The sequence below is a fragment of the Jeotgalibacillus sp. JSM ZJ347 genome, assembly GCF_044383825.1.
In the GTDB taxonomy this organism is placed as follows: domain Bacteria; phylum Bacillota; class Bacilli; order Bacillales; family Jeotgalibacillaceae; genus Jeotgalibacillus.
Map to the genome: position 1 here is coordinate 1 of NZ_JBISEN010000008.1, position 56,991 is coordinate 56,991.

At 42.1% G+C, this 56,991-nt stretch carries 59 protein-coding genes (1 of these 59 only partly in view); 19 read left to right on the forward strand and 40 right to left on the reverse strand.

Going from position 1 to position 56,991, the window contains the following annotated elements; translation table 11 throughout:
• Positions 1–351: 351 nt before the first annotated feature.
• Positions 352–1,212, reverse strand: a complete 861-nt coding sequence (locus ACH6CZ_RS15130; protein ID WP_374098277.1) for a nucleotidyltransferase-like protein — start codon at positions 1,210–1,212, stop codon at positions 352–354.
• A 153-nt stretch (positions 1,213–1,365) separates the two neighbouring features.
• Here ACH6CZ_RS15130 and ACH6CZ_RS15135 point away from each other — a divergent pair, with 153 nt between their 5' ends.
• Entirely contained in the window at positions 1,366–1,731 is a 366-nt protein-coding gene (locus tag ACH6CZ_RS15135; protein ID WP_374098278.1) for a YgzB family protein, read from the forward strand.
• Positions 1,732–1,769: 38 nt separating this feature from the next.
• Here the strand turns inward: ACH6CZ_RS15135 and perR are convergent, their stop codons facing one another.
• From perR to ACH6CZ_RS15155, 4 genes are all read right to left on the reverse strand, one after another.
• Positions 1,770–2,216, reverse strand: a complete 447-nt coding sequence (perR, locus tag ACH6CZ_RS15140; RefSeq protein WP_374098279.1) for a peroxide-responsive transcriptional repressor PerR — start codon at positions 2,214–2,216, stop codon at positions 1,770–1,772.
• Between the two features lie 290 nt (positions 2,217–2,506).
• Positions 2,507–4,048 (reverse strand): AbgT family transporter, encoded by a 1,542-nt coding sequence (locus ACH6CZ_RS15145; protein WP_374098280.1) that lies wholly within the window; start codon positions 4,046–4,048, stop codon positions 2,507–2,509.
• A gap of 293 nt (positions 4,049–4,341) precedes the next feature.
• A complete protein-coding gene (bcp, locus tag ACH6CZ_RS15150; protein WP_374098281.1) occupies positions 4,342–4,815 on the reverse strand; it encodes a thioredoxin-dependent thiol peroxidase in 474 nt (157 codons plus the stop codon).
• A gap of 47 nt (positions 4,816–4,862) precedes the next feature.
• Complete coding sequence (locus ACH6CZ_RS15155) at positions 4,863–5,267, reverse strand: ion channel (protein ID WP_374098282.1); 405 nt, start codon at positions 5,265–5,267, stop codon at positions 4,863–4,865.
• Positions 5,268–5,346: 79 nt separating this feature from the next.
• On the opposite strand from ACH6CZ_RS15155, the gene ACH6CZ_RS15160 reads away from it, so the two are divergent.
• Together ACH6CZ_RS15160 and ACH6CZ_RS15165 are read left to right on the forward strand one after the other, a co-directional pair.
• Entirely contained in the window at positions 5,347–6,633 is a 1,287-nt protein-coding gene (locus ACH6CZ_RS15160) for a glutamate-1-semialdehyde 2,1-aminomutase (RefSeq protein WP_374098283.1), read from the forward strand.
• Between the two features lie 169 nt (positions 6,634–6,802).
• Complete coding sequence (locus ACH6CZ_RS15165) at positions 6,803–7,885, forward strand: FUSC family protein (RefSeq protein ID WP_374098284.1); 1,083 nt, start codon at positions 6,803–6,805, stop codon at positions 7,883–7,885.
• Positions 7,886–7,922: 37 nt separating this feature from the next.
• On the opposite strand, the gene ACH6CZ_RS15170 is transcribed toward ACH6CZ_RS15165, so the two are convergent.
• From ACH6CZ_RS15170 to mutY, 6 genes are all read right to left on the reverse strand, one after another.
• A complete protein-coding gene (locus tag ACH6CZ_RS15170; protein WP_374098285.1) occupies positions 7,923–9,671 on the reverse strand; it encodes an ABC transporter ATP-binding protein in 1,749 nt (582 codons plus the stop codon).
• A gap of 347 nt (positions 9,672–10,018) precedes the next feature.
• The gene (gene ntdP / locus ACH6CZ_RS15175; RefSeq protein ID WP_134382428.1) at positions 10,019–10,564 is read right to left on the reverse strand and encodes a nucleoside tri-diphosphate phosphatase; all 546 of its coding nucleotides are present in this window, start codon (positions 10,562–10,564) and stop codon (positions 10,019–10,021) included.
• A 132-nt stretch (positions 10,565–10,696) separates the two neighbouring features.
• Positions 10,697–10,933 (reverse strand): YgaB family protein, encoded by a 237-nt coding sequence (locus ACH6CZ_RS15180; RefSeq protein ID WP_374098286.1) that lies wholly within the window; start codon positions 10,931–10,933, stop codon positions 10,697–10,699.
• Between the two features lie 128 nt (positions 10,934–11,061).
• Positions 11,062–11,241 carry a gamma-type small acid-soluble spore protein gene (locus ACH6CZ_RS15185; RefSeq protein ID WP_374098287.1) on the reverse strand — a complete coding sequence of 60 codons (180 nt, stop codon included), beginning with the start codon at positions 11,239–11,241 and terminating at the stop codon, positions 11,062–11,064.
• Between the two features lie 58 nt (positions 11,242–11,299).
• Complete coding sequence (gene fabL, locus ACH6CZ_RS15190) at positions 11,300–12,046, reverse strand: enoyl-[acyl-carrier-protein] reductase FabL (protein WP_374098288.1); 747 nt, start codon at positions 12,044–12,046, stop codon at positions 11,300–11,302.
• Positions 12,047–12,061: 15 nt separating this feature from the next.
• On the reverse strand, positions 12,062–13,159 hold the full coding sequence (gene mutY / locus ACH6CZ_RS15195; protein ID WP_374098289.1) for an A/G-specific adenine glycosylase: 1,098 nt from the start codon (positions 13,157–13,159) through the stop codon (positions 12,062–12,064).
• Positions 13,160–13,291: 132 nt separating this feature from the next.
• Between mutY and ACH6CZ_RS15200 the strand changes: the two genes are divergently transcribed.
• Entirely contained in the window at positions 13,292–14,275 is a 984-nt protein-coding gene (locus tag ACH6CZ_RS15200; RefSeq protein WP_374098290.1) for a metal-dependent hydrolase, read from the forward strand.
• 235 nt (positions 14,276–14,510) lie between these two features.
• Here ACH6CZ_RS15200 and ACH6CZ_RS15205 read toward each other — a convergent pair whose 3' ends face one another.
• Positions 14,511–14,774, reverse strand: coding sequence for a YfhJ family protein (locus tag ACH6CZ_RS15205; protein ID WP_374098291.1), 264 nt, complete (start codon positions 14,772–14,774; stop codon positions 14,511–14,513).
• Positions 14,771–15,106, reverse strand: a complete 336-nt coding sequence (locus ACH6CZ_RS15210) for a YfhH family protein (protein WP_374098292.1) — start codon at positions 15,104–15,106, stop codon at positions 14,771–14,773. The genes ACH6CZ_RS15205 and ACH6CZ_RS15210 overlap by 4 nt, the downstream gene beginning before the upstream one ends.
• Before the next feature lie 96 nt (positions 15,107–15,202).
• On the opposite strand from ACH6CZ_RS15210, the gene ACH6CZ_RS15215 reads away from it, so the two are divergent.
• Positions 15,203–15,862 carry an SDR family NAD(P)-dependent oxidoreductase gene (locus ACH6CZ_RS15215; RefSeq protein ID WP_374098293.1) on the forward strand — a complete coding sequence of 220 codons (660 nt, stop codon included), beginning with the start codon at positions 15,203–15,205 and terminating at the stop codon, positions 15,860–15,862.
• Positions 15,863–15,900: 38 nt separating this feature from the next.
• On the opposite strand, the gene recX is transcribed toward ACH6CZ_RS15215, so the two are convergent.
• On the reverse strand, positions 15,901–16,704 hold the full coding sequence (recX, locus tag ACH6CZ_RS15220; protein ID WP_374098294.1) for a recombination regulator RecX: 804 nt from the start codon (positions 16,702–16,704) through the stop codon (positions 15,901–15,903).
• 161 nt (positions 16,705–16,865) lie between these two features.
• Between recX and ACH6CZ_RS15225 the strand changes: the two genes are divergently transcribed.
• On the forward strand, positions 16,866–17,771 hold the full coding sequence (locus tag ACH6CZ_RS15225) for a TIGR01777 family oxidoreductase (RefSeq protein WP_374098295.1): 906 nt from the start codon (positions 16,866–16,868) through the stop codon (positions 17,769–17,771).
• Between the two features lie 315 nt (positions 17,772–18,086).
• On the opposite strand, the gene ACH6CZ_RS15230 is transcribed toward ACH6CZ_RS15225, so the two are convergent.
• From ACH6CZ_RS15230 to ACH6CZ_RS15255, 6 genes are all read right to left on the reverse strand, one after another.
• The gene (locus ACH6CZ_RS15230; protein ID WP_374098296.1) at positions 18,087–19,478 is read right to left on the reverse strand and encodes an aldehyde dehydrogenase; all 1,392 of its coding nucleotides are present in this window, start codon (positions 19,476–19,478) and stop codon (positions 18,087–18,089) included.
• 32 nt (positions 19,479–19,510) lie between these two features.
• A complete protein-coding gene (gene rlmD / locus ACH6CZ_RS15235) occupies positions 19,511–20,881 on the reverse strand; it encodes a 23S rRNA (uracil(1939)-C(5))-methyltransferase RlmD (RefSeq protein ID WP_374098297.1) in 1,371 nt (456 codons plus the stop codon).
• A gap of 4 nt (positions 20,882–20,885) precedes the next feature.
• Positions 20,886–21,752: a DNA-3-methyladenine glycosylase family protein gene (locus ACH6CZ_RS15240; protein WP_374098345.1), complete on the reverse strand. Its 867-nt coding sequence runs from the start codon at positions 21,750–21,752 to the stop codon at positions 20,886–20,888.
• A gap of 65 nt (positions 21,753–21,817) precedes the next feature.
• Complete coding sequence (pdaA, locus tag ACH6CZ_RS15245; protein ID WP_374098298.1) at positions 21,818–22,582, reverse strand: delta-lactam-biosynthetic de-N-acetylase; 765 nt, start codon at positions 22,580–22,582, stop codon at positions 21,818–21,820.
• A gap of 88 nt (positions 22,583–22,670) precedes the next feature.
• On the reverse strand, positions 22,671–24,206 hold the full coding sequence (locus ACH6CZ_RS15250; RefSeq protein ID WP_374098299.1) for a fumarate hydratase: 1,536 nt from the start codon (positions 24,204–24,206) through the stop codon (positions 22,671–22,673).
• Positions 24,207–24,769: 563 nt separating this feature from the next.
• Positions 24,770–24,961 (reverse strand): SE1561 family protein, encoded by a 192-nt coding sequence (locus tag ACH6CZ_RS15255; protein ID WP_374098300.1) that lies wholly within the window; start codon positions 24,959–24,961, stop codon positions 24,770–24,772.
• A 132-nt stretch (positions 24,962–25,093) separates the two neighbouring features.
• Here ACH6CZ_RS15255 and yfkAB point away from each other — a divergent pair, with 132 nt between their 5' ends.
• Entirely contained in the window at positions 25,094–26,215 is a 1,122-nt protein-coding gene (gene yfkAB, locus ACH6CZ_RS15260; RefSeq protein ID WP_374098301.1) for a radical SAM/CxCxxxxC motif protein YfkAB, read from the forward strand.
• 456 nt (positions 26,216–26,671) lie between these two features.
• On the opposite strand, the gene ACH6CZ_RS15265 is transcribed toward yfkAB, so the two are convergent.
• Complete coding sequence (locus ACH6CZ_RS15265; protein WP_374098302.1) at positions 26,672–27,052, reverse strand: OsmC family protein; 381 nt, start codon at positions 27,050–27,052, stop codon at positions 26,672–26,674.
• Between the two features lie 105 nt (positions 27,053–27,157).
• Between ACH6CZ_RS15265 and ACH6CZ_RS15270 the strand changes: the two genes are divergently transcribed.
• Both ACH6CZ_RS15270 and ACH6CZ_RS15275 read left to right on the forward strand, forming a co-directional pair.
• Positions 27,158–28,327, forward strand: a complete 1,170-nt coding sequence (locus tag ACH6CZ_RS15270; RefSeq protein WP_374098303.1) for an MFS transporter — start codon at positions 27,158–27,160, stop codon at positions 28,325–28,327.
• A gap of 171 nt (positions 28,328–28,498) precedes the next feature.
• Positions 28,499–30,418 carry a heavy metal translocating P-type ATPase gene (locus ACH6CZ_RS15275; RefSeq protein WP_374098304.1) on the forward strand — a complete coding sequence of 640 codons (1,920 nt, stop codon included), beginning with the start codon at positions 28,499–28,501 and terminating at the stop codon, positions 30,416–30,418.
• Between the two features lie 61 nt (positions 30,419–30,479).
• Here the strand turns inward: ACH6CZ_RS15275 and ACH6CZ_RS15280 are convergent, their stop codons facing one another.
• From ACH6CZ_RS15280 to ACH6CZ_RS15290, 3 genes are read right to left on the reverse strand one after another with little or no spacing between them, the layout of a single operon-like run.
• Positions 30,480–31,448, reverse strand: a complete 969-nt coding sequence (locus ACH6CZ_RS15280) for a YihY/virulence factor BrkB family protein (protein WP_374098305.1) — start codon at positions 31,446–31,448, stop codon at positions 30,480–30,482.
• Positions 31,449–31,471: 23 nt separating this feature from the next.
• Positions 31,472–31,858 carry a hypothetical protein gene (locus ACH6CZ_RS15285; protein ID WP_374098306.1) on the reverse strand — a complete coding sequence of 129 codons (387 nt, stop codon included), beginning with the start codon at positions 31,856–31,858 and terminating at the stop codon, positions 31,472–31,474.
• Position 31,859: 1 nt separating this feature from the next.
• Positions 31,860–32,312: a hypothetical protein gene (locus tag ACH6CZ_RS15290; RefSeq protein ID WP_374098307.1), complete on the reverse strand. Its 453-nt coding sequence runs from the start codon at positions 32,310–32,312 to the stop codon at positions 31,860–31,862.
• 183 nt (positions 32,313–32,495) lie between these two features.
• Here ACH6CZ_RS15290 and ACH6CZ_RS15295 point away from each other — a divergent pair, with 183 nt between their 5' ends.
• On the forward strand, positions 32,496–33,854 hold the full coding sequence (locus ACH6CZ_RS15295) for an alanine/glycine:cation symporter family protein (RefSeq protein WP_374098308.1): 1,359 nt from the start codon (positions 32,496–32,498) through the stop codon (positions 33,852–33,854).
• 65 nt (positions 33,855–33,919) lie between these two features.
• Positions 33,920–34,144, forward strand: a complete 225-nt coding sequence (locus ACH6CZ_RS15300; RefSeq protein WP_374098309.1) for a DUF1128 domain-containing protein — start codon at positions 33,920–33,922, stop codon at positions 34,142–34,144.
• Positions 34,145–34,214: 70 nt separating this feature from the next.
• Here ACH6CZ_RS15300 and ACH6CZ_RS15305 read toward each other — a convergent pair whose 3' ends face one another.
• From ACH6CZ_RS15305 to motA, 6 genes are all read right to left on the reverse strand, one after another.
• A complete protein-coding gene (locus ACH6CZ_RS15305) occupies positions 34,215–35,987 on the reverse strand; it encodes a methyl-accepting chemotaxis protein (RefSeq protein ID WP_374098310.1) in 1,773 nt (590 codons plus the stop codon).
• A 210-nt stretch (positions 35,988–36,197) separates the two neighbouring features.
• On the reverse strand, positions 36,198–36,710 hold the full coding sequence (locus ACH6CZ_RS15310; protein WP_374098311.1) for a type 1 glutamine amidotransferase domain-containing protein: 513 nt from the start codon (positions 36,708–36,710) through the stop codon (positions 36,198–36,200).
• A gap of 65 nt (positions 36,711–36,775) precedes the next feature.
• Positions 36,776–37,765 carry a class I SAM-dependent methyltransferase gene (locus ACH6CZ_RS15315; RefSeq protein WP_374098312.1) on the reverse strand — a complete coding sequence of 330 codons (990 nt, stop codon included), beginning with the start codon at positions 37,763–37,765 and terminating at the stop codon, positions 36,776–36,778.
• A 375-nt stretch (positions 37,766–38,140) separates the two neighbouring features.
• The gene (locus tag ACH6CZ_RS15320) at positions 38,141–39,520 is read right to left on the reverse strand and encodes an alanine/glycine:cation symporter family protein (RefSeq protein WP_374098313.1); all 1,380 of its coding nucleotides are present in this window, start codon (positions 39,518–39,520) and stop codon (positions 38,141–38,143) included.
• A 222-nt stretch (positions 39,521–39,742) separates the two neighbouring features.
• The gene (gene motB, locus ACH6CZ_RS15325; RefSeq protein WP_374098314.1) at positions 39,743–40,573 is read right to left on the reverse strand and encodes a flagellar motor protein MotB; all 831 of its coding nucleotides are present in this window, start codon (positions 40,571–40,573) and stop codon (positions 39,743–39,745) included.
• The gene (gene motA / locus ACH6CZ_RS15330) at positions 40,560–41,360 is read right to left on the reverse strand and encodes a flagellar motor stator protein MotA (protein WP_374098315.1); all 801 of its coding nucleotides are present in this window, start codon (positions 41,358–41,360) and stop codon (positions 40,560–40,562) included. The genes motB and motA overlap by 14 nt, the downstream gene beginning before the upstream one ends.
• Positions 41,361–41,547: 187 nt before the next feature.
• Here motA and ACH6CZ_RS15335 point away from each other — a divergent pair, with 187 nt between their 5' ends.
• The 6 genes from ACH6CZ_RS15335 to mreBH all read left to right on the forward strand — a co-directional run bounded on the left by ACH6CZ_RS15335 (position 41,548) and on the right by mreBH (position 47,677).
• Positions 41,548–42,777 carry an aminopeptidase gene (locus ACH6CZ_RS15335; protein WP_374098316.1) on the forward strand — a complete coding sequence of 410 codons (1,230 nt, stop codon included), beginning with the start codon at positions 41,548–41,550 and terminating at the stop codon, positions 42,775–42,777.
• A 90-nt stretch (positions 42,778–42,867) separates the two neighbouring features.
• The gene (locus ACH6CZ_RS15340; protein WP_374098317.1) at positions 42,868–43,011 is read left to right on the forward strand and encodes a hypothetical protein; all 144 of its coding nucleotides are present in this window, start codon (positions 42,868–42,870) and stop codon (positions 43,009–43,011) included.
• A 66-nt stretch (positions 43,012–43,077) separates the two neighbouring features.
• Positions 43,078–43,584, forward strand: a complete 507-nt coding sequence (locus tag ACH6CZ_RS15345) for an acyl-CoA thioesterase (RefSeq protein ID WP_374098318.1) — start codon at positions 43,078–43,080, stop codon at positions 43,582–43,584.
• A gap of 135 nt (positions 43,585–43,719) precedes the next feature.
• Positions 43,720–44,697, forward strand: coding sequence for a BMP family lipoprotein (locus tag ACH6CZ_RS15350; RefSeq protein WP_374098319.1), 978 nt, complete (start codon positions 43,720–43,722; stop codon positions 44,695–44,697).
• Positions 44,698–44,707: 10 nt separating this feature from the next.
• The gene (locus ACH6CZ_RS15355) at positions 44,708–46,384 is read left to right on the forward strand and encodes a methyl-accepting chemotaxis protein (protein ID WP_374098320.1); all 1,677 of its coding nucleotides are present in this window, start codon (positions 44,708–44,710) and stop codon (positions 46,382–46,384) included.
• Positions 46,385–46,669: 285 nt separating this feature from the next.
• Positions 46,670–47,677 carry a rod-share determining protein MreBH gene (gene mreBH / locus ACH6CZ_RS15360; protein WP_374098321.1) on the forward strand — a complete coding sequence of 336 codons (1,008 nt, stop codon included), beginning with the start codon at positions 46,670–46,672 and terminating at the stop codon, positions 47,675–47,677.
• 112 nt (positions 47,678–47,789) lie between these two features.
• Here mreBH and ACH6CZ_RS15365 read toward each other — a convergent pair whose 3' ends face one another.
• From ACH6CZ_RS15365 to ACH6CZ_RS15390, 6 genes are all read right to left on the reverse strand, one after another.
• On the reverse strand, positions 47,790–48,926 hold the full coding sequence (locus tag ACH6CZ_RS15365) for a nitric oxide synthase oxygenase (protein WP_374098322.1): 1,137 nt from the start codon (positions 48,924–48,926) through the stop codon (positions 47,790–47,792).
• 111 nt (positions 48,927–49,037) lie between these two features.
• Positions 49,038–49,886, reverse strand: coding sequence for a YitT family protein (locus tag ACH6CZ_RS15370; RefSeq protein ID WP_374098323.1), 849 nt, complete (start codon positions 49,884–49,886; stop codon positions 49,038–49,040).
• 158 nt (positions 49,887–50,044) lie between these two features.
• Positions 50,045–50,878, reverse strand: a complete 834-nt coding sequence (locus ACH6CZ_RS15375; protein WP_374098324.1) for a YetF domain-containing protein — start codon at positions 50,876–50,878, stop codon at positions 50,045–50,047.
• Positions 50,875–51,021 carry a hypothetical protein gene (locus tag ACH6CZ_RS15380; RefSeq protein WP_374098325.1) on the reverse strand — a complete coding sequence of 49 codons (147 nt, stop codon included), beginning with the start codon at positions 51,019–51,021 and terminating at the stop codon, positions 50,875–50,877. Before ACH6CZ_RS15380 ends, ACH6CZ_RS15375 begins: the two co-directional genes overlap by 4 nt.
• 281 nt (positions 51,022–51,302) lie before the next feature.
• Positions 51,303–51,800 (reverse strand): preQ(1) synthase, encoded by a 498-nt coding sequence (gene queF, locus ACH6CZ_RS15385; protein WP_374098326.1) that lies wholly within the window; start codon positions 51,798–51,800, stop codon positions 51,303–51,305.
• Positions 51,801–51,932: 132 nt separating this feature from the next.
• Positions 51,933–52,400, reverse strand: coding sequence for a GyrI-like domain-containing protein (locus ACH6CZ_RS15390; RefSeq protein WP_374098327.1), 468 nt, complete (start codon positions 52,398–52,400; stop codon positions 51,933–51,935).
• A gap of 162 nt (positions 52,401–52,562) precedes the next feature.
• Here ACH6CZ_RS15390 and msrB point away from each other — a divergent pair, with 162 nt between their 5' ends.
• Positions 52,563–53,711 (forward strand): peptide-methionine (R)-S-oxide reductase MsrB, encoded by a 1,149-nt coding sequence (gene msrB / locus ACH6CZ_RS15395; protein WP_374098328.1) that lies wholly within the window; start codon positions 52,563–52,565, stop codon positions 53,709–53,711.
• Positions 53,712–53,793: 82 nt separating this feature from the next.
• Complete coding sequence (locus tag ACH6CZ_RS15400; RefSeq protein ID WP_374098329.1) at positions 53,794–54,357, forward strand: beta-class carbonic anhydrase; 564 nt, start codon at positions 53,794–53,796, stop codon at positions 54,355–54,357.
• Positions 54,358–54,392: 35 nt separating this feature from the next.
• On the opposite strand, the gene ACH6CZ_RS15405 is transcribed toward ACH6CZ_RS15400, so the two are convergent.
• The 4 genes from ACH6CZ_RS15405 to liaF form a co-directional block, all read right to left on the reverse strand.
• Positions 54,393–54,995 carry a DUF1349 domain-containing protein gene (locus ACH6CZ_RS15405; RefSeq protein ID WP_374098330.1) on the reverse strand — a complete coding sequence of 201 codons (603 nt, stop codon included), beginning with the start codon at positions 54,993–54,995 and terminating at the stop codon, positions 54,393–54,395.
• A 75-nt stretch (positions 54,996–55,070) separates the two neighbouring features.
• On the reverse strand, positions 55,071–55,703 hold the full coding sequence (locus tag ACH6CZ_RS15410) for a response regulator transcription factor (RefSeq protein ID WP_374098331.1): 633 nt from the start codon (positions 55,701–55,703) through the stop codon (positions 55,071–55,073).
• Complete coding sequence (locus tag ACH6CZ_RS15415) at positions 55,700–56,719, reverse strand: sensor histidine kinase (protein ID WP_374098332.1); 1,020 nt, start codon at positions 56,717–56,719, stop codon at positions 55,700–55,702. The genes ACH6CZ_RS15410 and ACH6CZ_RS15415 overlap by 4 nt, the downstream gene beginning before the upstream one ends.
• Positions 56,716–56,991 carry the final stretch of a cell wall-active antibiotics response protein LiaF gene (gene liaF / locus ACH6CZ_RS15420; protein WP_374098333.1) on the reverse strand. Its footprint extends 459 nt past the window's final position, so only the last 276 of its 735 coding nucleotides appear in the window; the start codon falls outside the window, past its right edge; it ends in the stop codon at positions 56,716–56,718. The genes ACH6CZ_RS15415 and liaF overlap by 4 nt, the downstream gene beginning before the upstream one ends.

Sequence of the window (56,991 nt, forward strand, 5' to 3'; positions counted from 1 at the left end):
CATTGTCTTTTTTATTCGAAAAAGACTTAAAATCTTAAACGTTGACGTTTGGTTGTTTAGTTTTCAAGGTTCAAATGCTTCTTTCCGCTTCACTTCTTTATAAGAAGGAATGCGGCGTCGCTCTCTTAAGCGACTTTCTTATATTAGCATAATTTATTTAGCTGCGTCAATAAGTTTTTTAAATTTTATTTTGTCGCGTTAACGCCGCCTTATAAGCGACATTTAATATCTTAACAAGTGATCACAAAAAGATCAATAGCTTTTTAAAAAGTTTTTCAAAAAACATATTTTCAGATTATTAAACCGTGCATTTAAAAAGAAAGAGCAGGCTCTGACCCGCTCCTTTTTCAATCAAACGTAGTAATGTCTATGATAAATTCCTTTGCCTTTTGTTTCAACCGGCTGTGTATAGACCTTACCTTTTTCTAAAAGGAATTCGATCATGACGGCAAGGTCGACAGAATAGTAGCTTAGTTCTTCATGTAGATGTAAGTCCTGGAAGCTCCAGCTTTCCTTTTCCTCCATAATACTGACTAAATGGCTCGAGCCGACTTCCATTCTTGAATGAATTAGAAATTCACTTGCGAGGAATAACAGTTCAAGCCGCTTTTCAAGACTCTCTTCACTGTTGACCAGCTCTTCATAAAGTTTATAGATTTCGGGTTCAATTTGTCTGACCTGATTCCATACAGTTACTTCCGGGTGAAAGCCATTTTCGATGACAGCAAGCCTTGCTAAATGATGTAAAGAATGGACAACATGATTATATGCATCAAGAAAGTGTCTGGATTCAAAAAAAGCTTTCCCGTCCATGTACCTTCTGATCAGCTTTGCATATTCAATGCTCATTTTGATTTTACGTTCATAGAATGGAAAGTCTTTTAATTCCTGACGAAGCTGGTCGATAAATTCATTACGGTCAAATACAGCTCTGCCGTTTAAAATCCAATCGACTACTTTCCGGTTTGATCCGAGCAGCAGCCATTCTCTAAGGCGTGCTTCGGTTACAACGTGCATCGCAGCTTTCTTATCTTCATATGTGTAGTGTTTGATAAAGATCGGGTTGTCCGCTTCTTTGACAATGATCAGTAAAATTGTATCGAATGTATCTGTAATTGGACTTTTTTTATCACGCTTTTCCATAATGACAATACCTAATGTGTTAGTCTGGCTGGCCCGCTCCTGATAGATTGGACGTAAAATATCTTCCATATGTAATGGCTCCTTCGCTTTTAAGTTGCTCACCTACATTTATTCGACAAAAGCTTTTGAATTCCTTCAATTGATTTCTTAAATAATCCGTCACGATTTCATTATTTTGTTATCAGGTTTCTATGATATAGTAAAAGTTCAGGAGGGACAATTATGGCTAAAGCTTATTCAAATAAAATTAACAAAATCCGTTCATTTGCACTTGCTCTCGTTTTTATCGGAGTCATTATCATGTATGGCGGAATCTTCTTCAGAGACAATCCGATTATCATGCTGATTTTTATTGCACTTGGTATGTTATCCATTCTATTCAGTATGATCGTGTATTTCTGGATCGGCATGCTTTCTACCAGAGCTGTGGTTGTTACCTGTCCAAACTGTGAAAAGCAGACGAAGGTACTCGGTCGGGTTGATATGTGCATGTATTGCCGCGAACCGCTAACGCTTGACCCGAATCTCGAGGGGAAAGAATTCAGTGAGAATTATAATAAAAAGAAGAAAGAGTCTACACAAAAATAATTAAAAAAGCAGCTCCTTTTAAAAAGGAACTGCTTTTTTTAATGCGCAGCAGATTTTGCTTCGCAATCTTTACATGTGCCGTATACTTCCATCCGGTGATTATTTACTTTAAAACCTGTTACGTGAGAAGCTAAATGTTCAACTTCATCCAGGCCAGGATAATGGAAATCTACAATTTTACCGCATTCTTCACAAATCGCGTGATAATGATCGGTTGTAACAAAATCGAAACGACTTGAAGAATCACCGTAAGTAAGCTCTTTAACTAAGCCTACTTCACGAAATACGCGCAGATTGTTATATACGGTCGCCACACTCATGTTAGGAAACTTGCCTTCTAGTGCTTTATAAATCTCATCAGCTGTCGGGTGTGACATTGCGCCTACCAGATACTCCAAAATCGCATGACGCTGAGGAGTAATACGTACTCCAGTCCCTTTGAGTGAATCTAATGCATCTCTTAATTGCACTTCTGACACCGTCATGCACCTTCTTTCTATATAAAGTCTTTCTTTATAATGTTTATAAATAGTGTACCTGCCATTTATTATATTTGTCAAATATCTATCAGTTTGTCTTTATTAAATTTGGCTGTTGATTTCCGCTTCAGGGGGACTTCGCGACCGGGCGGTGGGCCAGCAGGCTGCGCCATGCTTTGTCTCACCTATCCCTTCCTGCTGGAGTCGCCCCCTACGCTCCAATCACCAGCTGTGCAAAAACACATATGGGCTATATGAAGAAAGGACTCCCTGGAAAAGGAGTCCTTTTAAATCGATTAGTTATTATAGAAAATATTTGCACCCGGTCCAAGATCAATACCAGTGTACATGAATACAAGAAGCATAATGACCCATACAATCGAGAACACAATTGTATAAGGAATCATTGTTGAAATCAATGTACCGATTCCAACCTTCTTGTCATACTTCTGAGCAAATGCAATGACAATTGCAAAGTATGGCATCAGTGGAGAAATAATATTCGTTGTCGAATCTGCGATACGGTATAGTACCTGGGTGAATTCAGGTGCATATCCAAGCTTCATCATAATAGGGACGAATACCGGTGCCATGAATGCCCACTTAGCAGATGACGAACCGATAAACAGGTTAATCAAACCTACTACAAACATGAATGCCAGAACAAGTAACATACCGTCAAGACCTGCGTCGCTCAGCCAGCCTGCTGCATTGTAAGCAAAGATCTGACCAAGGTTACTTGTATTAAAGTATGCAACGAACTGACCAGCTGCAAAGGCAAGTACAATGTACATTCCCATCGTGGCCATCGTGTCGCCCATCTGCTCGGCAACGTCAGTATCGTTTTTAATTTTCTTCGTCACAAGGCCGAATACTAGACCAGGGATCAGGAAGAAGATAAACAGAATTGGCACAAGCGTCTGGAAGAACGGTGCAGAAAGAATTTCATCATTTGGAAGACCTGCACGCAGCGGACCCCATGATGGAACAACAAGTAGTGCGATCAGTGCTGAAGTCAAGATGATTGATGCAAATGCTGCCCAAAGACCTTTTTTCTCTTCAGGACGAACCGTTGTCATGTCTTCGCCTTCTTCACCTTTGTAAGACCCCTTATAAGTACCAAGACGTGGCTCTACGATTTTTTCAGTTACAAATGTACCTGCAAGAGTCAGCAGGACAACTGAAGCAATCATAAAGTAGTAGTTCATTAGAATATTCATACTTTCAGCATAACCTGCATCAACTGTAGCTGCTGCTGCAATTGTCAGGTCACCTAAAAGCGGATCAAGTGATGTAACAAGAAGGTTTGCAGAGAAACCTGCTGATACACCGGCAAATGCTGCCGCAAGACCAGCCAGCGGATGACGGCCAAGACCAGCGAATAATACCGCTCCAAGCGGAGTAAGTACAACATAACCTGCATCAGCAGCCATTGATGACATGATACCGCCAAATACAAGTGCTGCTGTTAATAGCTGTTTAGGTACTGACGTAACAAGTGCTTTCAGTGCTGCTGAGATCAGACCTGATCTTTCAGCAATCCCAATACCAAGCATCGTTACAAGTACAGTTCCGAGTGGTGCGAATCCTGTAAAGTTCGATACTGCTGACTCAAACATATACAGAATACCATCAGAGCTTAAGAGATTGAATACAGTAATCTCTTCTCCTTCAGCATTTTCAACAGTCCAGCCTAATGCTGAACCAAGCGCTGAAGCTAATACAACCATCGCTGCAAAAAGAAAGAACAGCGTTACTGGATGAGGAAGCTTGTTACCAACGCGCTCGATTCCATCAAGCCCTTTGGTAAAAAAACCTCGCTTTTTTGTAGCATCCATCAAATCCCCCACTTTTTCACAAGAATCAATTTTCTAAAAACTTACCTGACGACAGGTAAAGCTATTATAATGATAGCTTTTAGAAATTTAAACCCTTACATAAAAATCCAAAATAAAGACAATATTCTCATGATTAAAAAAATGAGGCTGAGACGTGATAATGGCTCAGCCCGTTAATCGTTTCGCTCTGCTTTTGGCGGACGCTTTCCGCAGGGCCGGCGGTGACGCTGCTGGAGTCACCGCCGGCAGCGAAACTACACCTAAATAATAAAATTCCTATAACATTTTCATCATTATTTATTATGGCCTCTCAAATATTGAAGCGTCTCTTCTACGTGCCCTTTCACCCTAACACCGCGCCATTCATTTAAAATCGTTCCGTCTTTATCAATAGCGAATGTTGAGCGCACGATACCCATGTATTCTTTTCCAAATGTTTTCTTGAGCTGCCATACACCATAATCTTCTGCGACTTTGTGGTCTTCATCCACAAGCAATGTAAATGGCAGATCATGTTTATCCACAAACTTTTTATGTTTTTCCTCCGGATCGGGACTGATACCTAAAATAACAGCATCCAGTTCTTCAAATGATTCATGATGATCCCTGAAGTCACAGGCCTGTGTTGTACACCCCGGCGTCATATCTTTCGGATAAAAATAAAGGACAACCTGCTTTTTCCCTTTGTAATCAGATAGTGAAATTTCAGATCCGTCCTGTGTTTTCAGTTTGAAATCAGGTGCTTTCTGGCCTTTTTCTGCAGTCATGATATTCCCTCCTTGATGATCTTAACTAAAGCATAACCAACCGCACTTTATTTATCAAAAATTTGACTGTCTGCCCTTGCGATCAGCGTCCAGATAACGGTAACCGGCAGAACCTGTCCGATAAATGCTGCCGCGACTGCGACTGCGCGCCCGGCCCCTTCAGGAAGCATTTCTCCATTTCCAACCGAAAACAACATCATGGCACTAAAGTAGAGCATCGCCATGAACAGCTCTATAAATGAATTTGTTTCGACCGGTTCAACTGACCTGATCCCTTCGATCTGCATCACCGTGTAAATGATTGCAAAACCAATTAACAATACAGTGTATGTACAGCTTAAATAGACGAAGTTTCTCATCGAAAAGATATACCCTTCCCATGGGAGCTTCAATAATGATTTTACCGAGAAAATCATGGTACACGTTGTTACAGTCACGAGCAGCCACCCCATGATTAAAGCACTCCTTTCGTTTGCAGATCTAATTTGATCATATTACAATACGGAGGAGTCAATGACAGGAGGAGCTTAAATGAAACATACAAATTCTGAAGCTTTACACAGTGAAGCACTTGAACATATTGTCGGCGGCGTTAACAGCCCGTCAAGATCATACAAAGCAGTAGGCGGCGGATCGCCTGTTGCCATGGAACGGGGAAAAGGCGCTTATTTTTGGGATGTCGATGGTAATCAATATATTGACTACCTTGCAGCGTATGGTCCGATCATTACCGGACATGCACACCCTCATATCACTAAAGCAATTACGCACGCCGCTGAGACAGGTGTACTTTATGGAACACCGACAAAGCATGAAGTCACTTTTGCAAAGATGCTGAAAGAAGCCATGCCTGCGATGGAGAAAGTCCGCTTTGTTAATTCAGGCACAGAAGCAGTGATGACAACAATCCGTGTAGCAAGAGCTTATACTGGCAGAGATAAAATCATTAAATTTGCAGGCTGTTACCACGGGCACTCTGACCTGGTGCTTGTTGCGGCAGGATCGGGACCTGCTACGCTCGGCACACCCGATTCTGCAGGTGTTACAAAAAATATCGCAAGTGAAGTCATCACGGTTCCATTTAATGAAATCGGTCCATTTAAAGAAGCACTTGAAAGATGGGGAGATGAAATCGCAGGTGTCCTGGTAGAACCGATTGTCGGTAACTTTGGAATTGTTGAACCTGCTGAGGGCTTCCTGCAGCAGGTGAATGAACTCACACATAAAGCAGGAGCGCTTGTGATCTATGATGAAGTCATCACTGCTTTCCGTTTCATGTACGGCGGGGCTCAGGATCTTCTTGATATTAAGCCTGACCTGACAGCGATGGGTAAAATCATCGGCGGCGGATTGCCAATCGGCGCTTATGGCGGCCGTGTGGATATTATGGAACAGATCGCGCCACTTGGCCCTGCATATCAGGCCGGTACAATGGCAGGTAACCCCGCATCCATTCAGGCGGGAATTGCCTGTCTAGAAGTACTGAAGCAGCCTGGTGTATATGAAGAAATGGATCGCCTCGGTGCACTGCTTGAAGAAGGCATTCTTGCCTCAGCCCAAAAGCATGATGTCACGATCACGATCAACCGCTTAAAAGGGGCACTGACGATCTACTTTACTGATGAGAAAGTGGTCAATTACGATCAGGCTGAAGCAACTGACGGTGAGATTTTCGCCCGCTTCTTCAAGCTGATGCTTGAACACGGAATTAACCTTGCACCGTCTAAATATGAGGCATGGTTCCTGACGACTGAGCATACTGAAGAAGATATCCGTCAGACACTTGATGCAGTGGATACTGCTTTTTCAAAATTATAAGAATTACTCATGTAAAAGGAGGCGTTTCTCCGTTGAAAACGCCTCCTTTTTTTCTATGTCAATTTCTTGATAAATTCACTTGCAGTGAGCACTAAAGAAATGTATATTACTACTATTGCCAAGCGCAATAATAAACGTGAGTTACGTTAAGAAAGGACTTATTTTATACATGAAGCTTGGAGCCCGCGTATTAAAAACGGGAATTGCAATTGTCCTTGCTCTCTTTTTAGCTGAACAGCTGAATTTGCCGACTCCGATCTTTGCCGGAATTGCAGCAGCATTCGTCGTTCAGCCAACTATCTACCGCTCCTTTGTCTCGATCCTTGAACACATTCAGGCAAATGTGATCGGTGCAGTCGTTGCGATTGTGTTTGTTTTATTATTTGGCAATGATGTTGTGGTGATCGGTTTTGCTGCTGTTATTGCGATCACAATCATTTTAAAACTGCGCATTGAGTCGACAATTGGCCTGGCGCTGGTTACACTGATTGCGATCATGGAAGTACAGAATGACGAGTTTATCACGTTTGCTTTACTGAGGTTTGCAGCAATTATACTTGGCGTATTGTCATCATTTATTGTTAATCTTATCTTTTTACCGCCAAAGTATGAAAACAGACTGTTCCACCATATTTCAACGACGACTGATGATATGATCAAATGGATCAGACTGAGTACACGTCACGCAACTGAGCACCAGCTGCTGAAAAAGGATATTGAAAAGTTTAAAGAACGGTTAATGAAGATTGACCAGATTTATCTTTTATATAAAGAAGAGCGCGGGATTATAAAGAAAAATTCCGTTGCGAAAACGAGAAAACTGGTTGTATACAGGCAGATGATTTCAACTGAAAGAAGAAGCTTTGAAATACTGAAGCGGCTTCACCGTTTTGAAAATGATATTCATCATGTACCTGAATCACTTCAGCTGATCATTCAGGAGCAGCTTGATTGTCTGATGAGCTATCACGAACAGCTGCTGATGAGGTTCGCGGGTAAAATTAAACCTGCGATTGATAACGAACAGATTAATCATACGTGTATGAATCATAAAGAACTGACTGATATCTTTATGAAAGAAGTCAACAAAGCGCGTGATGAAGAAGAAAACAGCGGATACCATTTGCTGCACGTGCTGTCTGCAATGCTTGAATATGAAGAGCACCTGTCCCACCTTGATACATTGATTGCATCCATGCAGTGCTATCACCAGGAGGATCAGGAAGTTCAGTTACAGGAACGTGATATTTAAAAAAGTGCGATTGGGAGCTTCCCAATCGCACTTTTTATTATTCTCCGAGCTGCTGTACCTGAAACAGGTTATAGTAAAGTCCCTTTTTCTCCATCAGCTGGTGATGTGACCCACTTTCAGCAATCTGCCCGTGATTAATTAATATAATCCGGTCTGCATGTGTAATTGTTGATAATCTGTGCGCCACAATAAACGTGGTGCGGTCTTTCGCAAGCTTTTCAATTGAATCCTGAATCAGCTGCTCACTTTCAAGATCGAGCGCTGACGTGGCTTCATCCATGATCAGAATTGGCGGATTTTTGAGGAATACTCTCGCGATTGCAACCCGCTGCTTCTGACCTCCGGAGAGCTTCACGCCTCTTTCGCCTACTTTAGTATAGTAGCCTTCAGGAAGTTCCATGATGAAATGGTGGGCGTTTGCTGCCTTCGCAGCCTCGATGACCTCTTCCTCGGTTGCTTCCGGGTTACCCATTTTAATATTCATCATCACTGATTCACTGAATAAAATATTATCCTGAAGTACCATGCCAATCTGATTTCTCAGGCTGCGTGCCTGCACATCACGGATATCTGTACCATCAAGCAGCACCCTGCCTTTTGTTACATCATAAAAACGGGGAATCAGGCTGACAATGGTAGACTTACCGCCACCACTCATCCCGACAAATGCAACAGTTTCACCTGCACGTACATGAAGGTGAACATCTTTTAGTACATCTTCTTCTTTTTCATCGTAAGTAAAAGAAACGTGGTCAAAAACGACCTCACCTCTTACATCCTTCACTTCTTTAGCGTCTGGCTTATCATCTACGTCATACTTTTCATCCACCAGTTCAAATACACGGTCCATCGATGCAATTGACTGTACGAGTGTTGTTGAACTGTTAACAAGTCTTCTGAGCGGATTATATAAGCGCTCGACATAAGCGATAAATGCGACCATCACACCAAGCGTCAGATCACCATTGATGACACTATATCCCGCAAAACCGATAACAATCAGTGGTGCAATATCTGTAATGGTATTTACAACGGCGAATGCTTTTGCATTCCATTTTGTCTGATCAATCGCTTTATCCAGAAAATTCCCGTTGCGCTGATCGAACTGCTTTTGTTCATGGGGTTCCACTGCAAAACTTTTGATGACACTCATTCCCTGGACACGTTCATGAAGATATCCCTGCACCTCTGCAAGTGCCTGTGAACGGTAGCGCGTTAATGAACGCAGTCTGCCAAAGAAATATTGAACGGAAAATGCATAAAGCGGGAACACGATCAGTGAAACCAATGTCAGCTTCACATCATAGCTGAGCATGATTCCTACAGCAATCAGAATTGTTGCCACATCCAGCCAAAGGTTCATCAGGCCGGTCATGACAAAGTTCTTTGTCTGTTCGACATCATTAATTACCCGGGAAATAACTTCACCGGCACGCGTGTTGGCGTAATACTTAAAACTGAGCTTTTGCAGGTGCGAAAATAGCTGGTCTCTAATATCAAAGAGAATTTTATTACTTGTCCACTGCGCGAAATATTGTCTGTAGTATTCGACAGGAGGCCTCAAAATGACGAATAGAACCATCGCTCCTCCTATAATCCAGTAAAGCTGGTTCAGCTTTTCATCTGCACTCATATTATCCCCGTTTACAATATCATCAATGACGTATTGAATCAGAACCGGAATTAACAGGGGAATGGCGAATTTGATTACACCGATGATCAGTGTAAAGATAATTTGCCACTTATATGGCGCGACGAATTTCATATATCTCTTAATACTGTCCATTGGGCTTCCCCTCCTTTTCAATAAAATATCTCTGTTAAAGTTGGCTAGTGATTTACGCTCAAGGGGGACGCTTTCCGCGGCCGGGCGGTGAGCCAGCAGGCTTCGCCATTGCCTCACCTGTCCCTTCCTGGCGCAGGAGTCGCCCCCTTCCGCTTCAATCACCAGCTGTGCAAGAAATTAGATGGTTTATATCAAACCATTAACTATTAAATTTAATTGTTACATTCCATTAGAACGTATTCACATGAACTTAGATAAAATCTCTATCTGCTCTAACCTTCAGCCAGAATTATAAAGATAAAAACATGAAAAAACCTGTTGAAACTGGCCAACAGGAATGGTCGTGTTCATTCTTTTAAGCGGTATCTTTTTTGGAATTGATATCTGCTATGCCAGACATCAATAAAGTCAGGTGCAAAAGGGCCTCTTCTTTGCTTGATCCAGCGAATCAGCTTATCAACATTACGCTGAAGAATTCTGTCGATCACCGGCGGATATCCCATCAGCTTCCTGTGCTCTTCATACTCATCCTCATCAAGCAGCGTATATGACATATCCGGATATACTTTAATATCAAGATCATAATCAATATATTTTACTGCCTTATCTTCATATACAAAAGGTGAACTCAAATTACAATAGTAATAAACCCCGTCGTCCCTGAGCATACAGATGATATTAAACCAGTGCTCAGCGTGAAAGTAACAGATCGCAGGCTCTCTCGTCAGCCAGGTGCGCCCGTCAGATTCAGTGACGATCGTTCGGTCATTTCCCCCGATTACAATATTTCTCGTCCCTTTAAGGACAGTCGTTTCCTGCCAGACCCGGTGAATGAGCCCATCATGTTTGTAGCTGTGTATTTGTATACTCTGCCCTTCTACTGGTAGCGTCATCCTCCATCTCCTGCCTTTGAATAAGAAATTTACATTTTCCTGATAATATTCAGGTCCGCTCATGTATGTATTTCACTATTATAACCTTTTCATAAAAAAAGAGCCACCCAGACGGGCAGCCGCAATGAGATTCTATTCTGATGGGGTGTTGACGACTTCATTCATCTGCTGGTCGAACATTTCCTGAACTGCTTTTAGTTTGCGGTCCAAATCCTGAAGCTGGACATGTAATTGTTCTGCAGAATCATGAATTTCCATGGTCATTAAAAAATCTCTCATCTTTTTCTTCTTCTCAAGCTCCGCGTATAAATGAAGTAATTCCTCTGCTGTTTCAATCTGCTGGTAAACTTTTTCTTTGAATGCATTCATAAATTAAAATCCCTCCTGATAAGAACAAATTCCACTTTTCTGCTGAATTTCCTTTGACTGCTTTTGTCGTCTCAGAAAAAAATAACGACAAAAAAACCGCCCTGAGGCGGTTTTTTCGACAAACATAATTAATGGTTGTTATTCTGCTGGTTCTGGTTTCCTTTTTTAGCTTCAGATTGCTTGTTCTGCTGTCTTACTTCAGCAGCATTTGTTTCTGAAGCGAACTCTTCAGCAAATGCACCTGCATTTTGCTGCTTTACTTTTTCAACGTTTGTGCCGGCTTGTGTTTTGTTTGGCTGTTTTTTCATTGAGATCTCACCTCCGTGAAACTTAATATGGTCCGGAATGAGAGATCTTATTCAAAAATTAAACGAGAAGTGATCTGCCGCCATCGACGATAATGGTCTGACCGCAAATCATAGATGAATCATCTGAGACTAGGAACAGAATCGTTTTTACAAGATCATCAATTTCAACCATTCTCCCTGCAGGAGTCTTACTTTGTGCATCTTCTAAAAGCTCCTCGCGATTCGGGAAATGTGTCAGTGCTTCTGTATCGATTGCGCCACCAGATACAGCATTTACAACAATTTTCTTAGGTGCTAGTTCAACTGCAAGGTAGCGTGTTAAAGCTTCAAGCGCTGCTTTTGAAACGCCTACTGTTGTGTAATTGTCGAGGTAACGGATTGAACCGAGTGATGAAATACTGACAATTCTTCCACCTTCTTCAGGCATCAGCTTTACTGCTTCCTGCGCACAGAACAGCAGTGCTTTGCTGTTGATGTTCATTGTCCAGTTCCAGTGGGATTCTTCAAGTTCCATTGCAGGACGAAGTACGCCTGAAGCCGCGTTATTAATAAAGACATCCAGTCTGCCGAAATGCTCTTTCACCTGTTCAAACATATATTTAATTTTTTCATTGTCACCGACATTTGCGCGAACGATCAGTACTTTGCGACCCATTTCTTCAATCTGGGCTGCTGTTTCCTGGGCTGCCTTTTTGCTTCTTGCATAGTTAATAACAATATCATATCCTTTTTCAGCCAGTGCGATGGCTGCTGCCTTTCCTACACCTCTGCTGCTTCCTGTTACTAAAGCTACTTTGTTTGTCATGTTATGGTCTCCTTTTTACGTTAACTCTTTCCAGCGGTTTGCAATTTTTCTGTGTGAAACAGGCATTGCAAGCTTTTCAATTTCATCTTTTGATACCCACTTCGTCTGTTCAGGCAGTGCTATATCAGATTCATTAACTGTTGCCCGTCCAACCTGCATTTTCCAGATCAGATGCGTAAAGATATGGTCCTGAACCATCCATTCTTCATTATTCACTACAGCTTCAACGTGATAATCAGAACATAAAAGTTCTGTCATTTGACCGCGGGCATCTGCCCCGTCTTTTTCAAAGCTTGGAAACTCCCACATATTAGCAAGCAGCCCCTGCTCCGGTCTTTGGGTGACTAATATCTCACCTTTATTATTTTCTGCGATAACAGTCAGCAGTTCAACCGTTTTTGCAGCTTTCTTTTTACTTTTCACAGGAAGCTCCTGCTGTGATCCTTCTTCGAATGCGGCACAATGTATCTGAACCGGGCAAAGGAAACATGACGGTGAAGTCGGTGTGCAGACAATCGCACCTAGCTCCATCAGCGCCTGATTAAAGTAAGATGGGTTTTCTTTATAAATCAGCTCTCTGACTGCAGATTCAAAAATTTTTCTTGATGCGGGTTTTGCAATATCGTCGTAGATCGATAAAATACGCGACATGACTCTCATCACGTTTCCATCAACTGCAGGCTCAGGCTTATCGTAAGCAATACTTAAGATTGCGCCGGCTGTATAAGGGCCTACACCTTTTAAAGCAGAAATTTCTTTTGGATTATCCGGGACAATACCGCTATAGGTTTCATGCACTTCTCTGACAGCTGCCTGAAGGTTTCTTGCGCGTGAATAATAGCCAAGCCCTTCCCATGCTTTTAACACCTGATCTTCCGGGGCATTTGCCAGCGCTTCTATTGTCGGAAACTGCTCCATAAAACGGTTATAATAAGGAATAACCGTATCTACTCTGGTTTGCTGGAGCATGATCTCAGACACCCATACTCTGTAGGGATCCTGATTTTCCCTCCATGGGAGATCTCTCATTTCCTCTTCAAACCAGCCAACCAGATCTTCACCAAATTTTTTGGCATTTACCTTTTTTATTCGCTTTTCTAGTTCTTCATTCATAAATATCCATCCTTTATGTTAACTCGCCTGATTTCAAGGGAATAGTCTAATGATAGGCAGATCATTTCTTGCAATATATAATTGAATTGCGACATAATAAAACAAACTGATACGCAAAGGAGGGGTTGCAAATTGGATACTGGTACGCACATCGTGATGGGTTTCGCAATTGGCGGTCTTGCTGCCATTGATCCGGTCGTCGCTAACGACCCTGCAACTGCCCAAAGTGTATTAATTGCAGCAGTCATCGGCTCTCAGGCACCCGATGCCGATACTGTACTGAAGCTGCGTAATAATGCTGTGTATATTAGACATCACCGCGGCATTACCCACTCCGTTCCGGCTGTTATGCTCTGGCCGATCGCAATTACTGCAGCGATCTTTCCATTTTTCCCTGAAGCGAATCTGCTTCACTTATGGTTGTGGACTTTTCTTGCGGTATTTCTGCATGTGTTCGTCGATATATTTAACAGCTATGGGACACAGGCGCTCCGTCCTTTTTCATCACGGTGGGTCGCGCTTGGTGTGATTAATACATTCGACCCGATCATTTTTGGGATCCATATTATTGGACTGATTATATGGGGATTTGGCGCAAATCCAGTTCCGACTTTTCTCATTATGTATGCGGTCATTGTCGGTTATTATATCGTCAGGTTTATGCTTCAGTCAGCAGTACGCCATTCAATTAAAAATACGATCCCTAAAGCGGACAATGTTATTATCGCACCTACGATCCGCTTTTACCAATGGCGAATCGCTGCAGAAACGAAAGAGTATTTTTATGTAGGTCGGGCATACGGACGATCGATTACCATTTATGATAAATTCAAGAAGAAATCTATTCCTGACAATGAAATCTTCCAAAAAGCTAAGACTGACCGCAACGTCTCAGCCTTCCTGTCATTTTCACCACTTTACCGCTGGGAGCTGAGTGAAGGTGATGATCAGTACGAAGTAAGATTCATTGATTTGAGATACCGCAGTAATGACCATTATCCGTTTGTGGCCGTTGTACAGATGGATAAAGACCTTGAGATTCAGAGCTCATATACAGGCTGGATCTTTAGTGAAGAGAAGCTGCAGAAAAAGCTGGAAATATTGCCGAATGAATAGCATTGAAGCTGATATAAAGCTAAAATCTTTCGAAGAGATGGAACAAATTCTTAATTGAACATTAGAGTTTAGCGGAGCGTAAGGCGGCGACTCCAGCAGGAGAAGTCGGACAGGTGAGACCCCGAAAGGCGAAGCCTGAGGAGGCTCACTGCCGGCCCTGCGGAAAGCATCCGCCTGAAGCGCAGCGCAACGATTTAAGAGGCAGAGACACCTTTAGTATGTCTCTGCCTCTTTATTAATGAATATCATCATTCTTCAAAATCGCTGCATACTTTTCGTTCATGGCTGCGACTTCGTTTATTCTGTCGCCGTAGTTATCGATCCATTGCTCCACGATTCTCTTGGACATTTCTTCTCCCTGATATTCGTAGCCTGCTTTGGCATAGGTTGCTTCGAAATCTTCTCTTAAAAGATCAATCAGCATGCCTGCTTTTTCTTCAGAAAGTGTCGGGTCTTTTAATCTGAGCTTATCAATTAATGCCTGTTTTTCTTCACTCATGATTGACCTCCTTTTTTATTTTCTAGCAAGGAAATCGGCAGTGCTTCAAGCTCTCTTTCCCCGCCAAGTCTGTAGCCCCATGCAAATACACCGTTCAGATAATCAATTTTGAAATACTTCCCCGGGTCATTTTTTATTGCATAGACTTCCTGTTTTTTAAAATTTTTTGGATTCAATAGGTAGGCTTCAGCCATAATCGCTTTTCTTTCTAATACGGCGAATTCATTTACGATTCCAAGCGCTTCTGCCTTACGTGCTTTTTCTTTGAGCTGGGCGATTTCCTGTTTCAGCTCGTGTTCAGTCATTGTACTGTATCTTTTTTCTGTGGACATGTTTAACACCTCATGAGCATTATAATGGACGCGCTGAACAAAATCACGAATTGTGGTAGGATTTTGTATATAAATCATTTGTGAAGGAGTTTTCGAATGTCTAAAAAAATTGCTTTAATTACAGGTGCCGGGTCTGGTCTCGGAAAAGAACTTGCACTGTTATTCGGTCAGGACTATCACATTGTTCTCGTTGGCAGAACCGCCGATAAGCTTGACGGCGTGGCATCATCACTATCTGAAAGTACTGTCATAACTGCTGACGTAGCGGATCCTTTTTCTATCCAGAAACTTTATGATCAGCTTTCAGAGAAAAAACTGCTGCCCGATCTGCTTGTCAATAACGCAGGTGTGGGTCACTTCGGCAAAGCGGAGAGCTTAAGCTACGATCGACTGAATGAAATGATGCACATTAACGCAATTGGTCCAATGCTTTTAACAAATACGCTGCTGACTGATATGAAAAAGAAACAGAGCGGCATTATACTAAATATCCTTTCTACTGCTGCGCAAAAAGGTAAAGTAAATGAAACTGGCTATGTTGCTTCAAAATATGCGTTCAAAGGTTATTCAGAAAGCCTGGCAAAAGAGGTCGCAGAAGACGGCATTCGTGTCGTGAGAGCGTATATGGGTGGAATGAATACGCCATTTTGGGATCATAATCATTATATTTCAGACCCTGATAGACTCCCTGCACCAAAAGAAATTGCCGAGAGAATTTACAATCAGATGGATCAGGATGAAATTCAGGCATCCTGATCACACATGGCTGGTCCTTTAATCAGGATCAGCCGCTTTTAATCCTCTTCACTTAATTCTTCAATTGCCCATTCAATCTCATCCATCGTAAAACCTTTACGATATAAAGCCTGCTTCATTCTTTGTTCATATTCAAATCCTTCAAACTTCCGGGCATATTTGTTATGTGCTTTTTTTGCCTGTGATAAAACAGCTGTCTTCTGTTCATCCTCATCCCGTTCAACAGAAAGGTCTGCAAGTACTGCTGATACCGTCTGACCGCTGTACCCTTTACGTGCCAGTGTATCCTGGGTTTTCTTTTTTATCTGCAGCGGTGACAGCTTAGGATTTTTCTTAATGACTTTATCCATAATCGCTGCTGCCCGCTCTTTCCATTCTTCAGCCTCTCTCTCACTCATCAAAGCTTCAATGATTTCATTTGAAATCCCTTTTTCCTTCAAGCCGGTTTTGATTTGAAGAGGTCCTTTATCAGTTGTATTCACTTTTGTATTAATAAAAGCTTTTGCAAATGCTTCATCATTTACATAGCCGTAACGTCTCAGTTTATGGAGCGTCTCCTCAATTGCCGCTTCTCCCATTTCGTGTTCGAGTAAATAGTCAGCAATTTCTTTCTCAGACCGCATCCGGTAACTCAGGTATACAAGGGCCTTATTAAACCCCTTACGGATTTGATCTTCATATTCAATTTCACCTATATCAAAATCGTCAATTTCCTTATTTTTTTGAAGCTGATACTGCACTAAAACTGCTTCATCCACACTAAATGCATACTTGCCATCAAGGAATATATTATAGCGTTCTTCATTACGCTTTTGTTTTGTAATCTTAGTAATAACGGGCATGAGTAACACCTCCAATCAAACAATATCATATTTTTCTGAATAGTGCTTTGTGAAGGTTTAGAAAAATAAAGCACATTATTCAATCGCAGAACACATGTAAAGAAGGGAATCAGGGTATGAAAGTTGAAAGAGTATTTATTAACAGTGCTGGAGGGATTTTGATGAATATTTTATTAAGCGGAGGAACCGGTTTTGCAGGCAGATCCATTACAAAGTTACTGACTGAAAAGGGACATGACGTTTTTATCCTGACCAGAAATCCTGATAAAAAGAATAAACCTCAGGTCACTTACGTTAAATGGCTTTCAGATGAAGCTGAACCTGAAAAAGAACTGCCTAACATCGATGCAGTGATTAACCTTGCAGGTGAGTCCATTAATAACGGCAGATGGAACGATGAACAAAAAAAGAAAATCTATGACAGCCGGATGGAAGCAACAGATGAAATTCTGAGATTGATCCGGACATTTGATGAAAAACCTTCTGTACTTGTGAATGCAAGTGCAATCGGTATTTATCCGCCGTCAGAAACTAAAATCTATACTGAAGCATCTAATGAGCGGGGAGACGATTTTCTCGCTGAAACAGTTGTAGACTGGGAGCATAAAGCAAAGCTTGCTGAAGATGAAGGCGTGAGAGTCGTTTGTGCACGTTTTGGTATTATCTTAGGAAAAGATGAAGGTGCACTACCAAACATTGTATTGCCTTATAAAATGATGGCCGGTGGTACAGTAGGATCAGGAAGGCAATGGCTTTCGTGGGTTCACCATGAGGATGTGGCAAGAGCTGTCTGGCACGCAATTGAGGATCAATCACTTGAAGGTCCTGCCAACGTCACCGCACCTAACCCGGTGAAAATGAAAGACTTCGGCAAAACCGTCGGCACCGTCCTGAACCGCCCGCACTGGATGCCGGTCCCGGGATTTGCTTTAAAACTCGCACTCGGGGATAAGAGCTCACTTGTACTTGAAGGAAATAAAGTGCTGCCAAAAGTACTTGAAGAACACGGATTCACTTTTAAATATCCACTACTCCATGATGCTTTAAAGGAGATTTACGGAAAGTAAAAAAGAGGTTGAGACATTGTCTCGACCTCTTTAATCGTTTCGGTGCGCTTCACTATATTTTACTTATGAATTTAATGGTGGTTGCATTGTAAAAGTGGTAGCTTTTATAGCAAAACATCTCTGTACAAATACTACCCTAAATATAAGTTTCAATTTTAGCAACGCCTTGGAGGCAGGACGTAGACTACTGCGGAAAAAAGATCGGGAAAGACCTCGCAAGGCAGTGGTTTTCTGCCCGAGGAGGCTTGAGCGTTCGTCCGCGGAAAGCGAAGTCCTGCCCGGAAAGGCGTTGCGGTTCAAACTACATACTAACGATCACCCAAGCAGCTTCTTAATCGTATCCAGGCTCGTCTTGTAAGGCGGGAACGCTAACTTCACATCCACCTTCGTACTTTTCTTCATCATACTCTTCCGGTGCGTAAACGTATCAAAACTATGCTTCCCATGATACGCATTCACTCCAGAATGCCCAACGCCGCCAAACGGCAAATTCTCATTCGACACATGACTCAGCGTATCATTCACACAACCGCCGCCAAATGAAATCCGGCCAAGCACCTGATTTTCTGTATGACTGTTTTCAGTAAATACATACAGCGCCAGCGGCTTTGGATGCTCATTAATCATATTAATCGCATCATCAAGATGTGTATAAGTCAACACCGGAAGAACCGGTCCGAAAATTTCATCCTCCATCGCTGCAGACGACCAGTCCACACCATCAAGAATCGTCGGCTCAATAAACTTATCATCACGGTCAGTATTTCCCCCGTACACAATCAGACCCTGATCACGATTGATGATGTCCTGCAGGCGGTCAAAGTGCTTCTCATTTACAATCCGGCCGTATTCATCGTTTTGCTGAATCTCCTGTCCGTAAAATTCCTGAACCGTTTCTTTCAGCTTTTCAACAAGCTGATCCTTTACTGATTCATGAACTACCAGATAATCCGGTGCTATACACGTCTGACCTGAATTAATCAGCTTACCCCACATAATTCTGCGTGCAGCTTTATCAAGATCAGCTGTTTCATCCACAATTGTCGGGCTCTTTCCACCCAGCTCTAGTGTATGCGGCACAAGATTTTTTGATGCTGCCTCCATCACAATTTTCCCTACAGGTACACTGCCTGTGAAAAACATATAATCAAATGGCGCATTGATTAATAAGGATGTTTCTTCCTTTTCACCTTCCACTACTGACAGGTAAGCAGGGTCAAAGTTATCTTCAATCATCTTCTTTACAACTTTAGCAGTCTCCGGTGTGCTTTCTGAAGGCTTCAGAACCGCACAGTTCCCTGCAGCCATTGCACCGATTAACGGCTCCACTAACAGCTGGAACGGGTAATTAAACGGTCCGATAATCAACACGCTGCCATAAGGCTCTTTCATAATAAAGCTCTTAGACGGCATCTGAAAAACAGGTGTCTTCACTTTTTCAGTTTCAGACCACTGCTTGACGTTTTTAATCATAGTTTTAATACTCTTCAGGGTAAAACCGATTTCTGTGACATACCCTTCAAATTCGTTTTTGCCAAGGTCTTTATTTAAAGCATTCAAAATGTCCTGTTCATGTTCCTTAATCACACGCTGCAGTCTTTTCAACTGGCTGATCCGGAACTTTACATCCTTCGTAACACCGCTTTGAAAAAACGTTTTCTGTCGGTCAATGATCTTCTGAACATCTTCTTTTGTTTGAATATCCACTATTGTTCCTCCTTTTCCAGCAGGAATCAGCTTCACTTCAATACAAGCTTTGTGACACTTTCAACCTGGCTTGTTTGAGGAAACATATCGACTGGCTGAATAGATTCAATTTTATACTGTCCTGACAGTCTCTTCAAATCTTTTGCCAGTGTCGATGGGTTACATGACGTATAGATGAATGTTTTTGGCTTAAGAGAAAGAATAGTATCGAGCAACTTTTCATCGCATCCGGTTCTCGGCGGATCAACCACCACCACATCCGGTTTAAAGCCTTCCTTCTTCCATTTGAACATCCATTCTTCAGCCGTCCCCACCTGATAATCATACTTCTTCACCCCATGATTCTGTGCATTCTGGCACGCATCAATAATTGATTCCTTAATAACATCCATCCCGCGGATTTCTGAAGCGCCATCAGACAGCCAAAGGCCAATCGTACCTGATCCGCAGTACGCATCAACGATTTTCTCTTTTCCTGTCAGTGCCGCTGCTTTTTTCACTTCATCATATAATTTTACCGTCTGAACAGGATTCAGCTGGAAAAATGCCCGTGCTGATAAATGATAAGTAAACTCTTCAAGCTTCTCTTCAATTGTCGGCTTTCCTGACAGCTTCACTGTTTTCTTTCCGAAAATCATTGAAGTTGAAGTCGGGTTAATGTTTTGCATAATGGATTTGACTTCAGGCATTTTATTTTCAAGCTGTGTGATCAGCTTTTCTTTATTCGGCAGTTCTTCACCTGCTGTGACAATGACAATCTGCACTTCACCAGTGTGAATACCGACACGGGTCACAATGGTTCTCACACAGCCTTTTTTCGTGCGCTCATTGTAAATTGGAATATCAAGCTTCTCAAGCTGCTTCCTGACAACCTGCGTTGCTTTATTCGTTTCTTTACGCTGTACAATACATTCTTTAATATCAACAAGCTCATGTGAGTTCATGCTGTAGAGTCCCGCAATGACTTTTTTGCCCTGCTTTGCAGTCTGGAACTGACTCTTGTTACGATAACGCCAAGGGTCATCCATCCCAATCGTATCCTTTACATCAATGCTTTCAGCTAAATCTTTTGCATGTCTTTCAAGCGCCTGATAGATCAGGTCTTTTTTAAACTTAAGCTGTTCAGCATATGTAACGTGCTGAAGCTGACATCCTCCACACGCTTCATATACAGGACATGGCGGCTGAACCCGCTCCGGTGATTCTTTTCTGATCGTCTTAATCTTAGCTGTTGCAAACTTCGGTTTTACATCCGTTACCTCTGCAACGATTTCCTCACCAGGCAGTGCACCCGGTACAAAGACAACCTGCTTTTTAAAATAACCGACGCCTTCCCCGTTAATTCCGAGACGCTTAATTGTCAGCGGAAATTCCTGTTTTACTTCTATATCAACCTGCTTCATGCTGTCACTTCCCTGTTTCAATGCTCCGCCATAAATAAAGGGAGGCATAGCTTGAATACGGACGCCAGTCCTGTTGCCATTTCTCCATTTCATCTAAAGCAGGCTTTTCATCTAATTGAAAATGCTTCTTTAGCGCATTTTGAATCCCAATATCAGCGGGCAGAAAGATATCCATTCTGCCAAACCCAAATAATAGCACACTCTGAGCCGTCCATGGACCAATTCCTCTGATCTTTACTAATTCTTTAATGACTGTTTCATCATCTTTTTCACTCAGTGCTGACAGATTCAGCTCACCTGAAGACAACTTCTCACCGATGCCAATTAAATATTCAGCCTTTCGCTGACTGAACTGCATGTCCCTCAAACGCTCAATCGGTATGGCAGCGACTGTGTCCGGATCTGGATAAAACCACACATTGTCCACCTGCTCCCCAAAAGTTGTCACAAAGCGCTCAGTAAGCGTCGCTGCAAATGACATATTCAATTGCTGATGAATGACACTTTTCAGCAGGCAGCTATATGGAGACGGTTCAAGTACAAGCGGTGTTCCCGCATGCTCTTCAAATATTGTTTTTAAAGTAGAGCCTTTAAAGTGTTCATGAATATCGTGAAGTCCCCGCTCAAGCTGCAGTACACGCTGAACGAACAGGATCGCTGCCTGCTGATCAGATTGCCCTTCAATTTTAAAAGATGGCTCTGCCCTGCTGCCTGTGAATGTAATATGTACTGCCTGCTTATCCGCTCCTTGCAATGGAAGGGAAAGCCTGAGTGCCGCTTTATCCATCGAGACAAGCGGATCAAGACTCATACGATCGAGTACACGCTCAAAGTCATAAGGACCCTGTATATTGATTTCATGCTGCCACATCAGTTTCACGCCTTTTTTCTTCTGATTATAACATGCAGACATGAAAAAACGGGCAGATGCCCGTTTTAGGATTGGTTCTTCGTCAAGTGATCAAGCGATTCGAACTTGTACCCCTGTTTTTTCATATCCTGAATCACACGCTGCAGTGCACCTGCATTATCCGGTGATACGGTATGCAGTAAAATAACCGCACCGGGGTGCAGCTGCTTCATGATTTCGTTATAGGCATAATCCGCTCCCTGAGGCTTTTCATGGTACCAGTCTACAAATGCCAGTGACCAGAAAACATGTGTGTAACCTTCATCATTGGCAACTTTCATTGTGAGCTCGTTAAATACACCTTCAGGCGGTCTGACATACTTCATTTCCTTCTGTCCGGTCAGTTCCTCTGTTTTCTTCTTTACCTTCGCCCACTCTTCTTTCATCTGCGCCTCACTCAGCGTTGAAAAGTCAGGGTGGCCCCAGGAATGGTTCCCGATGATATGCCCGTCTTCCACCATTCTTTTCACTAAAGGAGCTGCACTCTCCAGATAATGACCTGTTAAAAAGAAAGTCGCCGGTACTTTTTCTTCTTTTAACACATCAAGAATTTTCTCTGTATATCCATTTTCAAAACCATTATCAAAAGTGAAGTATACAATTCTTTCTTCCGGGGACCCTTTATAGTAAGCACCGTGTTTTTCTAATATTTCATTGTACATTTCACCTGCATCAGGCTGCTCACCATCCGTAGAACGTTTGAAGCCCCAGTGGTGTGTTTCAGCGTGTGCCGACAGCGTCAATCCGAGGAATAAAAACAGTGCAGCTGTAATTGAATAAAAAGTTTTCATATCTGCCTCCTTTCTTTTCTTAAATTGTGCAGAATGGTTAATGACATACATAGTAAAAGCACCCACATCCCTGTGAGTGCTTGAGTGATTAGCTAAAAACCTTCTCTTTAAAACGTGACAGCTTCTCAAGTGAGGACTGATCAACGTCTTTATGAAGGCTGTTGCCATGTGAATCCATTGTGACAACGGCAGTAAAACCTTCAACGCGCAGATGCCACATTGCTTCAGGCACACCGAACTGCATCAGGTCAACGCCTTCAACACCCTGAATACAGTCAGCATAATACTGCGCTGCTCCGCCGATTGCATTCAGATAAACACCGCCGTGCTCTTCAAGTGCTTTCAGCGTTTTTGGTCCCATACCGCCTTTACCGATGACTGCACGGATTCCGAATCTCTTCATGATGTCTCCTTGGTAAGGCTCTTCACGGATCGAAGTAGTCGGTCCGGCTGCTTTTACATGCCAGTTCCCTTCTTCATCCTTTAACATAACCGGCCCACAGTGGTAAATGACCTGTCCATTCAGGTCAACCGGTGAGTCATTGTCACTCAGGTATTTGTGGATGGCATCGCGGCCTGTATACATCATACCGTCGATCTGAACAACATCTCCGACTTTGAGCGAGCGGATCTGCTCCTCAGAAATCGGCGCAGTCAGTCTGACCACTTCCGGCTTCTCATCAGGTGTCTCTGCCTGATTCTCATCAAAAGAAATCTTCTCACCTTCCTGATAAAGCCATTCCTGAATTTCACCGCTCTCAGCTCCAACTGTAATTCCAAGGCGTCTGAATGCCCAGCAATTATAAGCGACTGATACGAAAAAGCTTGCAGGAATACGGTGCATCACACCAACTTTACATCCAAGCAGTGTCGTTTCACCGCCAAAGCCCATTGTGCCGATCCCAAGCTCATTTGCATGGTCCATCACATATTCTTCAAGCTTTCTTAGGTCTTCATTCGGGTTCACATCGTCAGCAGAGCGGAATAGCTGCGCTTTTGCAAGATCATACCCCGATGAACGGTCTCCTCCGATTCCAACACCGATAAATCCGGCGCTGCACCCTTGTCCCTGCGCCTGATAGACAGAATGCATGATACACTTACGGATACCATCAAGATCACGTCCCGCTCTGCCTAATCCATCTAGCTCACATGGAAGACTGTACTGGATATTTTTATTCTCACAGCCGCCTCCTTTTAAAATCAGGCGGATATCAATATCATCTTTTTCCCATTGCTCATATTTAATGACAGGCAGTCCTTCACCGAGGTTGTCCCCGCTGTTTTCTCCGGTAATTGAATCTACAGAGTTCGGACGCATTTTCCCGTCTTTGGTTGCACGCACCATCGCACGCTTCACAGCTGCAGAGATCTCCAGCTGATTGACGCCAACCGGTGTTTTGATTTTAAATGTCGGAAGGCCCGTGTCCTGACAGATCGGTGATACTTTCTCATCAGCCATCTGGATATTTTGTGTGATCGTCGCAAGACTCATCGCTGCACGCGTTCCTGCATTTTCCTGCGCCTTCGCTTTGCGAATCGCACGACGCACATCCTTCGGCAGATTCGTTGATGTCTCAACAATCAGTTCGTATAAACTATTTTCCAATGCTTCAATATTCATTTTTATGTATTCCCCTCTCCCAAAACTCAACGAATTTATTATAACCCGGTGCATTATTGAAGGAAAGAGTGTTTGTAAACGTTTTCTGAATGGTGAGGTTTTTTAATAAACGTTGATTCCCGTGGGAGGTACTCGCTTTCCGCGGCCGGTCCGGTGAGCCTCCTCGGCTGCTTCGCGCCTGCTGGGTCTCACCTGGCCCTTCCCGCCGCAGGAGTCTCGCACCTCCCACTCCAATCAACTTAATTAGCTTTTTAATCTTTTAACGTTTTTTACACCCAGGTTGAAGGTGAAATCAATCCTGACGACGAGCTGTCTAATTAGATCGTTTTTGAAACGGTATAGAATGCTTACAATATTAACGATACATTAAAGATTTTTTATATTTAATAAATACTGAGTTGAGCGGAGCGTAGGGCGGTGACTCCGACAGGATAAGACGGACAGGTGAGACCCTGCAGGCAAAGCCGAGGAGGCTCACCGCCGTCCCTGCGGAAAGCATCCGCCCGGAGCGCAGCTCAACGGTTACTTGAAACAGACATAAAAAAACAGACCCGCAGGCCTGCTTATGATTCGTTATCGTCTTTTTTAAACTGCTGTACTTTCAACTCTAAATCATCAAGCATCTGAATCATACGGTCGATATCATCAAGATCAGTACTTTCTGCATCTACGGATTCCAGCACTTCTAAAAACATTGATAAACGCTGCTTCAGGTATAGTACCTGTGAGTCATTATCGTGAATAGCATTACCCATGCCTCTCACTCCTTTCAAATCCGTCCTTATCGTAACGGATTCCGCTCGTTTCTGCAACTTTCGCTGAAAATTCATTGACTTCCCGCTTGGTTATTTTCATACTAACAGAGTTAATGAAAAGGAGATTTTAACATGACAATAATGAAACAACCGCTTACAACTTCCTATGATCCATGGGAAGCGTATGAAGATATGAAACAGTTCGGAAAAATGACACTGTCCAACATAGAATTTACGACGACAACACTTTGCAATATGAGATGTGCGCACTGTGCTGTAGGCTACAGCCTTTCCAACAAAGATCCTGAAACGCTTGATATGAGTTTAATTTTAAAGCGTTTAGATGAAATTGAACACCTCAGAACGCTCAGCATTACTGGCGGTGAGCCAATGATGTCTAAGAAGTCAGTTGAGAACACAGTTCTTCCTCTTATGAAATATGCCCATGAAAGAGGCGTGCGTACGCAAATGAATTCTAATCTCACAATTGATTTGAAGCGATATGAGCCGATTATTCCTTACCTTGATGTTTTACATATTTCACATAACTGGGGAACAGTTGATGAGTTTGTTCATACCGGCTTTGCCAGAATGGAACGCAAGCCTTCTGAAGCGCAGCGTGAAGCACTTTTTAAGAAAATGATTGAGAATAGCCGCGCGCTGAGTGAAGCTGGTGTGATGGTATCTGCTGAAACAATGCTGAATAAAAAGACGCTGCCTCATATTGAGAGAATTCACCGGGAAGTTGTAGACGATATGAAATGTGCACGCCATGAGATACACCCGATGTACCCATCCAACTTCGCAGAGTCACTGGAAACTTTGACACTGGACGAGACAAGAGAAGCGATTGAACACCTGCTGTCAATCCGTGATCAGGATACATGGATGTTATTTGGCACGCTTCCTTTTTATGCGTGCAGTACGTCAGAAAAAGACCGTGACCTGCTTAAGCGTCTTTACAGTGAGAAGAATGTGACTGTAAGAAACGATCCTGACGGCCGCTCCAGACTGAATGTTAATGTATTTACAGGAGATGTTATTGTTACTGACTTTAACAATACACCCCCACTCGGCAACATCGAGTTTGACAGCCTGCCTGATGTCTTCAACAAATGGATGACAACAGAGGATGCCAAAAGCGTCAACTGCCACTGCCCTGCAGTCAGCTGCCTCGGCCCGAATTTACTGGTGAAAAACATGTATTATAAAGACGCTAACTTCACAAAGCGAAGTGCCATGTTTTCAAAATAATATATTTTATTAAAGACATGTTTTATATGTGCACAGCTGATGATCTGCGCGGAAGAGGGTAACTCCGGGACGAGTAGCAGGAAGCTGAGACACCGCCAGGCTTGCCTGAGGAGGCTCAGCAACCGCCGTCCGGAAAGCATCCTTCTGGAGCGCAGATCATCAGCCAACTTTCAGGATCAAAACAATAAACCCAAAGTACCGGATCCAATCAGTTTCCGGTACTTTTTAATTAATTATCTATTTTGAATATTTACACTATTTAAAAATCATGCTATACTACATTTACATTCAAGAAAGAGGGGGGTTGCTTCAGATCATTCTGACAAAACCTTTTGTGAAGGAGAGTGATGAGAAGCGCTTGTGAAATAAAAAGTGCGTATATATGGAAAGTTCGATAAAAACACGAATACCATAAAAGCCGGTTTACTCTTTTAATAAAGAATAAACCGGCTTTTATTATGCTGTAATTTCAAAGCTCTCCGTAATCTCAATACTGTCCTTCACTGACTGCACCATTGAGCAGTTTCTGCGTGTTACTTCCAGCGCTTTTTGAACCTTCTCTTCTTTCAGGTCACCTGTGATGGTAAAGTGCATATGAATTTTTTCCACACGATTCGCTTCTTTTTCATTTCTCTCTACTTCTGTATTTACTTTAATATCAGTAAATTCCATGCGCATTCTTTCAAGCACTTTGCGCAATACCCCTCCGCTGCAGACTGCTACAGATGAAACCAGCAGCTGGTAAGGACGGAACCCGTACTCTTCATTTCCGGAAATGTGAAGCTCTCCGTATTCAAGATCAGTTGTAAAGCCGCCTTCTTTCATTTTAAATTCCATAGGATCTCCTTCTTTCTATACAATGATTATAGTAAGATTATAGCGTTGTCTTTTAAACAACTCGATTAATCTGCTTAAGAAATTATATCAGTCAGGAGTTTTATTATGGGCGTTTCGGCAAGAACTCGCTTTTGGATTTTGGTTGGGATTGTTGCAATCTCCGGATTTTCTCAGGGGATGCTGCTTCCTTTAATTGCGATTATTTTTGAACAGCAGAGTGTTTCTTCTGCAATGAACGGATTACATGCAACAGGCATATACATAGGCATTCTGATTGCTTCACCATTAATGGAAGCACCGCTCAGACGCTTCGGTTATAAACCCATGATCATTACAGGGGGGCTGGTCGTTGGGCTTTCTTTACTTGCGTTTCCTTTATGGCAGTCATTCTGGTTTTGGTTTGTGCTCAGACTGCTCATTGGAATTGGTGATAATATGCTTCACTTTTCTACGCAGACATGGATCACTTCTTTTTCAGAAGCGGATCGACGCGGCAGAAATATTGCTGTTTATGGACTGTTCTTCTCACTTGGCTTTGCGATCGGTCCTGCCATGAGTTCACTTGTGGAGATCAATCCAACATTACCTTTTATTTTCTCAGGTATTTTGACGTTTGTGACATGGGGATTTGTCTTTTTGCTTAGAAATGATTTTCCTGATCATGGCGGTGGAGAGTCCACTTCTTTTCTTGGTACGATGAAACGATTTGGTCAGGTCTGGAAATATGCTTGGGTAGCTTTTTTGCCTCCTCTCAGCTATGGCTTTCTGGAAGCGTCTTTACATGGAAACTTTCCGATTTATGCGCTTAGGAGCGGGATTGAAACCGGTGCCATTGCTTACATTCTGCCGGCATTTTCAATCGGCGCAATTGTTTTCCAGCTACCGCTTGGTATGCTGAGTGATAAATACGGACGTCACCGCATTTTAATGAGTGTATTATTTGCAGGTGCTATTTGTTTTATCCTTGCCGGATTTGCCGGGTCTTCCCCACTTTGGCTGACGCTTGCCTTTTTCACAGCGGGTATGGCAACAGGGTCCACCTTTTCTCTTGGAATCAGTTATATGACCGACCTTTTACCAAAACATCTCCTTCCTTCAGGCAATATCATGTGCGGGGTTGCATTCAGTCTTGGCAGCATTGGCGGCCCTGCGATTGGCGGACTGATCATAGAATTTTTCACTGAAGGATTCTTTTACTTTATTTCGATGCTGCTTGTGACGATTGGATTATGTCTGGTTGCTTTCTCTCTTCGAAAAAGGCTTGCAGAAAGGTAATATATACCGATCCTGCACCTGAAATGGTATAATAAAAGAAAAGAACTGCTAACAACAAACTTCATATATACCGTTTTAAAATGCTGCTGTCATCTGACAGCAGCATTCACTACTTTTTAAGGGTATTGATTTCGATTATCTTTCTCAATGCGAATAAGGAGTGTGTGCAAGATGGTTAAGTATTCTGAAGCTTTGAATTTACCCTCAGCAATCAGAAGGGAACGCTCAAGTTTTGTAAAAGCCCATCTGGAGTTAATCATGGCAATTGCAAGCGGTGTGCTCATTTTCATTGCATGGTGGCTGATGCATCAGGGTTTTTCAGCTGTATCAGCGTGTGTATACCTGTCTGCTTATGTCATCGGCGGCTATTTTAAGGCAGTCGAAGGAATCAAGGCCTCTATCCGAACGAAGGATTTAAATGTTGAATTGTTAATGATCATTGCCGCTTTAGGTGCTGCATGGATTGGGTACTGGACGGAAGGTGCGATTCTGATCTTTATTTTCGCTCTGAGCGGCGCTCTTGAAACTTACACGATGAAAAAAAGCAGAAATGAAATTTCCTCGCTCCTGGACCTACAGCCTGAGGAAGCGTGGAAGCTTGTGGATGGCAAAGAAGTAAAAGTACAGGCTGCCACTCTCAGTCCAGGTGATGTAATCGCTGTAAAACCCGGCGATCGAATTCCCGCAGACGGTCAAATTATAAAGGGACAAACTTCTGTAGATGAAGCTGCATTCACAGGTGAATCCATGCCGGTGATGAAAGACGCCGCCTATGAAGTGTTCGCAGGCACAGTAAACCTGACAGGTGCTGTGCAGGTTAAAGTAACGAAAAAAAATTCAGAAACGATGTTCCAGAAAATTATTGAACTCGTTCAGACAGCTCAAAGTGAAAAGTCTCCTTCACAGTTATTCATTGAAAGATTTGAAGGGAAATATGTAAAAGCGGTTCTTGCCGTTACACTTTTGATGATGTTTCTTCCTCATTACGCGTTTGGCTGGAGCTGGGAAGAAACCTTTTACCGGGCAATGGTGCTGCTGGTTGTTGCTTCTCCCTGTGCACTTGTTGCTTCAATTATGCCCGCTTCACTCAGTGCTATTTCAAATGGTGCAAAAAAGGGGATTCTTTTTAAAGGCGGGGTGCACCTTGAGAACCTGAACAGCATTAAAGCCATTGCTTTCGATAAAACCGGTACACTGACTGAAGGTAAACCTACAGTCACAAACTGGTTCATCAGACAGGATCATGAACAATCAGAAGTACTGCATACGACTGCTGCCATTGAAAAGCAGTCTAACCACCCTCTCGCTCAGGCAATCGTACTTTTCACAGAAAAGACTGCTTCATTTACTGACATTGAGATGGATACAGTTGAAGATGTAACAGGCTTTGGTTTGAAAGCCTCCATTAATCAGGTGCGCTGGAGAATCGGTAAGCCAGACTGGTTTGACCCGGACTTGCTTAATCCGGAGATCTCAGAGCAGGCATCTGTTCTATCAAAAGAAGGTAAAACAATTGTGCTGATTGAAAAAAATGATGAAGTGATCGGACTGATTGCTTTAAAGGATCAAGTTAGACAACAGACAATTGAAGCAGTAAAATACTTAAAATCTGTGGGTATCCACACTGTCATGCTGACCGGTGACAGCACGGGAACCGCCGAATCTATTCAGAAGGAGACAGGCGTAGACAGTTTTAAAGCAGAATGTCTGCCAGGTGTAAAAGTAGAGGAAATTAAAAAGCTGAAGGCACAATTTGGCCAGGTAGCCATGATTGGTGACGGAATTAACGATGCCCCTGCACTAGCCACCGCTTCAGTCGGTGTGGCAATGGGTGCAGGATCTGATATTGCGCTTGAAACAGCTGATGTTGTATTAGTCAAAAACGACCTTCAGAAAATTGCCGAGGCGATTAAGCTTTCTAAAAGAATGAACAGAATCGTAAAACAAAATATTATCTTCAGTATCGCTGTCATCTTCACCTTGATCATTTCAAACTTCTTCCAGTCAATTGACCTCCCCCTTGGCGTCCTTGGACACGAAGGGAGTACCATTCTGGTTATATTAAACGGTCTAAGACTATTAAGAGGATAAGAAAAGCCTTCCGTTCATACGAATGGAAGGCTTTTTCTGTGTGCAGTTTCAGCTTTTCAAATCAGGCTCCATTTGGAACAAATGCCCTGTGACGACGCTTTGCAGCCATCGTAGCATTCACCTGGGCACCCACAAGAATGATAATCCCTGAAAGATACAGCCAGATCATCAGAACGATGATTCCTCCAATACTGCCATATGATGCTGAATAGTTGCCAAAATTCCCTACATAAAATGAAAACAATGAAGAAGTTAATAACCATCCAAGCGCTGCGAACAATGCACCTGGTATAACAGAAATAAACCGGATCTTCACGTTCGGGACAAATGCGTATAATCCAATAAATGCGACAAACAGCACAAATGGTGTAATCGCAAAACGTAATAGCGTCCAAATTGTCATGAACTGATCTGTCAGACCAAACCATGAGAAAATGAGTTCGCCAATCTGTTGACCGAAAATCGGGAGCAACAGGGCAATCACGAAGATCATTACCATCACAATCGTCCATACTACCGCCATCCCACGCGCAATATAAAATGGTCTTGTTTCTCCTACTTCATATGCTCGGTTAAAAGCTTTCATAATTGCGTTCATCCCGTTAGATGCTGACCAGAGAGTACCGAGAATACCGATTGACAGCAGCCCTGCACTTTCACCTGTAGCAACCTCTGAGACAGTGGATTCGATTAATGCCATCGCATCTCCCGGAGCAAATTCACGAAACATGTCTAATAACTGCGCCTGAGTAATGTCCAGATAAGGCAGTAACGCCAGTGCAAATATCAACAGCGGGAATAATGATAGTAAAAAGTAGTAGGCCAGCTGTGCACCAAGTCCAGGTGTGTCAGCATCCGTAAAACGTCTTAATACGGCTTTCACAAATCCGCTAAGTGTTTCATAATGCCCTTCCCGTCCGCCTTTATGTACGGCTTCAGACATCTCTTCAAGGTGCCTGTTTTTCTTCCCTTCTTTCCATTCGCTACCTTCTTTGCTTTCAGGAGAAGGATTGTCATGTGGAGCAGTCATTCCATCCCTCCTTGAATCAGATTTTACATCATCTTTTTTTCAGGCAGTCCGCCTGAACCGCCGCTAGGCATTGTGTCTGCTGTAGCAGAATCGTGCTCTTCAGTAAAAGCTTCCTTTGTTTCCTGAACCGTTTCTTTTAATTCAGGTGCAAGTGATTTCACTTCTTCATATTTTTCAGACAGAAATGCAATATCTTCCTGAATTTTCTCTGCAATTTCTCTCCACTGATCTGCTTTTTGAGATGCCCTGTTAGCAAGCTCCTGAGGATTTCTTGAATAATACGAGATTGATTGCTTTGTATTCGATAATGATTGAGCAGTTCTCTTACGTGTGGAAGGATCAAGCATACTCAAAATCCCTCCTGTTACTGCTCCAATGATAATGCCTGCCGGTAATTTGTTTTTCGCCATGTCATTTCCTCCAGTTTGTGTGCAGTTTTGCAGCCAATTCGACGCTTTTTTGTTTCAGGTCTTTTATCACTTCATCTGTCTGAGTGGTTTGCAGCATATATTCAAGATCTTCCATTGACCTTCCGCTGAGTTCGGTTATTCGCATAATGATATGCTCTTTTTCAGACGCCTTCAGCAGATGTGTTAAAGGTTCTTCTGCTGCCTGACTAATCACAACGATCATATCTGCCTGTTCAAGGTCTTTGCGCTGCAGCTGTTTTGTCTTCTGCTTTCCTTTTTCGCTACGTGACGCTGTTATTCCTTCAAAAGAATATTCGGACATTTCTTCTTCCTGAAAGAAAAAAGGTGCTCTCATTAATGTATGAATATCATCTCCTGCATTTTCAGATAAATAGTCAGTCAGCAGGACACAGCTTGACAAGTGCGTCTGTACAAGGAATAATACTGTTCTCATCATCTCTCTCCTTATACAAGAGTATGTATTACTATTTCCTCAGGTCTTTTGTTTGAAACCTTTTGACCTCGGAGAAATTAAAAAAAACTTGACAACCGGGGGTGAATTTTCGGAATATTTAATGTAAGGCATACATATTTTGTTCATATTTATGACCTAGAAAAAGAAAAAGGGGGAAATTAGATGCAAGGCTTAACAGATTTGCTGAATGAAATCAGTGGGCTGGTATGGGGACCGCCGCTACTTATTCTTTTAGTTGGAACAGGTATTTACCTGACTTTCCGCCTTGGAATGGTGCAGTTCGCTTTAACCGGGTATTCATTGAAGCTGGCTTTTTCAAAAAATCAGGATAAAAAGTCAAAGGGTGATATTTCTCACTTTCAGTCATTAATGACTGCGATGGCTGCAACAGTTGGTACCGGTAATATTGTCGGTGTTGCAACAGCTGTTGTGCTCGGGGGACCGGGTGCGATTTTCTGGATGTGGCTATCGGCTATTTTCGGGATGGCAACGAAATATGCTGAGGCTGTACTTGCGGTTAAGTACCGTGTTCAGGATGAAGATGGTGAAATGTCAGGCGGACCGATGTATTATCTGGAACGCGGATTAAAACAAAAATGGCTTGGTGTTTTATTTGCACTATTCGGTGCAATCGCTGCATTTGGAATTGGAAACATGGTGCAGTCGAACTCTGTATCGGATGTAGTAAATGATACATTTGGGATTTCAACATGGGTAACAGGAATCGTGCTGACCATTTTTACTGCGCTTGTTATTCTTGGCGGTATTAAAAGTATTGGTAAAGTAACATCTATTTTTGTACCTTTTATGGCAGCATTTTATCTGCTTGCTGGACTTATTGTTATGATTTTAAATTTTGATTTAGTACCTTCTGCATTTGCTACAATTTTCACATTGGCGTTTGGTAATGAAGCGATCGCCGGTGGTGTGATCGGTGCCATTATTCGTTATGGTGTTGCACGTGGCGTATTCTCGAATGAAGCAGGTCTCGGTTCTGCCCCAATCGCTGCAGCTGCAGCGAAGACTGATATGCCTGGACGCCAGGGTCTTGTATCAATGACTCAGGTTCTGATTGACACATTAATCATTTGTTCAATTACAGGTGTAACGATCGTTATGGCTGGTCTTTATGAAGGTGGAGACCTTCAGGGTGGCGCATTAACTTCTGCATCATTTGAATACTTCCTGGGTCCTATTGGTCCAATTCTTGTCACAGTCGGATTAATTTTCTTTGCTTCTTCTACAATTATCGGCTGGTCTTATTATGGAGAGAAATGTTTCCAGTACCTTGTAGGCACAAAGAAATTTAACGTCTTCTATCGTGCACTTTTCGTTGTTGCAGTAATGGTTGGTTCTGTGGCAACACTTGATGTTGTATGGGCCTTCTCAGATGTGATGAACGGCTTAATGGCCTTCCCTAACTTAATCGGACTGCTTGGACTTTCAGGCGTTGTTGCTTATGAGACGAAGCGGATCCGTGAAAAGATTAAGGAAGAAAAAGCTTCAAGTAAAGCCGCTTAATGGTTATTGACAGATCCTTTGAAGCATGGAAAGATGGTATTTAGCGAATGAAAGGACTGATCAATATGGATTTAACAGTACAGAGCACAGAAAATGCTGAATATATGGTTGAAAAGATTAAAGACCGACTACGAATTGTAAATGCCGGTGCCCTGAAGGTATCTGCTTTTGATGAAGAGCAGTATGAGGAGCTTCACTCTCTTTATACGATGGTGATGAAAAGAGACACATTCAGTCCAAGCGAGATGCAGGCAATTGCTGAAGAACTCGGCAGCCTGCGTAAAGCATAAGCTGATGAGAACATCAAAAGGAGATGGCCTGGCCATCTCCTTTTTAATCCGTATTTATTCATCAGTACTTTTAAGACGCCTTTTCTTCATCCTCACTTTCTGCTTCTGAATCTATCAGAATATCCTCTGCTTCCTCTGCTTGTTCTTCAGGCTTCTGAGCTTCTTCAACACGGAACATTCCTATACGGTCTCTTAAGTCTCTGGCATCGTTTATAAGTGCTCTAGATGCTTCAAAAACAGATTCCATTGTTGAATTTGATTCTTCTGCACTTGCACTTGTCTGTTCAATCCCTGCTGCGGATTCTTCAGACACCGATGCGATCTGCTCGATTTCCTGATTCATTTCCTCTGAACCATTCACGATTTCATACAGCGATGCCGCAATGACCTTCATTTGTTCTGAAACTTCATGTACCTGTTTATCAATGCTTGTAAATGAAAGGGATGTTTCCTCCATTTGGTTGACGCCGTTACTGACTCTTCCATACCCTTCCTGAAGCACAGCAACTGTTTCTTTCGATTCCTTTTGAATAGAGCTGATAATATGAGTGATATCCGATATGGATGCAGATACCTGCACAGCAAGCTTTCTGACCTCATCTGCTACTACTGCGAAACCTTTCCCATGCTCTCCTGCACGTGCTGCTTCGATTGCAGCATTTAATGCCAGGAGGTTTGTCTGATCAGCAATTTCCTGAATCACCTGTACAAGTTTTGAAATGTTTTGCGATTGTTCATCCAGTCCGTGTACTCTATCCATTGCCTGTTTAAAGCTTGTATTAATTTGGTTGACCGTCTGGATCGTTTCATTCATCTTCACTCCACCATCACGGGATAACAGCAGCATGTGATCTACTTTTTCCTTAGCCAGCGTCCCGTTTTCTGCTGAATGATTAATGACCGTGATAAACCCGTTCATCTTCTCACTCAATGAGGATGACGATTCTGCCTGAGCACCCGCTCCTTCTGCCAATTCATTCATTGTAACTGCAATTTGACGGCTTCCTTCTTTTACCTCTTCTGCACTTTCTGACAGTTGAGTTCCTTTTTCGAGTACTGAAACAGAGACTCCGGCTACTCCACCTACCAGATCTCTCAGCTGCTCATTCATTTCATTTACAGCCAAAACCAGCTGTCCGACTTCATCCTTACTTTTTGTCTTCAACGGTTCAGCCGGTAACGCTCCGCGGGAAATCGCTTTCATTCTTTTCGTCACCATTGCGATCGGTTTCGTAATCTGACCGGCCATCACCAAACTGATTAAAATAGCCAGAATCATGACGATCCCACTAATCGTCAGCACTGTTATAATCGTTTTTTCACCATTAGAAATAATGATTTCCCCTGCTGCATCAACCTCTGCTTGTCTAGCTGTAGAGACCTTCTCGATACTATCCATAATGCCTCTGGCAGTCGGTTCAAAATTGGCTCTGAATAACACTCTCGCATCCTCTTCCCGACCCTTATCATACATTGAAAAGACCCTGTCATTTACACCTTCCTGCCAAACTCTTGTGATTGTAAGGACCGATTTCAATTCTTTGCTCACCTGATAGGACTCAAACGTTTCTGCAAACTCAGCATTTTTAACTGATAGCTCATCAAACTTTTCCCTGTAATCCGGCTCTCCGTAGAGTACGTATCCACGGGTCAGAGCAATTTGCTGAGATATATTAAACTTCATTTCCTGATTCATTGATAAAAGAACAAGCTCTTCTTCAAGCAGATCCCGCGTCTCCTGGTTAATGTTTGTTAATGAATAGACATTAAAAGCCGCAAGCCCCCCTATGAAAATGACCAGGATAAAGAAACCTGATAACAATTTCCATTTCAGCTTTTTCATTCGTGCTCCCCCATTCGATTTAATCTTAAAGAACTAACCCCATCATATATGTATATCGACCTAATTAAGTATATTATGAGCCAGTTATTCATTTCTTTCAAGAAAATATTAGATGATACATTTCTTATTTGATCTTGACGAATGAACCCTTTTAAAAAGAATCTATAAAAAAAACAGGTCCCGTTTTAAAGGACCTGGTCAGTAACCATGTTATGAAATTAGCTTTAACGATTCTCTGATAAATGCTGGAAGATCATCAGGATCACGACTTGTCACCAGCTGGTTTCCACAGACAACAACTTCCTCGTCATGATACTCTGCCCCTGCATATTCCATGTCAACTTTAATTGACTTAAACCCGGTAGCTTTTCGGCCTTCAAGTGTTTTTGCTGTAATCAGAAGCTGAGGACCGTGGCATATAGTCAGTACTGGCTTACCACTATCCATGAATTCCTTAGCGAATGCAACAAAGCGATCATCGCCTCTCAGCAAGTCTGGTGAAAAACCACCCGGTATAAACAGCGCATCAAAATCAGACGGGCTGACATCGTCAATTGACTGATCAATTGATACAGTCGCTTCTCCTTGTTTTCCCGTGACGCTGTTTCCTGATTCTTTTTCGATTGTAACGATTTCATGGCCTTCCTTCTTGAATGCTTCTGCCGGGTCAGTATATTCTACATCTTCAAACTGATCTGTAAGTAAGGCTGCAATCTTTGCCATTTATAACATCTCCTTTTATGTGTGTACATTTTACATATTCCACATTTTTACTTTTTTAAACATCTTTATTTTTTCACCCATTTTATGAAGAACCAGCCGCCTTCGCGAATAATCGGGAATGTGCTTTGCTGTTCAAATCCACATTCTTCTGCAATGTTCTTTAATTCATCCTCTGAAGGGATCGGGTACAAGTTATCAAATGTCATAAAGAAACTGTTAAAAGCACTCGAGAACTGCTTTCCGTGTTTCGCTTTTTGAAGAGGTGAGATAATCGTGATAATACCATCCTGATCAGTAATCTTTTCAATTTTACTGAAAAAATCCTGACGCTTTTCCGGTTGTATATAGTGCAGCAGATTATTGACCATAATATAGTCAAATGACTGATCAGGTTCATACTCATGAATGTCCCCATGAACGATTTCAATCTGATCGTATGCTGCAGTTCCTTTTTTAGCTGACGCTGCTACTTCCTTATTAATTTCAATTCCGGTCAGCTGCAGGTCAGGGTGCCTTTTCGCTAACTTTAATAAATACCCGCCCTCACCGCATCCGATATCAAGAACCGACTGTACCTGATGCTTCTTCACATTCTGATTAATCAGCCTGAAAGTAAGCATCTCAAGTAGCGTCGATGTTTTTGCGACGGTGGATCCATGTTTTTCGCTGTCAAAATGCTGTCTTTTCTTCTCTTTCATTAACTCAGGATAGTGAAGAAGTGAAGGGATGTGGAGTTCCATCATTTCCTTTAGCAGATCACCTGAGGATGGGCTGTCTTTTTTCGTTCCGGGAAGTTTCCATGCTTTTGCAATTTTCACCCGGTTTTTCTGATCTTTTTTCAGATGCTTCAGTGCAATTCCCACTTCAACCCACTGTCCAAGCAGTTCCTCTTCAAGGTCATATGCATCAGCCACATCTTTTACTCTGACAGGTCTTTTAAATGCTTCAAATAAATCAAGTTCATATCCGACATATGCATGCCAGCTATATAAAAATGGTACATTTGTTTTCATCCATGTTCTGGCTTTCCACATATTATTCAGGTCTTTGATCATTAAAACCCCTCCTCCTCACTCTTCCAGACCCATATCGGGCATGACATCCAAACTCAGTCTTTCTCTATTGTCTATCCTTAATTCATCAATTAGAAACTCAGTTTGATAAAAAAATGCACATTCGCAGATAAATTGCGAATGTGCAAGGATGGTGAACCCTTTAAAACGTGCCGGGTCATTCCTTCGCTTTCCGCGGACGAACGCTCAAGCCTACTCAGGCAGAAAACCACTGCCTTCCGGGGTCTTTCACGATCGTTTTTCCGCAGGAGTCTTCGGAATGATCCGTCACTTGATTTCTTTTAAAAATTAATCCTGCTTTTCTAATATCAACTCAATCGTAAGGGAATTTTATAGAATGGATAAACAAATTCATCTTTATTTTTTATTTTTACCGATATCTTTTAAATAATATTGATCAGACGTGAAAAATTCTGTTTTTAGTTCTTTCACTTTGTTACTCAGCATTAATATTGCAAATATGTTAGGCAGCAGGATCAATGCGAGCATAATATCGAGGAAGTTCCAGATCATTTCAGCTGCTCCGACTGCACCAAGAACAATGGCAATAATATAGACGACCTGTATGCCATATGATGCTTTCAGACCAAATAAGAATTCAGCCTGTTTTGCTCCATAGAAAATAACAACAAGGATTGTTGAGAACACAAAGAATACAAGTGACACCGTCACCAGAATACTGCCGAACTCTCCAAAATATTCAGCAAAGGCAATGGTTGTTAATGCGCTGCTGTTTTCCATTGCGTTATCATTGGTCCAGACACCTGATGATAATACAACAAATGCAGTGGCTGTACAGATAATCAATGTATCAACAACGATACCGGATACTGCCCAAAATGCCTGTCTGACAGGATGATCCGTCGTTGCAGCAGCATGCGCCATCGGAGCAGTTCCGAGCCCTGCTTCATTTGAGTACAGACCCCTGGCAAAACCCCATCGGATCACATCCACAAGCGCTGCACCTGCAAAACCGCCAATGACCGGCGCCGGTGAAAATGCATTTGAGAAAATTAAATTAAAGAATTCAGGAAGCGCGCCAAGGTTCATAAACAAGATAACAAGAGCCCCACCAATGTAGATCAGTGCCATAAATGGTACAACTACCTGCGTGAATTTACCAATTCTCTTTATACCGCCAAAAACGATAATTGCAGTCAGCACAGCAATTACAATCCCCGTCCAAATGACCGGAACGCCAAATGACTCATTCACTGTATTGGCAACTGAATTCCCCTGCACCATTACACTTGGAATTAATTCGAGCATCAGTGCAAATGAAAACCAGATACCAAGCCACTTCATTCCAAGACCTTTTGTCATGTAATACATCGGTCCACCAACGAATTCACCTTTTTCATTTTTCTCACGGTAGTGAACAGCCAGTGCACTTTCAGAGAATTTAAGCGACATACCAACTAAAGCGATGACCCACATCCAGAATACCGCTCCCGGTCCACCGAACATAATCGCTGCCGGCACCCCAACAATATTTGCAGCACCGATTGTTGAAGACAGAGCTGATGTTAGGGCCTGGAAAGGTGTAACAGTCCCCTTCCCCTTCGGCTTTTTTGTCACACTTCCAAATGTTTGTTTAAATATGTATAGCGGATGTCTGAATTGAAAGAAACCGAGTTTAAAAGTCATATACAAACCCGAAAGTAATAGTACTGCAATTAATGGGATTCCCCACAGCCATTCAGAGAAAACTGTGACAGCATTAATAAAACCCTCCAATAGGATCTCCTCCTAAAATTAGTAGATTACGGAAACTGTCATTCATTTTCCCTAACATGTATAAAATAAACTGAAAATCTTTAATTCAATTCAATACTCCCCCATGGTTTACATGTACAGTGCCGGGACGGAGGTTAAAGTGTCATTGCATGACACTTTAACCTCCGTCCCCACCTTGTATATGATTGTCAACATAATAAAAACTGCCGCTATCAGCGGCAGTTAAGGTGAATCAGTTATTGTACCATTACTGGTCACACGTGGAAGAATTAATACTTCAACACGCCTGTTTTGTGCCCGCCCGTCTTCAGTATCATTTGTGGCGATTGGCTGAAATTCCCCGAACCCTTTTGCACTGAACCAGCGCGGATCAAGGTTTGGATTTTCTATCACAAGTTTCATAAAGTTGACTGCACGCATAACGCTGAGTTCCCAATTGGAAGCGAATCCAGCAGTACTGATTGGAACGTTATCCGTGTGACCTGTAATGATGACATTCCGAGGTGGATCAAATTCAAGTAATGCTGCTACGTCTTCAGCAACATCCTGATATTTTGATCTTACATCCGCTGAACCGGAAGCAAATAACACACTATCACTGATCGTCAGCAGCAGTCCTTCATCAGTCAGTTCAGTCTGAAACTGCTCACCAAGGCTGTTCGCACCAATATATTCATTGATCTGCTCCTGAATTTCCTCTAGCTCCTCAAGATCCGCTGCTGCGGCCGTTTCTCTTTCGGACTGCGCTGCTAAAAGCTCCTGCAGCTGCTGCTCTTCCTCTGTCAGTTCTTCAGGATCGGCACCTTCAGCCTGATCAATGTCATCCTCAGTATCCTCTGTTTCTACAAGGCTAGCGTAATCAAGAACATTTTCTCCCCCTGCAAATATTTCATTAAATACCTGCGACATTTGATCAAACTTAGATTGATCTACCGTACTGCTTGCAAACATAACAATAAACAATGCTAAAAGTAATGTCAGAATATCAGCGTATGGAATCAGCCAACTTTCATCCATATGCTCTTCATGCTTTTTCTTTTTACGCTTCTTCATCTGGTTTAACACCGCCTTCAGCCATCAGCTGCTCGCGCTCTTTAGCAGGCAGATAAGAGGCAAGCTTTTGTTCTATAACCCTTGGCGCTTCACCTTCAAGAACAGATAAAATTCCCTCAATCATCATATGCTTAACCATTACTTCTTTCGTTGACTTACGCTTCAGCTTATTAGCAAACGGATGCCAGAGCACGTACCCTGTAAAAATACCAATTAGTGTCGCTATAAAAGCCGCTGCAATCGCTTCTCCAAGCTTAGCAGTATCATCCATATGACCAAGTGCAGCAATTAAACCTACTACTGCCCCTAATACTCCAAGTGTCGGTGCATATGTACCTGCCTGTGAAAAGATAGATGCACCGGATAAATGACGATCCTCCATTGCCTCTATTTCTTCCGTTAAAACATCTCTGATGTAATCAGCATTTTGACCATCAATTGCAAGGCCAAGTCCATTTCTTAAAAAGGAATCATCAATTTCAGAGGTCTTTGATTCGAGTGCTAGTAAGCCCTCTTTTCTTGCAAGTTCGGCCCATTCACCAAACATTCTAATAACATCCCGAACTTCCGTTCCTTTTGATTCTTTAAAAATAATTCCAAATAATTTTGGAACCCTTTTTAATTCTGTCATAGGAAAAGCAATCGTTACCGCTGCAATTGTCCCTACGATAATAATTAAAAACGCAGGACCATTTAATAAAGCTGTAGCTGGAACTCCTTTCAAAACCATACCGACCCCAACTGCAATCAGCCCTAGAATAACTCCAAAAAGCGAGGATTTATCCAAAACATTCACCCACAATCACTAAATTTCTCTATCTACAAGTTTTATATCGGCTAAGAAACCAATGACTTTAGACCTTTCTATTCGCCTATGGAATTTGTGAATCCGAATGCTTCATATTTTTTTGATTTTTATGTCCTGACTGGTAAAATGTTTAGTGTAACTAAACACAGAAAAAGGAGTTTTCAATATGAATCATTCAGAAATGTTCGAGAAATACGCTGACCTGGCTGTAAAAGTCGGCGTCAACATTCAAAAGGATCAGCTGCTTTACATAGGTGCGTCAATCGATAATGCGCCATTTGTCAGACTTGTGACAAAGAAAGCGTACGAAGCTGGCGCGCGTCAGGTGTTTGTTGACTGGTCAGATGATGAAGTCTCAAAAATGCGTTATGAAATGGCACCTGCCGATTCATTCAGTGAGTTTCCTGAGTGGAAAAAGCTTGAGCGTGAAGCTTTAGCAGATCAAGGCGCAGCTTTCATGAATATTGTGTCTGCAAGTCCTGACCTGATGAAAAATGTTGATTCGCAGCGTATCTCTGATTTCCAGCGTGCTGCAGGACAGGCGCTTGAAAAGTACCGTCAGTACATTCAGTCAGATAAAGTGAGCTGGACTGTGATTGCAGCACCATCAGCGGGATGGGCGAAAAAAGTATTCCCTGACGCTGATGAAAATGAAGCAATTGAAAAGCTCTGGGAGGCAATCTTTAAAGCAGTGAGAGTGGACCAGGCTGATCCTGTTGCAGCATGGAAAAAACATGACAAAACACTGCATGAAAAAGCAGATTACCTGAATAATAAGAAGTATAAAAAGCTGCACTATACTGCACCTGGTACTGACCTGACAATTGAACTGCCTGAAGGTCATATCTGGGCCGGCGCAGGCAGCGTGAATGAAAAAGGATATACGTTCATGGCGAACATGCCGACTGAAGAAGTGTTTACAGTCCCTCATAAAGATGGTGTATCAGGTTATGTATCCAACACGAAGCCTTTAAGCTATGGCGGAAACATTATCGACGGCTTCAAAATTACTTTTGAAAATGGCCGCATTACAGATATTCAGGCTGAAGAAGGCGAAGATATTCTAAAGAAACTGATTGAAACAGATGAAGGTTCTCACCGCCTTGGAGAAGTTGCGCTGGTCCCGCATCAGTCACCGATCTCACAGTCAAATGTTCTATTCTTTAATACACTGTTTGATGAGAATGCTTCTAATCACCTTGCAATCGGAAGTGCATATGCTTTCTGTGTTGAAGGTGGAAAAACAGCATCACGTGAAGAACTTGCTGAAAAAGGACTGAATTCAAGTATTACACACGTTGACTTTATGATCGGATCAGATCAGATGGATATCGATGGTATCTCTGAAGATGGTTCATCGGAGCCGGTCTTCAGAAATGGCGACTGGGCATTCTAAGTTATCTTAAAAACCATTTCCTAATCACCCTTTATCCTATATAATAAGTTTGATACAAATTATTTGTATGGGGAAAGGAGGAGCTCTCTGATGCTATATATGACTTCAATCTTGCTTGGTTTCAGTGCTCTAATCGGATTAGTGGGTGGAGCGTTAATGTACTTTTTACGAATTCCTTTGAATACAAAGGATGCAGAAAGAATTGACCCAAGACCTGATCATAACGAATACTAAAAATCACCAGATCTCTTTGTTGCGCCCTGCAGCTGTGAGATCTGGTTTTTTAAAGGAGCTGACAGCATGGGAAAAACAATGAAAGAAAGCAGAACGATTCAGACCAGTCACGTATTGCCACCAGATACAAATCATCATGGTACACTGTTTGGCGGACAGCTGATGGCATATATTGATAATGTTGCTTCTATTGCAGCAACCAAGCATTCGCGCTCTCTGGTTGTTACAGCTTCTACTGACTCAGTAGACTTTTTAAAACCGATTCGCGTAGGAGATGCCGTTACGTTAGAATCCTTCGTCTCCTATACAGGTAAAAGTTCAATGGAGGTTTTCGTCAGGGTCACGACGGAGAACCTTTTATCGGGAGACCAGTCTGTTGCGGCGATCTCTTTCTTAACATTCGTCGCAATTGATAATGACGGAAAACCGATTCCTGTACAGGATGTTGTTCCAGAAACCGAAGAGGAAAAATGGCTGAATGAAACAGCTGAAAATCGCGCAGAGCACAGAAAAGCAAGAAAGCTTCACAGTCAGGAGCTTGCAGCATTTTTCACACCTAAACCGCATGAATAAAATAAATCTTTTGTTAAACCTCTCACTTTTCTTAAAGTGGGAGGTTTTTTTGCCGATAGTATGAGGGTGTGCAACAAAGGAAATCTATTAATTTTTGCACAATGATACAAACAAGCAATTGGAGGATTTAACGAAATGAAAAGATTAATCACCTTATGTAGTTTGCTGGCAGTATTTATTCTTTCTGGCTGTATAGGCCAAGAAAACACTGAAACAGCATTTGCAGCAAAAGTGGGAATTATGCTTTCCGATACAGGGCTTGGAGATGGGTCGTTTAATGATGGTGCTTTTGACGGACTTGTTCGTGCGCGTGATGAACTGAATATTATATTCGATTATCGTGAAGCGCCGGACGGTAACTATATTGAACATCTCACAGCATTATCCGATCAGGATTATGATTTAATTATTGGACTTGGCTTTTCCGTTCAGGAAGCGCTTGAAGAAGTTGCGATTGCTTACCCCGATCAACAATACATACTGATTGACGGGGTCTCTGATGTTGAAAATATTATTTCAATGACTTTCAAAGATCACGAAGGCAGTTACCTTGTAGGTACCGTTGCCGCACTTGCTTCAACATCAGGTGTGATCGGATTTATTGGTGGTGTTGATGCTCCAGTCATTAACCGCTTTGAAGCCGGTTTCCGTGCCGGTGCTGAAATGGTTGATCCCGATATTGAAATTATTACAGATTATGCAGGCAGTTTTGGGGACGCTGACCTCGGACGCTCACTTGCTGACGAACAGATTAAACAGGGAGTCGATTTCATCTACCCTGCCGCCGGTTATACAGGTACTGGTGCGATTTTAGAAGCGCAGGACCAGGGAATATATTCAGCCGGAGTGGATACGGACCAGTTTTATACTGCTGAGCAATCTGTTGTAACTTCGATGGTAAAGAATATTGATACATCGGTGTTTAACTTAATTCAGGAGTTAAGTGAAGGCGAATTATCTGTTGAGGCGTATGAGTTAGGTCTGGCTGAAGATGGAGTGGGTCTGGCAGAAATCAGACTTTTTCAACCTGGAAACGAAGAACAGACACTTATAACGGATACCCGTCAAAAAATTATATCAGGTGAAATTAAAGTACCTGATACTATTCAATAAAGGAGTCATTATGAAACTGAGTAAACGCTTATACTTACTATCATTAATTCCATTAATTCTTTCTACTGTCATTATTTTATTTATTGTCTCGCAAATGGTCAGCCTGAATGCATCAGGAGAAGATGACGCAGAAATTTTAACTGATATTGAAAAATTAAATAGTGAACTGTTAATTATCCAGCAATCTCTTTCCAATTTCAGTTTGAGTCCTACAGAAAATAACCGTCTGACAACTCAAAACCAGATGGATCAGACCCTTATACTAATGGATGAGCTGCAATCTAAACTGCCGGAAGCAGATTTGAAAGAACAGCTTATAACTGTGAAGGAGAAGTTCATTCAGCTTAAGGATGCTTCAGCTGAAGCGCTGAACCAGGGTGATATTGCAGAGGCAAGCCGCCAGTCTGCACGTACAGGCGGGGTGATCAATGATGTGTACTATCTCAAAATCCTGTCAGATGACTGGTATCGCAATAAGCTTGCAAGTAGCGAGCAGCAAATCTCAATGATCGTGTGGGTGTCAATGATTGCTGTTGCTGTCATTATTGTGATTTCAATTACAGCAGCAATGATTATTTCAAAGCGTATCACACGTCCGCTTAATAGAATGCTAAATCAGGCATCACTCGTCGCTAAAGGAGATTTGACTGTTGACGTACCTGCTCAGTCTGGTAATTCCAAGTTCGAGATCTACCTTCTTGCAGACTCATTCAGGGAGATGATTTTGAGTCTGCGTCAGACAGTAGAGTCAGTGGATCAGTCAAGCAGCCGTGTTGCTGAGTTTGCAAATGAAGTGTCAGGAAAGGTAAATGAATTAGAGGAAAGCGGTAACCAAATTGCAGCTTCCACCGATGATCTTGCCAAAGGCAGCCAATCAATCTCAGAGGATATTCAATCTACTTCTGAAAAAATGGCAGAATTGAATCAGACGTTTATTGAGAGTGAAACGTTGACGGAACGTTCAGCTGACAAAGGTCACCAGGCATTAATGTCGGTTAAAGATGGCCGTGAATCACTGAGTCGTCAAAAGAGATTCACTATAGAGAATACAGAAGCTGCTTCATTAATTTCCAGAGAACTATCTGCATTTTCAGCCTTCACCGACGAGATTCAGGATGCTGCAAAGTTCGTTAAGGGAATCGCTGATCAAACCAACCTGCTTGCATTAAACGCAGCAATTGAAGCCGCAAGAGCCGGTGAACAGGGAAAAGGCTTTGCAGTTGTTGCAGATGAGGTGAAAAAACTCGCTGGCCAATCAGCAGATGCAACTGAAAAAATCACCTCAATGGTGATGAACATCCAAAACGGTATGACCGGCATTACAGATGCTGCTGCAACTGGACAGCGACTATCATCAGAACAGCTTGACTCCATGAATCTGACAGAGCAGGCATTTGAAGATATTGCGCAAAAAGTAAGAGAAATTGATCATGAACTCAAGTCATTAACCATCAGCATGAAGCACTCCTCCTCTTATACTTCAGAAGTAACAGCCGCGATGGAAAATGTCTCAGCTGTCACCGAAGAAACAGCGGCAGGTACAGAAGAAATCTCTGCTTCTGCTGAGGATCAGCAGATTTCTTTTGGAAAAGTCAGGGAATCAATGATGCAATTACAGGAAATGAGCCTTACAATGCAGCAAAAAATGAATCATTTCAAATTACCTACTTCCGGGTATAAAAGTTAGAAAAGTAATGTAAAAACCCTTTCAAACCTATAGATGAAAGGGTTTTTTTCGTTACAAATTCATTATTCTTTTATTACAAAGCTGCTATGACTTCTGATAGTAGCTAATACAATGACTGTTCTGAAGGGGATCAAGCTTCATCATATACACATCAACCTGTTTCCGGCTGATGTAACATTCCCGTGTCCCTACCTTTGTCACTCTACGATCCTCTTAATTTAGTCTATACTACTCGGAGAATACTGTTAAATTCGGACGACGATGATGATAACGGAGGAATGTTGTATGCTTTCAAATGCTGAAATCGGTATCGACTTAGGTACTGCTAATATACTTGTGTATAGTAAAAGTAAAGGAATTATTATGAATGAGCCATCGGTTGTAGCAATCGATGTAAATACAAAAAAAGTCTTAGCTGTCGGATCAGACGCTAAAAGTATGATTGGTAAAACACCAGGAAATATCGTGGCAGTCCGCCCACTAAAAGACGGCGTAATTGCTGACTTTGATGTAACAACTGAAATGCTGAAGCACATTATGTCTTCAATTGGAAAAAAGATGGGCTTCTCATTGCGTAAGCCTAGTGTTGTTGTATGTACACCATCTGGCGCTACATCAGTTGAAAGAAGAGCCATTCAAGATGCAGTGAAATACAGTGGCGCTAAGCACGTTCACTTAATTGAAGAGCCTGTTGCAGCTGCAATTGGTGCGGATCTTCCGGTGGGCGAACCTGTTGCAAACGTCGTTGTGGATATTGGCGGCGGTACAACAGAAGTAGCAATCATTTCATATGGCGGCGTCGTATCTTGCAATACAATCCGCGTTGCCGGTGATAAGATGGACGAAGATATTGTGCAGCATGTCAGAAAAGCCTATAACCTGTTAATCGGTGAGCGTACTGCAGAGCAGATTAAAATGGAAGTTGGACATGCGCCAATCGAACATGAAATGAGAGAAATGGAAATCCGCGGACGTGATCTTGTAACTGGTCTACCTAAAACAATTACGCTGCAATCAACAGAAGTGCAATCTGCGATTCAGGAGTCACTGTTAAGTATCCTTGAAGCCATTCGCTCAACACTTGAAAACTGCCCACCTGAACTGAGTGGTGACATTGTAGACCGCGGTGTGATTTTAACAGGCGGCGGTGCGTTATTGAACGGCCTTCAGCAATGGCTGAGTGATGAGATTGTTGTTCCTGTTCATATTGCACCAAACCCCCTTGAATCAGTTGCGATTGGTACAGGCAAGTCATTATCAGTGATTGATAAGCTTCAAAAAGCAGCTAAATAAGCTAAAAACAGGACCTTGTAAAGGGTCCTGTTTTTTTAATCTTTTCGCTGCGCTACACTAAAATTTCAATTAATAGTTTGATAACTTAATTATAATTTTGCACCATCTTATCTTATTTACTTACTCCAGTGAATGGGCAAGTATTTTTTTGGGTCTCACTCTTCTCAAAAAGTGAAGCCTGATAAAAAAAGTTTGGTGACTTCCACGTGTTGTCATACGCTTTATGAAAAATATGCGTAGACGCCGGTGAGACTGGCGGGATCAGCCATGTCCAATCTCCTGTGATATTCCTTCCTTCTTCTATCTCCTTCTTTTCAAACAGCTCAAATTGCTGACTCGCTGTATGATGATCAACAATACTTACACCAGCCTGCTTAAATGAATGCATGACTGCTGTGCACAATTCAATGACAGCACGGTCCTTCCACATTGCAGACTGTAGCTGTGTGTTCAGACCAAATGCTTTTGCTGTATCACGCAGCACATTATATCGGTTTTCATCAGTAAAGTTACGTGCAGCAATCTCCGTTTCCATATACCACCCGTTAAAGGGCGCAGCCGGATAGTCGATGCCCCCGATCTCAAGCTTCATTTCAGAAATAATCGGAACTGCATACCATTTCAACCCGAGTTCATTAAATGTGACGTTTTCAGGATGTGTAATCTGAACTTCCTTAATATAGCTTTCAGGTATTTCGAACAGGTATGGTTCATTTTCGCCTATCTGAATGACGATTGGAAGAATATCAAAAGGTGACCCTTTACCTTCCCAGCCAAGCTGAATGCAAAACTCAGTCATTTCTACCGAATGAGGATCACCGATCACACTTCCGTCCTCCTGCCTGTAGCCCGCATATCTGATTAGCTGGTGATTATAGATTCTAACAGGGTCCCCGGTATTCTCTGACGGCTTAAAAATCGTCACCGCAGAACGAATTTTCCCACCATTTGTTGCATACTCAATATGCTCAAGTAATGCTTCTTTCACCTGCTCCTCAGAAGCTGCATCTCTCTTGTCTGACACGCTCAGGCTATTCCAGAACAAACGGCCTATGCAGCGGTTGCTGTTTCGCCATGCGAGCTTTGCCCCGTACGTCAGTTCTTCACTTGTATGCTGATACGTGCCACTTTGTCTGATCGAAAGGCAGATCTCAGCTAATCTTGCTTCACAAGCTGCTTCATTAAAGCCATTTTCTTTATAATATTGTCTGATAAAATCTTCTGCTTTTTGATAAATAGGATGTTCCATCATTTTCACAACCCTATACTGATATATGGCACATCTTATCACAAAATCATCTTTGTGAGCACAGACAAATATGCTTTTTTAATGAAAAAAGACAGCCCGGAAGCTGTCTTTTTAAGCAAGTCTCTTGAAATTCTGTCCAAGTATTTCATTCATATTATGCACAGTGATAAAGGCTTTTTCATCCTGTTTACCGACATAATTTTTCAGACGAGATAAATCCTTGCGACCTAAGATTGTTGTGATGACTTCTTTCTGTTCATAGTTAAAAGCACCTTTAGCCGTATGGATCGTTGCACCTCTGCCAAGCTCTCCAACGATAAATGCACGAATCAATGCACTTTCCTGACTGATAATCACGACTTCTTTATTCGCATTGAACTGCTGAAGTGTGTAATCAATCATCAAACCATTTAAAATCACACCAAAGAAAGCGTACATGCCGGCCTGAGGACCAAATAGCAGTGAAGATGAAAGCGCAACTGCAAGATCAGAAAACAGAACGGCTCTGCCAATCTCTACTTTAATATACTTATTTAAAATCATCGCAATAATATCAGTTCCACCTGTTGAAGCCCGCTGGTGAAAAACAATCCCCATACCGATTGCAGCAATACACTGGCCGATGATGAGCTGAATTAATATATCATCGCTGAGCGGTGCTGTAATAGGGACTACCAACTCAAGGAGCCAGACATACCCTGATAGTGCAAAGCTTGTATAAATCGTCTTAGCACCAAACTGAAAGCCCAGAAAGATAATACCTAATATAAATAAAACAATATTCACTAAAATCATAAAGAGTCCGATTGAAATGCCCGGGAACAATGAATTCAGCACAATCGACATTCCGCTGACGCCACCTGTAGCCAGGTTATTTGGTGATAGGAAAAAATGAACGTTCACTGCAACAAAGAATGCACCAAGATTCATTAATAAAAACGTAATAAGCTTTTTAGTCATACGAAACGTCTCTCCCTTCAAAAAGATTGCGCAAAATAAGCATTTTTCATTCACAAAAACGCATTATACGCCCTCTCTGACGGCATGTAAAGGAGGATGTTTTCATACAGAATCGTTTACTTTTTCAGACATTTTTAATGATTCTATCAGGTGAATAATCATGCACGGATACGCACCATTCTCATACAATCTTCAATGATTTCAGCATTTTTATGAAAGATCAGACTTTCTCTTTCACCAGCTTTTTTACTGATTTTCAAAAATTCTTTTCTGCACTGATCAAGAAGATCGACCAGTTCTCTCTGATCTTCTGTTCGGTCATAGAGATCCATAAAGATCTTCCCATCATCGGTAATTTGAGCTAGAAACACATCTGAAACGTTGACATCCTTCTTATCCATTTGCTCTTTCAACCACTCAACGTCTCTGCCAATCGAGCTAAGTGACTTCTCGATGGGCTTTCCATCCATAATAATGGTTTCCGGCGGCTTCTCATCCTGAACATTCTTGTTGAGATCTTCTTGCACAAGAGGTGTCTTAGCTTTTTTCAACATGACATTCAATTCTCCTGAAGGCTCAAGTATTGCAAAATTCACATCCGAAATAGCAAATACTTCTTTTTTTCTTAACAGTTCCATCAGTTCATCTGTTGTATATCTTTCTTTTTTTAAATTTTTTTCAATGATCTTCCCCCGCTGAATAAAAACCGTTCCTTCCCCTTCAACAAGATCCCTGACCTTCTTACTTTTTAAAGATAAAAAATCCACTAACAATGGAATCGAAATAAACGATACAATCCCAAGCACGCCATGTAGAAACTGCCGATCCAGCCCTGTAATGACCTCTGCACCGATACTGCCAACAGTAATGCCCGTTACATATTCAAAGAAAGATAGCTGTGAAATCTGTTTTTTTCCAAGCATTTTTGTGCAGACAAACAATACCATGACCATGAGCAGCCCTCTGACAATGACCATCAGCCAGTCGCTCATACCCCTCTCTCCTTAAGCTGCTTCACTTCTTTTTCCATTCTTGATATTTCTTCATATATATCAGCGTACTCAAGTGTTTTATCTTTATCCTCTATCCATTTTTGAATCATGACCAGCTGTTGTTCTAACTGTTCAATTTGCACTCAGATCACTTCCTTTATGCATTATCATCTCCAAATCTTTTTTTGGGCATTCAAAAAGCCCGAGATATTATATGATCTCGGGCTAGTCATTTCACTGCGCTTCAAGCGGAAGCTTTCCGCGGGGACGACGGTGAGCCTCCTCGGCTTCGCCTGTGGGGTCTCACCTGTCCGTCTACTCCCGCTGGAGTCCCCCGCCTTACGCTCCATTCCACTTAAATGATAAAAATAATTTTAGAATAAATTATACTTTGTAGTTTATTCCATAACCTCAATAGACAAGATTATCTATTATCAATCTTCTCCGGATACATATCATGATTCATCAGTCTGTGATATGCCATCTCTTCATATTTCGTACCAGGTTTTCCGTAGTTTGTGTATGGATCGATTGAAATTCCGCCGCGTGGTGTGAATTTACCCCATACTTCAATGTAGCGCGGATCCATCAGTTCAATCAGGTCATTCATGATGATGTTCATGCAATCTTCGTGAAAATCACCGTGGTTTCTGAAGCTGAAAAGGTATAGTTTAAGTGATTTACTCTCAACCATTTTCTGATCCGGGATATAGCTAATATAGATCGTTGCAAAATCCGGCTGATTCGTTTTTGGACAAAGTGATGTAAATTCCGGACAGTTAAATTTTACGAAATAATCTCTGCTCACGTGCTTATTATCAAATGATTCAAGCACATCTGGGTCATAGTCAAATGAATACGGTACATTCTTTTCACCCAGCAGATTTACGCCTTCAAGCTCTTTTTCATTACGTCCTGACATGTGTATTACCTCCAGATATAAAAAGTTCAGACAGAAGCTGAACAGAATTTTGTATGCATGCAGAAAAAGCATCCGGACAGATGCTTTTAACCTGTATGCTTATTTTACTGATTGCCGATTTTAAAAGCAAGGTCAGCGTTTTTTAACCGGAATGCCAATTTTTAATGTTGGTGACATCTTATAGGGCTTATAGTCAGCATCATACACTTCAATATGATCTAAACCGTTCTGCTGAACCTGAAGGCCCTGCTCAACTGCCCACTTCATTAATTTTTCATAACTCTTCCATGCATGCTGACCCTTGTGCTCTGTGACAGCATAATCATGCGATGGCACAATGATTCTGTACATATCAGATGGAAATGCAGTATTCCTTAATGCCTCTGTACCGAAATAGTAAGTAAAGCCGCCAGATCTATCCTGGTATGATAAACCGATGAAATCTGAGTTCTCCTGAGCAATCCCCATACTTAAGAGCCTGTCACGTGCTTCTTCCATCACAGGAAAAATATCCCCATGTGCAGCGGCTTCATAAGTTCCGGTCCATCTCAGGCCAATAAAGTAAAAGCTGGATTTCCTTACAATTTCAAAGTCACCCATTTGTGCTCTCCTTTCTTTCAGACGGAAGCGATTATTCTTATATTTTAGCAAATTCTGAATCGTTTTGGTTAATAGAACACATTATTTTTATTAAAGATGCGTAAAATATGTTATTTTTAAGCTAGAAGAATCATCAAAGGTTCTACTGAATGGGGTGTAATCATGAAGAAAAAAAGTTGGGTGATGCTGATACCCGGTGTAATTCTCATCGGTGCGATCATCTTTTTTGTGTTTTCAGATGAGCTGCTGAACCGTTCATATGGAAGTGAAGCAAGTAACCCTGCCGACTTAGCACCTAATGAAGAAGTTGCGCTATTTGCAGGCGGCTGTTTCTGGTGTATGGAACCTCCTTTTGAAAAACTTGCAGGGGTAAGAGATGTAGTCTCCGGATATACAGGTGGAGAAGAAGAAAACCCTGAATATAGAGAAGTAGCTAATGGCGAAACAGGACATACTGAAGCAGTACAGGTCATTTATGACCCTGATGTCATCAGCTATGAAGATCTGCTCGATGTATTTTGGCGTCAGATTGATCCAACCGATGCAGAAGGACAATTTGTAGACCGCGGCAAGCAGTATCGCCCTGAAATCTTTGTACAGAATGAAGAAGAGCGTCAGGCTGCTGAAGCTTCCAAACAGGAAATCATCGATTCTGGCAGATTCGATGGAGAAATTATTGTACCGGTAACTGATGCATCAACGTTTTATATTGCTGAAGATTACCATCAGGATTATTACATTAAAAATGGTGACCGCTACTACTTTTACCGTACAAGTTCAGGCAGAGACCAGTTCTTGAACGAGTACTGGGATGAGGATGAGCGTGAAGTAGACCTGCCAACAAAACAGGAAGTGGAGTCTGAAAGTCCATATGCGGTAAATTACACCGATGAAGAATTGCGTGAAATGCTGACAGATATTCAGTATGAGGTTACTCAGGAAGATGGTACTGAAGAGGCTTTTAACAATGAATATGACGGGTTTTATGAAGATGGTATTTATGTCGATATCGTCTCAGGCGAACCTTTATTCAGTTCAACCGATAAATACGATTCACGGACCGGCTGGCCATCATTCACAAAGCCGCTGGTACCTGAAAATATTGTTGAAGTAGAAGATCCCGGGATTTTCGGGATGCGAATTGAAGTCAGAAGTAAATATGCAGACTCGCATCTCGGGCACGTGTTTGAAGACGGTCCTGAACCGACAGGACTTCGCTACTGTATGAATTCAGCTGCTATGAAATTCATCCCTGCTGAAGACCTCGAAAAAGAAGGTTACGGGGAATTCTCGTATCTGTTTGAATCATAATCTGATCGGCTATTTGTCTAAAATTAGACAGATAACCGATCTTTTTTTAAAATAGAGATAAGTTACGCTAAGGAGGATACATATGACACTATTATCAGATATTCTGACATTTAACGAAACATTTGTTGAAGAAAAGCAGTACGAACCTTATGTAACAACGAAAATCCCTAACAAAAAACTTGTGATTTTGACTTGTATGGACACAAGATTAGTAGAGCTTTTACCTAAATCAATGAACGTTAAGAACGGCGATGTAAAAATGGTACGTAATGCAGGCGCAGTGATTACAAACCCTTTTGATAGCGTAGTAAGAAGCTTACTTGTGGCAATCTATGAATTGCAGGCTGATGAAGTAATGATCATTGGTCACTATGATTGCGGAATGAGTGCAGTAAATAGCCATGCGACACTTGAAAAAATGCAGGCGCGCGGGGTTTCACAGGAAGCACTTGATACACTTGCGTCATCAGGGATTGATGTGCATGACTGGTTAAAAGGCTTTGACAATGTACAGGAGAGCGTTAAAAACAGCGTTGAATTATTACGCAAACACCCCCTGATGGATAAAAATGTTCCAGTTCATGGACTTGTTGTAGATCCAAGCAACGGAAAGCTTGATCTGGTTGAAGAAGGATACGCCAAATGATGAAAAGGTGTGCAGAAGTCATCTGCACACCTTTTTTATTTAACTTCTTTTTGAACTGTCCATGTATGAAAAACGGTTGTAAAGCTTCCTTCTGCAGATGGACTGCAGGCATATAACCCGAGCTTTACAGGGCCATTCGGTTCATCGTGGAGCCTTGTAATCCGTAGCTGTTCAAATTCATCTTCAGGATTGGACCTTGCCCAAATACGGTAATCCCCGCCTGCGCGTGTCACTTTAAAAGTTAGCGAGATTTCACCATCAGGTGTAGGAAAATTTTTGGAAGACCAGTCAGAGTATCCGTTGTTTGTCGCAACGGAACCTAAATAAGAGTATTTTTCAGGTACATATTCAAGCGATACTTTCATCCAGCAGTCATCAGAAACTAAAATGATTATACCAGCCTGATCGTAACGTTCTTTAGGATCCTTCATCGTGAGTGTAACTTCAGTCTCAAAAGCACCCAGTAACTCTTTATAAAAGGCATGACCATTCATCTGATCAAAACCATAGAATGTTTTTCTCCAGAAATCAGTTTTCGGCTGAGTGGTCAGACTAAGCTCTTTATTCTGAAGTGTCCATTCTTTTGGCCGATTCAGCCAGCAGCAGTCTTTTGCCTGATCATCCAGTAGTGACAGCATGGTGAGGGCTCCTTTCGATATGGTTCTACCTTCATGTTTACCCACAAAGACAGTTCCATAACATGCGTTCAGGAACTATTTTACAAGATCATGCTTAAAAGCATAAATCACTGCCTGTGTGCGGTCCTGAACCTCAAGCTTCCCAAGAATATTACTGACGTGCGTTTTGACTGTTTTCAATGCTATGTAAAGCTCATCCGCAATTTCCTGATTCGTTTTCCCCTCAGCAATCAGCATCAGAATTTCAAGTTCCCGGCCAGTCAGGTCATCATGCGCAGGCTTTACTTCTTTTGTTCTCATCCGCTGCATCACTTTTCCTGTTACTTCAGGCTCAAGCACAGTTTCGCCATAATGCGTTTTTCTGATGGCTTCAGCAATATCACTTGCTTTTGAAGTTTTTAACAGGTAACTGACCGCTCCGGCTTCAAGTGCAGGATATACCTTATCATCATCAAGAAAGCTTGTGACTATCATAATTTTTGCTTCAGGCCACTGCTCAATAATTTTTGCTGTTGCCTCAATCCCATCCATTTTTTTCATGACCAAATCCATTAAAATAATGTCAGGCTTCAATTCCAGCGCCAGCTCAACTGCTGGCTCACCGTCATCACACTCCCCCACAACCTCAATATCTTTTTGTGAGGACAAATATGAACCTACACCGATCCTAACCATTTCGTGATCATCAACAAATAACACCCGGATCATGTCAGCTCCTCCTTCCCTTCAAAAGGTACTTTAATTTCAAGCCTCGTGCCCTGGTCAGGCAGGGAGACAATCTTCAATGTGCCGCCAATTTCAGCAGCTCTTTCTCTCATATTATTCAATCCGTATGAACCTGCTTTATCTTCAGACAGCTCAAAGCCTTTTCCGTCATCTGATACTCTTAAGATCACGGTCCCATCTCTTAAGATACATAATACATTCAGCATAGATGCTTCAGCGTGCCTTAAAGTATTGGATATAGACTCCTGAAGTATCCGGAATAAATGATCTTCAATTCCACGTGCAAGCTCTATCGGCTCGGCTTTCCAGGATATATCAAGCGGAACCTTCTGCTTAAGTTCAACTAATAGCTCTTCAATCCCTTCAGACAGGGTTTTTCCTTTGAGCGCAGCCGGTCTAAGGTGAAGTAAAAGCGCTCTCATTTCAACCTGTGACTGGTGAATCATTTTTTCCACCATTTGAAGCTGTCGGTTTTCAGGCTCAGTTTCATTAACAGCTGACATCAGCATAGAAGCAGCAAATAACTGCTGACTGACTGAATCATGCAAATCACGTGCCAGCCGCTGCCTTTCCATTGAAACCATTTCCTGGATTTTTTGTTCCTGCTGTTCTACTTTCTCACTGGCCAGCCGCTGATTCATTTTAACCTGTTCATTCCACATTCTCTGCAAATCTGATACTTTCTCTGACAGTCTTGAAAATTCAGCAGTTTGAGGCTGCTTTTTTTCTGTAAAAGCTGCTCCCCGTCTCAGATCATCCACTTGCTGTTCAATTGAAAATATCTGCTTTTTCATTCCACCGCTTTGAATCGCACCCCATAAGAATCCGATTAACAATAACTGGATCAGTAAAAAGAAGATAAAAGGAACGTCTAGAATCGTGACATTCCACAGCATGTTCCACTCCTCCGGCGGGAAAAAGATCACATACAAGCCAAGCGTCATTAGTGCACTAAAAAGGCTGATACTGACTGCGTGCAGTACGATTTTAGCCGTCATACGCGCTTCACCTCAATATCTCCAATCCAGACTGAAGAAAGGATCGTACATTTTTGGTGTGCCATTTCGTAGCTCTCAGTCTGATAGACAACATTTTCATTCCACAGTCTGGCTGTATAGGAAGATAAAATAGAGGCTTCTCCGGCAAGCGCTGAATGCTGGACTGAAATCTCAAGCTCATATGGTACGAGTATCGTGATTTTACCCGCAATATTTCTAAGGGAAATAAAAACCTCTTTATCAGGAAGTACTGTGTTGCTCAGGTCGATCTG

Coding starts and splice junctions, on each gene's coding strand:
- ACH6CZ_RS15300 (WP_374098309.1), top strand. CDS start 33,920: ATGGATTTAACAGTACAGAGCACAGAAAATGCTGAATATATGGTTGAA.
- ACH6CZ_RS15215 (WP_374098293.1), top strand. CDS start 15,203: ATGTCTAAAAAAATTGCTTTAATTACAGGTGCCGGGTCTGGTCTCGGA.
- ACH6CZ_RS15410 (WP_374098331.1), bottom strand. CDS start 55,703: ATGATCCGGGTGTTATTTGTTGATGATCACGAAATGGTTAGGATCGGT.
- ACH6CZ_RS15400 (WP_374098329.1), top strand. CDS start 53,794: ATGACACTATTATCAGATATTCTGACATTTAACGAAACATTTGTTGAA.
- ACH6CZ_RS15135 (WP_374098278.1), top strand. CDS start 1,366: ATGGCTAAAGCTTATTCAAATAAAATTAACAAAATCCGTTCATTTGCA.
- ACH6CZ_RS15240 (WP_374098345.1), bottom strand. CDS start 21,752: ATGTGGCAGCATGAAATCAATATACAGGGTCCTTATGACTTTGAGCGT.
- ACH6CZ_RS15265 (WP_374098302.1), bottom strand. CDS start 27,052: ATGGAATTTAAAATGAAAGAAGGCGGCTTTACAACTGATCTTGAATAC.
- yfkAB (WP_374098301.1), top strand. CDS start 25,094: ATGACAATAATGAAACAACCGCTTACAACTTCCTATGATCCATGGGAA.
- queF (WP_374098326.1), bottom strand. CDS start 51,800: ATGTCAGGACGTAATGAAAAAGAGCTTGAAGGCGTAAATCTGCTGGGT.
- ACH6CZ_RS15225 (WP_374098295.1), top strand. CDS start 16,866: ATGAATATTTTATTAAGCGGAGGAACCGGTTTTGCAGGCAGATCCATT.
- mreBH (WP_374098321.1), top strand. CDS start 46,670: ATGCTTTCAAATGCTGAAATCGGTATCGACTTAGGTACTGCTAATATA.
- perR (WP_374098279.1), bottom strand. CDS start 2,216: ATGACGGTGTCAGAAGTGCAATTAAGAGATGCATTAGATTCACTCAAA.
- ACH6CZ_RS15390 (WP_374098327.1), bottom strand. CDS start 52,400: ATGGGTGACTTTGAAATTGTAAGGAAATCCAGCTTTTACTTTATTGGC.
- ACH6CZ_RS15145 (WP_374098280.1), bottom strand. CDS start 4,048: ATGGATGCTACAAAAAAGCGAGGTTTTTTTACCAAAGGGCTTGATGGA.
- ACH6CZ_RS15250 (WP_374098299.1), bottom strand. CDS start 24,206: ATGAATATTGAAGCATTGGAAAATAGTTTATACGAACTGATTGTTGAG.
- ACH6CZ_RS15280 (WP_374098305.1), bottom strand. CDS start 31,448: ATGACTGCTCCACATGACAATCCTTCTCCTGAAAGCAAAGAAGGTAGC.
- ACH6CZ_RS15160 (WP_374098283.1), top strand. CDS start 5,347: ATGAAACATACAAATTCTGAAGCTTTACACAGTGAAGCACTTGAACAT.
- pdaA (WP_374098298.1), bottom strand. CDS start 22,582: ATGAAAACTTTTTATTCAATTACAGCTGCACTGTTTTTATTCCTCGGA.
- bcp (WP_374098281.1), bottom strand. CDS start 4,815: ATGACTGCAGAAAAAGGCCAGAAAGCACCTGATTTCAAACTGAAAACA.
- ACH6CZ_RS15180 (WP_374098286.1), bottom strand. CDS start 10,933: ATGAATGCATTCAAAGAAAAAGTTTACCAGCAGATTGAAACAGCAGAG.
- ACH6CZ_RS15415 (WP_374098332.1), bottom strand. CDS start 56,719: ATGACGGCTAAAATCGTACTGCACGCAGTCAGTATCAGCCTTTTTAGT.
- ACH6CZ_RS15335 (WP_374098316.1), top strand. CDS start 41,548: ATGAATCATTCAGAAATGTTCGAGAAATACGCTGACCTGGCTGTAAAA.
- ACH6CZ_RS15210 (WP_374098292.1), bottom strand. CDS start 15,106: ATGTCCACAGAAAAAAGATACAGTACAATGACTGAACACGAGCTGAAA.
- ACH6CZ_RS15255 (WP_374098300.1), bottom strand. CDS start 24,961: ATGGGTAATGCTATTCACGATAATGACTCACAGGTACTATACCTGAAG.
- ACH6CZ_RS15290 (WP_374098307.1), bottom strand. CDS start 32,312: ATGAGAACAGTATTATTCCTTGTACAGACGCACTTGTCAAGCTGTGTC.
- mutY (WP_374098289.1), bottom strand. CDS start 13,159: ATGAATGAAGAACTAGAAAAGCGAATAAAAAAGGTAAATGCCAAAAAA.
- ACH6CZ_RS15165 (WP_374098284.1), top strand. CDS start 6,803: ATGAAGCTTGGAGCCCGCGTATTAAAAACGGGAATTGCAATTGTCCTT.
- ACH6CZ_RS15130 (WP_374098277.1), bottom strand. CDS start 1,212: ATGGAAGATATTTTACGTCCAATCTATCAGGAGCGGGCCAGCCAGACT.
- fabL (WP_374098288.1), bottom strand. CDS start 12,046: ATGACAAACAAAGTAGCTTTAGTAACAGGAAGCAGCAGAGGTGTAGGA.
- ACH6CZ_RS15405 (WP_374098330.1), bottom strand. CDS start 54,995: ATGCTGTCACTACTGGATGATCAGGCAAAAGACTGCTGCTGGCTGAAT.
- ACH6CZ_RS15340 (WP_374098317.1), top strand. CDS start 42,868: ATGCTATATATGACTTCAATCTTGCTTGGTTTCAGTGCTCTAATCGGA.
- rlmD (WP_374098297.1), bottom strand. CDS start 20,881: ATGAAGCAGGTTGATATAGAAGTAAAACAGGAATTTCCGCTGACAATT.
- ACH6CZ_RS15365 (WP_374098322.1), bottom strand. CDS start 48,926: ATGGAACATCCTATTTATCAAAAAGCAGAAGATTTTATCAGACAATAT.
- ntdP (WP_134382428.1), bottom strand. CDS start 10,564: ATGACGCTACCAGTAGAAGGGCAGAGTATACAAATACACAGCTACAAA.
- motB (WP_374098314.1), bottom strand. CDS start 40,573: ATGAAGAAGCGTAAAAAGAAAAAGCATGAAGAGCATATGGATGAAAGT.
- ACH6CZ_RS15275 (WP_374098304.1), top strand. CDS start 28,499: ATGGTTAAGTATTCTGAAGCTTTGAATTTACCCTCAGCAATCAGAAGG.
- ACH6CZ_RS15170 (WP_374098285.1), bottom strand. CDS start 9,671: ATGGACAGTATTAAGAGATATATGAAATTCGTCGCGCCATATAAGTGG.
- ACH6CZ_RS15155 (WP_374098282.1), bottom strand. CDS start 5,267: ATGGGGTGGCTGCTCGTGACTGTAACAACGTGTACCATGATTTTCTCG.
- ACH6CZ_RS15285 (WP_374098306.1), bottom strand. CDS start 31,858: ATGGCGAAAAACAAATTACCGGCAGGCATTATCATTGGAGCAGTAACA.
- ACH6CZ_RS15295 (WP_374098308.1), top strand. CDS start 32,496: ATGCAAGGCTTAACAGATTTGCTGAATGAAATCAGTGGGCTGGTATGG.
- ACH6CZ_RS15185 (WP_374098287.1), bottom strand. CDS start 11,241: ATGAAAAAACAGCCAAACAAAACACAAGCCGGCACAAACGTTGAAAAA.
- ACH6CZ_RS15315 (WP_374098312.1), bottom strand. CDS start 37,765: ATGATCAAAGACCTGAATAATATGTGGAAAGCCAGAACATGGATGAAA.
- recX (WP_374098294.1), bottom strand. CDS start 16,704: ATGCCCGTTATTACTAAGATTACAAAACAAAAGCGTAATGAAGAACGC.
- ACH6CZ_RS15355 (WP_374098320.1), top strand. CDS start 44,708: ATGAAACTGAGTAAACGCTTATACTTACTATCATTAATTCCATTAATT.
- ACH6CZ_RS15205 (WP_374098291.1), bottom strand. CDS start 14,774: ATGAGTGAAGAAAAACAGGCATTAATTGATAAGCTCAGATTAAAAGAC.
- msrB (WP_374098328.1), top strand. CDS start 52,563: ATGAAGAAAAAAAGTTGGGTGATGCTGATACCCGGTGTAATTCTCATC.
- ACH6CZ_RS15350 (WP_374098319.1), top strand. CDS start 43,720: ATGAAAAGATTAATCACCTTATGTAGTTTGCTGGCAGTATTTATTCTT.
- ACH6CZ_RS15305 (WP_374098310.1), bottom strand. CDS start 35,987: ATGAAAAAGCTGAAATGGAAATTGTTATCAGGTTTCTTTATCCTGGTC.
- ACH6CZ_RS15270 (WP_374098303.1), top strand. CDS start 27,158: ATGGGCGTTTCGGCAAGAACTCGCTTTTGGATTTTGGTTGGGATTGTT.
- ACH6CZ_RS15375 (WP_374098324.1), bottom strand. CDS start 50,878: ATGAGCGACTGGCTGATGGTCATTGTCAGAGGGCTGCTCATGGTCATG.
- ACH6CZ_RS15345 (WP_374098318.1), top strand. CDS start 43,078: ATGGGAAAAACAATGAAAGAAAGCAGAACGATTCAGACCAGTCACGTA.
- ACH6CZ_RS15310 (WP_374098311.1), bottom strand. CDS start 36,710: ATGGCAAAGATTGCAGCCTTACTTACAGATCAGTTTGAAGATGTAGAA.
- ACH6CZ_RS15370 (WP_374098323.1), bottom strand. CDS start 49,886: ATGACTAAAAAGCTTATTACGTTTTTATTAATGAATCTTGGTGCATTC.